50 protein-coding genes and 1 pseudogene (1 of these 51 running past the window's edge) are annotated in these 56805 nt (G+C 65.2%); 26 read left to right on the top strand and 25 right to left on the bottom strand.

Going from position 1 to position 56805, the window contains the following annotated elements; all coding sequences use genetic code 11:
- Positions 1-22: 22 nt before the first annotated feature.
- Positions 23-2116: a S9 family peptidase gene (locus CRO48_RS01835; RefSeq protein ID WP_097135845.1), complete on the top strand. Its 2094-nt coding sequence runs from the start codon at positions 23-25 to the stop codon at positions 2114-2116.
- A gap of 182 nt (positions 2117-2298) precedes the next feature.
- On the opposite strand, the gene CRO48_RS01830 is transcribed toward CRO48_RS01835, so the two are convergent.
- Positions 2299-3135, bottom strand: a complete 837-nt coding sequence (locus CRO48_RS01830; protein WP_097135843.1) for an alpha/beta fold hydrolase — start codon at positions 3133-3135, stop codon at positions 2299-2301.
- Complete coding sequence (choX, locus tag CRO48_RS01825; protein WP_097135841.1) at positions 3132-4064, bottom strand: choline ABC transporter substrate-binding protein; 933 nt, start codon at positions 4062-4064, stop codon at positions 3132-3134. The genes CRO48_RS01830 and choX overlap by 4 nt, the downstream gene beginning before the upstream one ends.
- 116 nt (positions 4065-4180) lie before the next feature.
- Between choX and betI the strand changes: the two genes are divergently transcribed.
- Together betI and CRO48_RS01815 are read left to right on the top strand one after the other, a co-directional pair.
- A complete protein-coding gene (gene betI / locus CRO48_RS01820; RefSeq protein WP_097135839.1) occupies positions 4181-4771 on the top strand; it encodes a choline-binding transcriptional repressor BetI in 591 nt (196 codons plus the stop codon).
- 194 nt (positions 4772-4965) lie between these two features.
- Positions 4966-6159 carry a GNAT family N-acetyltransferase gene (locus tag CRO48_RS01815; protein WP_097135837.1) on the top strand — a complete coding sequence of 398 codons (1194 nt, stop codon included), beginning with the start codon at positions 4966-4968 and terminating at the stop codon, positions 6157-6159.
- A gap of 37 nt (positions 6160-6196) precedes the next feature.
- Here CRO48_RS01815 and CRO48_RS01810 read toward each other — a convergent pair whose 3' ends face one another.
- On the bottom strand, positions 6197-6844 hold the full coding sequence (locus CRO48_RS01810) for a TetR/AcrR family transcriptional regulator (protein WP_097135835.1): 648 nt from the start codon (positions 6842-6844) through the stop codon (positions 6197-6199).
- A 333-nt stretch (positions 6845-7177) separates the two neighbouring features.
- On the opposite strand from CRO48_RS01810, the gene CRO48_RS01805 reads away from it, so the two are divergent.
- The 3 genes from CRO48_RS01805 to CRO48_RS01790 all read left to right on the top strand — a co-directional run bounded on the left by CRO48_RS01805 (position 7178) and on the right by CRO48_RS01790 (position 10666).
- Positions 7178-8134, top strand: a complete 957-nt coding sequence (locus CRO48_RS01805) for a homocysteine S-methyltransferase family protein (RefSeq protein WP_097135833.1) — start codon at positions 7178-7180, stop codon at positions 8132-8134.
- 26 nt (positions 8135-8160) lie between these two features.
- Positions 8161-8391: a hypothetical protein gene (locus CRO48_RS01800; protein ID WP_097135832.1), complete on the top strand. Its 231-nt coding sequence runs from the start codon at positions 8161-8163 to the stop codon at positions 8389-8391.
- A gap of 763 nt (positions 8392-9154) precedes the next feature.
- A complete protein-coding gene (locus CRO48_RS01790) occupies positions 9155-10666 on the top strand; it encodes a protein adenylyltransferase SelO (RefSeq protein ID WP_097135830.1) in 1512 nt (503 codons plus the stop codon).
- A gap of 249 nt (positions 10667-10915) precedes the next feature.
- Here CRO48_RS01790 and CRO48_RS01785 read toward each other — a convergent pair.
- Positions 10916-11135: pseudogene (locus tag CRO48_RS01785) on the bottom strand (LysR family transcriptional regulator); the annotation flags it as partial.
- A gap of 239 nt (positions 11136-11374) precedes the next feature.
- Between CRO48_RS01785 and CRO48_RS01780 the strand changes: the two are divergent.
- The 4 genes from CRO48_RS01780 (at position 11375) to CRO48_RS01765 (ending at position 17772) form a co-directional block, all read left to right on the top strand.
- On the top strand, positions 11375-13711 hold the full coding sequence (locus CRO48_RS01780; RefSeq protein WP_097135829.1) for a glucose/quinate/shikimate family membrane-bound PQQ-dependent dehydrogenase: 2337 nt from the start codon (positions 11375-11377) through the stop codon (positions 13709-13711).
- 117 nt (positions 13712-13828) lie between these two features.
- Positions 13829-14266: a hypothetical protein gene (locus CRO48_RS01775; RefSeq protein WP_097135828.1), complete on the top strand. Its 438-nt coding sequence runs from the start codon at positions 13829-13831 to the stop codon at positions 14264-14266.
- 237 nt (positions 14267-14503) lie between these two features.
- Entirely contained in the window at positions 14504-15001 is a 498-nt protein-coding gene (locus CRO48_RS01770) for a GNAT family N-acetyltransferase (protein WP_097135827.1), read from the top strand.
- Positions 15002-15342: 341 nt separating this feature from the next.
- Positions 15343-17772: a glucose/quinate/shikimate family membrane-bound PQQ-dependent dehydrogenase gene (locus tag CRO48_RS01765; protein ID WP_097135825.1), complete on the top strand. Its 2430-nt coding sequence runs from the start codon at positions 15343-15345 to the stop codon at positions 17770-17772.
- A gap of 61 nt (positions 17773-17833) precedes the next feature.
- On the opposite strand, the gene CRO48_RS01760 is transcribed toward CRO48_RS01765, so the two are convergent.
- From CRO48_RS01760 to CRO48_RS01745, 4 genes are all read right to left on the bottom strand, one after another.
- Complete coding sequence (locus CRO48_RS01760) at positions 17834-18739, bottom strand: cytochrome c (protein WP_097135823.1); 906 nt, start codon at positions 18737-18739, stop codon at positions 17834-17836.
- A 146-nt stretch (positions 18740-18885) separates the two neighbouring features.
- Positions 18886-19329, bottom strand: a complete 444-nt coding sequence (locus tag CRO48_RS01755) for a c-type cytochrome (protein ID WP_097136066.1) — start codon at positions 19327-19329, stop codon at positions 18886-18888.
- 165 nt (positions 19330-19494) lie between these two features.
- Positions 19495-20211, bottom strand: coding sequence for an aspartate/glutamate racemase family protein (locus CRO48_RS01750; protein WP_097135821.1), 717 nt, complete (start codon positions 20209-20211; stop codon positions 19495-19497).
- A gap of 171 nt (positions 20212-20382) precedes the next feature.
- A complete protein-coding gene (locus tag CRO48_RS01745; RefSeq protein ID WP_097135820.1) occupies positions 20383-20985 on the bottom strand; it encodes a superoxide dismutase in 603 nt (200 codons plus the stop codon).
- 233 nt (positions 20986-21218) lie between these two features.
- Between CRO48_RS01745 and CRO48_RS01740 the strand changes: the two genes are divergently transcribed.
- On the top strand, positions 21219-21608 hold the full coding sequence (locus tag CRO48_RS01740; protein WP_141401998.1) for a hypothetical protein: 390 nt from the start codon (positions 21219-21221) through the stop codon (positions 21606-21608).
- Positions 21609-21814: 206 nt separating this feature from the next.
- Here CRO48_RS01740 and CRO48_RS01735 read toward each other — a convergent pair whose 3' ends face one another.
- Complete coding sequence (locus tag CRO48_RS01735) at positions 21815-22702, bottom strand: branched-chain amino acid aminotransferase (RefSeq protein ID WP_097135816.1); 888 nt, start codon at positions 22700-22702, stop codon at positions 21815-21817.
- Positions 22703-22893: 191 nt separating this feature from the next.
- Between CRO48_RS01735 and CRO48_RS01730 the strand changes: the two genes are divergently transcribed.
- From CRO48_RS01730 to tam, 3 genes are all read left to right on the top strand, one after another.
- Positions 22894-23934, top strand: coding sequence for a zinc-dependent alcohol dehydrogenase family protein (locus tag CRO48_RS01730; RefSeq protein ID WP_097135814.1), 1041 nt, complete (start codon positions 22894-22896; stop codon positions 23932-23934).
- A 107-nt stretch (positions 23935-24041) separates the two neighbouring features.
- Positions 24042-24695 (top strand): haloacid dehalogenase type II, encoded by a 654-nt coding sequence (locus CRO48_RS01725; protein ID WP_097135812.1) that lies wholly within the window; start codon positions 24042-24044, stop codon positions 24693-24695.
- Between the two features lie 21 nt (positions 24696-24716).
- A complete protein-coding gene (gene tam, locus CRO48_RS01720; RefSeq protein ID WP_097135810.1) occupies positions 24717-25487 on the top strand; it encodes a trans-aconitate 2-methyltransferase in 771 nt (256 codons plus the stop codon).
- A gap of 30 nt (positions 25488-25517) precedes the next feature.
- On the opposite strand, the gene CRO48_RS01715 is transcribed toward tam, so the two are convergent.
- The 3 genes from CRO48_RS01715 to CRO48_RS01705 form a co-directional block, all read right to left on the bottom strand.
- Positions 25518-26303 (bottom strand): pentapeptide repeat-containing protein, encoded by a 786-nt coding sequence (locus tag CRO48_RS01715; RefSeq protein ID WP_097135808.1) that lies wholly within the window; start codon positions 26301-26303, stop codon positions 25518-25520.
- A gap of 146 nt (positions 26304-26449) precedes the next feature.
- Positions 26450-27919, bottom strand: coding sequence for a metal-dependent hydrolase family protein (locus CRO48_RS01710; RefSeq protein ID WP_097135806.1), 1470 nt, complete (start codon positions 27917-27919; stop codon positions 26450-26452).
- A 156-nt stretch (positions 27920-28075) separates the two neighbouring features.
- Positions 28076-28975, bottom strand: coding sequence for a LysR family transcriptional regulator (locus tag CRO48_RS01705; RefSeq protein WP_097135804.1), 900 nt, complete (start codon positions 28973-28975; stop codon positions 28076-28078).
- A gap of 147 nt (positions 28976-29122) precedes the next feature.
- Here CRO48_RS01705 and CRO48_RS01700 point away from each other — a divergent pair, with 147 nt between their 5' ends.
- From CRO48_RS01700 to CRO48_RS01690, 3 genes are all read left to right on the top strand, one after another.
- On the top strand, positions 29123-30322 hold the full coding sequence (locus CRO48_RS01700; RefSeq protein ID WP_097135803.1) for an MFS transporter: 1200 nt from the start codon (positions 29123-29125) through the stop codon (positions 30320-30322).
- Between the two features lie 70 nt (positions 30323-30392).
- The gene (locus CRO48_RS01695) at positions 30393-31223 is read left to right on the top strand and encodes an aldo/keto reductase (RefSeq protein ID WP_097135800.1); all 831 of its coding nucleotides are present in this window, start codon (positions 30393-30395) and stop codon (positions 31221-31223) included.
- A gap of 452 nt (positions 31224-31675) precedes the next feature.
- Positions 31676-32836 carry an MFS transporter gene (locus tag CRO48_RS01690; protein WP_097135798.1) on the top strand — a complete coding sequence of 387 codons (1161 nt, stop codon included), beginning with the start codon at positions 31676-31678 and terminating at the stop codon, positions 32834-32836.
- 77 nt (positions 32837-32913) lie between these two features.
- On the opposite strand, the gene CRO48_RS01685 is transcribed toward CRO48_RS01690, so the two are convergent.
- Positions 32914-33297 carry a hypothetical protein gene (locus CRO48_RS01685; RefSeq protein ID WP_097135796.1) on the bottom strand — a complete coding sequence of 128 codons (384 nt, stop codon included), beginning with the start codon at positions 33295-33297 and terminating at the stop codon, positions 32914-32916.
- Between the two features lie 216 nt (positions 33298-33513).
- Here CRO48_RS01685 and CRO48_RS01680 point away from each other — a divergent pair, with 216 nt between their 5' ends.
- Entirely contained in the window at positions 33514-35067 is a 1554-nt protein-coding gene (locus CRO48_RS01680) for a helicase HerA-like C-terminal domain-containing protein (RefSeq protein WP_097136065.1), read from the top strand.
- A 78-nt stretch (positions 35068-35145) separates the two neighbouring features.
- Here the strand turns inward: CRO48_RS01680 and CRO48_RS01675 are convergent, their stop codons facing one another.
- Together CRO48_RS01675 and CRO48_RS01670 are read right to left on the bottom strand one after the other, a co-directional pair.
- Entirely contained in the window at positions 35146-35877 is a 732-nt protein-coding gene (locus tag CRO48_RS01675; protein ID WP_097135794.1) for a hypothetical protein, read from the bottom strand.
- Positions 35870-36949, bottom strand: a complete 1080-nt coding sequence (locus CRO48_RS01670) for a GSCFA domain-containing protein (protein WP_097135792.1) — start codon at positions 36947-36949, stop codon at positions 35870-35872. The genes CRO48_RS01675 and CRO48_RS01670 overlap by 8 nt, the downstream gene beginning before the upstream one ends.
- A 377-nt stretch (positions 36950-37326) precedes the next feature.
- Between CRO48_RS01670 and CRO48_RS01665 the strand changes: the two genes are divergently transcribed.
- Positions 37327-38001 (top strand): YoaK family protein, encoded by a 675-nt coding sequence (locus CRO48_RS01665; RefSeq protein WP_097135790.1) that lies wholly within the window; start codon positions 37327-37329, stop codon positions 37999-38001.
- Between the two features lie 312 nt (positions 38002-38313).
- Positions 38314-39846 carry an ABC-F family ATP-binding cassette domain-containing protein gene (locus CRO48_RS01660; protein ID WP_097135788.1) on the top strand — a complete coding sequence of 511 codons (1533 nt, stop codon included), beginning with the start codon at positions 38314-38316 and terminating at the stop codon, positions 39844-39846.
- Positions 39847-39905: 59 nt separating this feature from the next.
- On the opposite strand, the gene CRO48_RS01655 is transcribed toward CRO48_RS01660, so the two are convergent.
- From CRO48_RS01655 to CRO48_RS01645, 3 genes are all read right to left on the bottom strand, one after another.
- The gene (locus tag CRO48_RS01655; protein ID WP_097135786.1) at positions 39906-40667 is read right to left on the bottom strand and encodes an RES family NAD+ phosphorylase; all 762 of its coding nucleotides are present in this window, start codon (positions 40665-40667) and stop codon (positions 39906-39908) included.
- Positions 40627-41010, bottom strand: coding sequence for an MbcA/ParS/Xre antitoxin family protein (locus tag CRO48_RS01650; protein WP_097135784.1), 384 nt, complete (start codon positions 41008-41010; stop codon positions 40627-40629). Before CRO48_RS01650 ends, CRO48_RS01655 begins: the two co-directional genes overlap by 41 nt.
- Positions 41011-41115: 105 nt before the next feature.
- Positions 41116-41538, bottom strand: a complete 423-nt coding sequence (locus CRO48_RS01645; RefSeq protein ID WP_097135782.1) for an organic hydroperoxide resistance protein — start codon at positions 41536-41538, stop codon at positions 41116-41118.
- Positions 41539-41644: 106 nt separating this feature from the next.
- On the opposite strand from CRO48_RS01645, the gene CRO48_RS01640 reads away from it, so the two are divergent.
- From CRO48_RS01640 to CRO48_RS01630, 3 genes are all read left to right on the top strand, one after another.
- Positions 41645-42136 (top strand): MarR family winged helix-turn-helix transcriptional regulator, encoded by a 492-nt coding sequence (locus CRO48_RS01640; protein ID WP_245423381.1) that lies wholly within the window; start codon positions 41645-41647, stop codon positions 42134-42136.
- 71 nt (positions 42137-42207) lie between these two features.
- A complete protein-coding gene (locus tag CRO48_RS01635; RefSeq protein ID WP_097135778.1) occupies positions 42208-44112 on the top strand; it encodes a sensor histidine kinase in 1905 nt (634 codons plus the stop codon).
- A complete protein-coding gene (locus tag CRO48_RS01630) occupies positions 44109-44486 on the top strand; it encodes a response regulator (protein WP_097135776.1) in 378 nt (125 codons plus the stop codon). The genes CRO48_RS01635 and CRO48_RS01630 overlap by 4 nt, the downstream gene beginning before the upstream one ends.
- Before the next feature lie 59 nt (positions 44487-44545).
- Here CRO48_RS01630 and CRO48_RS01625 read toward each other — a convergent pair whose 3' ends face one another.
- The 5 genes from CRO48_RS01625 to CRO48_RS01600 form a co-directional block, all read right to left on the bottom strand.
- Positions 44546-45334 (bottom strand): L,D-transpeptidase, encoded by a 789-nt coding sequence (locus CRO48_RS01625; RefSeq protein ID WP_097135774.1) that lies wholly within the window; start codon positions 45332-45334, stop codon positions 44546-44548.
- Between the two features lie 211 nt (positions 45335-45545).
- Positions 45546-46358 carry a nickel-binding protein gene (locus CRO48_RS01620; protein WP_097135772.1) on the bottom strand — a complete coding sequence of 271 codons (813 nt, stop codon included), beginning with the start codon at positions 46356-46358 and terminating at the stop codon, positions 45546-45548.
- A 243-nt stretch (positions 46359-46601) separates the two neighbouring features.
- Positions 46602-48239, bottom strand: a complete 1638-nt coding sequence (locus tag CRO48_RS01615; RefSeq protein ID WP_097135770.1) for a cisplatin damage response ATP-dependent DNA ligase — start codon at positions 48237-48239, stop codon at positions 46602-46604.
- Positions 48240-48666: 427 nt separating this feature from the next.
- Positions 48667-49677, bottom strand: coding sequence for a ligase-associated DNA damage response exonuclease (locus CRO48_RS01605; protein WP_097135767.1), 1011 nt, complete (start codon positions 49675-49677; stop codon positions 48667-48669).
- Between the two features lie 408 nt (positions 49678-50085).
- Positions 50086-50532 carry a MarR family winged helix-turn-helix transcriptional regulator gene (locus tag CRO48_RS01600; protein WP_097136064.1) on the bottom strand — a complete coding sequence of 149 codons (447 nt, stop codon included), beginning with the start codon at positions 50530-50532 and terminating at the stop codon, positions 50086-50088.
- A gap of 147 nt (positions 50533-50679) precedes the next feature.
- On the opposite strand from CRO48_RS01600, the gene CRO48_RS01595 reads away from it, so the two are divergent.
- Entirely contained in the window at positions 50680-51168 is a 489-nt protein-coding gene (locus CRO48_RS01595; protein ID WP_097136063.1) for a DUF1579 domain-containing protein, read from the top strand.
- Between the two features lie 143 nt (positions 51169-51311).
- On the opposite strand, the gene CRO48_RS01590 is transcribed toward CRO48_RS01595, so the two are convergent.
- Entirely contained in the window at positions 51312-53627 is a 2316-nt protein-coding gene (locus CRO48_RS01590; RefSeq protein ID WP_407071879.1) for a sensor domain-containing protein, read from the bottom strand.
- Positions 53628-53921: 294 nt separating this feature from the next.
- On the opposite strand from CRO48_RS01590, the gene CRO48_RS01585 reads away from it, so the two are divergent.
- Both CRO48_RS01585 and CRO48_RS01580 read left to right on the top strand, forming a co-directional pair.
- Positions 53922-55289: a TIGR03808 family TAT-translocated repetitive protein gene (locus CRO48_RS01585; RefSeq protein WP_097135763.1), complete on the top strand. Its 1368-nt coding sequence runs from the start codon at positions 53922-53924 to the stop codon at positions 55287-55289.
- A gap of 411 nt (positions 55290-55700) precedes the next feature.
- Entirely contained in the window at positions 55701-56360 is a 660-nt protein-coding gene (locus CRO48_RS01580) for a glutathione S-transferase family protein (RefSeq protein ID WP_097135761.1), read from the top strand.
- Here the strand turns inward: CRO48_RS01580 and CRO48_RS01575 are convergent.
- A protein-coding gene (locus CRO48_RS01575) for a LysR substrate-binding domain-containing protein (protein WP_097135760.1) crosses the window boundary here: on the bottom strand, positions 56332-56805 show its 3' portion. Its footprint extends 459 nt past the window's final position; 474 of the gene's 933 nt are visible here — the last part of the coding sequence; the start codon falls outside the window, past its right edge; its stop codon occupies positions 56332-56334. The two genes, CRO48_RS01580 and CRO48_RS01575, sit on opposite strands and share 29 nt — an antisense overlap.

Below are 56805 nucleotides of genomic sequence, written 5' to 3'. Positions count from 1 at the left end.
CGGCCCCCATCGGAGTATCGCCTTGTCCGCCTTCAAGAACCTGCCCACCGCCCCGATCGCCACGAAGAAGCCGGTGCAGGACACGCGCCACGGCATCACCCGCACCGACGACTACGCCTGGTTCCGCGCCGACAACTGGCAGGCGATGTTCAAGGACACCTCCATCCTCGATCCGGAGATCCGCACCCATCTGGAGGCGGAGAACGCCTACATGGAAGCGGCGATGGAGGACACGAAGGCCTTGCAGAAGACCCTGTTTGCCGAGATGCGCGGGCGCATCAAGGAGGACGACACCTCCGTGCCGGTCAAGGACGGGCCGTATGCCTACGGCACCTCCTTCGTCACCGGCGGCGAGCAGCCGCGCTATTTCCGCCAGCCCCGCGACGGCGGTGAACAGGCATTGCTCCTCGACGGCGACAAGGAGGCCGAGGGCAAGGGCTATTTCCGCCTCTCCGGGCTCGACCATTGCAGCGACCATTCGCTCGGCATCTGGGGCTATGATGACAAGGGCTCGGAGTACTTCACGCTGAAGGTGCGCGACCTCGAAACCCTCGAGGATCGCGGCGACGTGCTCGAAAACACAGGCGGCGGCGGGGTGTGGGCGCCGGACGGCAAGAGCTTCTTCTACACGCTGCAGGACGAGAACCATCGCCCGTCGAAGATCTTCCACCACATCCTCGGCGAGCCGCAGTCGCAGGACCGCCTCGTCTACGAGGAGAAGGATCCCGGCTTCTTCATGTCGGTCGGCGGCTCGCTTCTGGACGATTTCATCTACATCGACATCCACGACCACGAGACCAGCGAATACCGGCTGCTTTCGACCAAGGATCTCCTGGCCGAACCGGCGATCGTCGCGCCGCGGCAGACGGGGCTTGAATACTCGATGACGGAAGGCGGCGACGTCTTCTACATCCTGACCAATGCCGACGGCGCCAAGGACTTCAAGATCATGGAAGCGCCGGTCAATGCACCCGGCCGCGAGAACTGGAAGGACGTGGTGCCGCACCGGCCGGGCACGCTGATCCTCAGCCACCTCGCCTTTGCCCGCCACCTCGTCTGGTTGGAGCGGCACGAGGGCCTGCCGCGCATCATTGTGCGCGACCGCAAGAGCGGCGAGCAGCACGAGATCGCCTTCGCCGAGGAAGCCTATTCGCTCGGCCTTTCGGGGGCAGCGGAGTACGACACCGACGTCATCCGCTTCTCCTACTCGTCGATGACGACGCCCTCGCAGCTCTACGACTACGACATGGCGACGCGCGCACGCACCCTGCTCAAGACGCAGGAGGTGCCCTCGGGCCACAATATCGACGACTACGTCACCCGCCGCGTCTTCGCGCCGGCCCATGACGGTGAGCGCGTACCCGTCACCCTGCTCTACCGCAAGGATACGCCGCTCGACGGTTCGGCCCCATGCCTGCTCTACGGCTACGGCGCCTACGGCATCTCCATCCCCGCCGGCTTCAACACCAACTGCCTGTCTTTGGCCGACCGCGGCTTCGTCTATGCCATCGCCCATATCCGCGGCGGCAAGGAGAAGGGCTACGCCTGGTACGAGAACGGCAAGATGGAGAAGAAGACCAATACCTTCAAGGACTTCATCGCGGCGGCGGACTATCTGAATCAGGAGAAGTTCACCTCCTACGCAAACATCGTCGCAGAAGGCGGCTCGGCCGGCGGCATGCTGATGGGGGCTGTCGCCAACATGGCACCGGAGAAGTTCGGCGGCATCATCGCCGCCGTCCCCTTCGTCGACGTGCTCAACACCATGCTCGACGACACCCTGCCGCTGACGCCGCCGGAATGGAACGAATGGGGCAACCCGATCGAGAGTGCCGACTTCTACCGGCTGCTCGCCTCCTACTCGCCCTATGACAATGTCGGGGCACAAGCCTATCCGCCGATCCTGGCGCTGTCCGGCCTGACGGACCCGCGCGTGACCTACTGGGAGCCGACCAAGTGGGTGGCGAAGCTGCGCGAGAAGACGACGGGCAGTGCACCGATCCTGCTCCGCACCAACATGGGCGCCGGCCACGGCGGCGCGTCCGGCCGCTTCCAGCGGCTGGAGGAGATCGCCTTCGAATATGCGTTTGCGATCAAGGTTGCGGGGAAGATGTAGGCTGCGGCCACACGGCACACGACAGTTATACATCGGCTCCTCACCCCGCCCCTCTCTCCGCAAGCGGGGAGAGGGAGAGAGAGAGAGAAGGAAGGCGTCTACCGCTTGCTGCCTCTCCCCGCCTGCGGGGAGAAGGTGCCCGGCAGGGGGGATGAGGGGCTAGAACGGTCGTGTCCTCTACGTCAGCCGGCGTTTGGCGGGACACAGCCGCCAGCGACCAAAAATCGCAGCATCAGCCCGGCTATGGCGGCGGGCGATTCCCAATGCGGATTGTGCCCGCGACCGTCGAGCACATGGCTGTCCGCAGCCGGGAAGGCTGCGGCGAGAGCGGCGCGATGTGCGTCGTCGAACAGCGCATCGTCTGTGCCGCCCAAAAGCAGGACAGGTGCCCGCACCGCCTGCGATGCGGCAGACAGGTCGGTGCTCTGCAGCATCGCGAACAGCGAGCGCCAGACCTCGGCCGGCATCGCCGCCGCCTCCCGCGCGATGTGGCGGAGAAAGTCGGCATCGACCGGCCTTGAGCAATGGTGCCAGTCACGCGGCAGGTCGGTTGCCGCATCGATCGGATCGCGCAAGCCGCCGATTGCCCGGGCAAGCGCGCCTCCGTCTGCCAGATCGGGCCGCAGGCTGCCCGACAGGCTTACCACCGCCTCCACCGCGCAGGTGTCCCGGCCAGCGAGCGCAATCGCCGTCATCGCACCCATGGAGTGGCCCGCGACGGCATAGCGGCCGATGCCGAGCGAAGCCATCAGCGCGGCCAGATCGTCGGCAAAGCCTTGCAGCGACGGCGGCGTGGATGGCGGCGACTGCCCGTGCCCGGGCAGATCCGGCATGACGAGCCGCAGCCCCGGCAGAAGCGGCTCGATCAGCGACCAGCTGCGGCTGCTGTCGGTATAACCGTGGACGAGCAGCAGTGCTGGCGCATCCACGGCGTTGTCGACAAAGGCGATCTTGCGGCCGTCAGGGCGGTGAAGGAACTGCTTGCGCGCATTCCAGCCTTCCTGATCTGCTGAGGTCACAAGCCGAGCGCCTTTTTCACGGCATCGATCCCCGGCGCACCATCGATGGTCGTGACGCCGGCAAGCCACGCATCGAGACGTTGCGGCTCCGTGACGAGCGCCTTGCGGCCGGCGTCGGTCGGCGAAAGGCTCTCGTTCATCAGGTAGCCCATGCCGCGATTTTCGAAATCGATGTCGAACGTCAGGTTCTTCAGCAGTTGCCCGACATTGGGGCATTCCTCCAGATAGCCCTTGCGCACCTGCGTGGAGACCGTGGCCGCCCCGAAGTCCGGGCCGAAGAACTTGTCGCCCCCTGTCAGATAGCGGATATCGTAGACGGTGTTCATCGGATGAGGCGCCCAGGCCTGGAACACGATGAATTCCTTCAGATCGATATGGCGGGCGACCTCGGCCAGCATGCCCTGCTCGCTGGATTCGACCACTTCCCAACCGCCAAGTCCAAGATCGGGATCGGCGACCGTATCCAGCATCAGCTGGTTCGAGCCGGGCTCAATGCCGTACATTTTCTTCCCGAACTTTTCCGCATGGTCCTTCAGGTCGGCAAAGTCCTTCACACCGGCTTCCCAGACATAGGCGGGCACACCGAAGGTATATTTGGCCCCGGTCAGATTCGTGACCACCGTCTCGACGCTGCCATCGGCCTTGTAGGGGGCAAAGTAGGTCTGCATCGCCGGATCCCAGTAACCGAGGAAAACGTCGAGGTCCCGGTTCTTGAGGCTCAGATAGATGACGTCGATACCGAGGAGGTTCGTCTGCGGCTCATAGCCGAGTGCCGTCAGAATGGTCTGGGCGACGCCCGTTGTGAAGGCGAGGTCGTTCCAGCCCGGCTCGGCGAGACGGACGGTACGGCAGCTTTCCGGATCGGCGGCGGTTGCGGAAGTGGCAAAGGTGATCAGGCCTGCCGCCAATGGCACGAAGGCATATTTCATCGACGTTCCCCTCTCTCGGCGAGATTTTATCCATCTGGTCATTTAATTGACCGACGGGACAATTATTGAACTTGCGGTAAATCCTGTCAATCTCCGCTGCGAGCAGGAGACGATTCATGGCGGGACGGCTGACGAAGCTAGTGGACATTCGGCGCAAGGAACTGCGGCAGGCAGCTTTCGAAGTCCTGCAGCGCGAGGGCATGGCGGGCGCTACGCTGGAGAAGGTCGCAACCCATGCCGGCGCCTCCAAGGGCATCGTGCTGCACTATTTCCGCAACAAGCAGGAACTCTTCGAGCAGGCCATGCGCGAGGCTAACGCCAGCCTCCGCGACGCGGTCGCCGAGCGGCTGCGGCGGGCGAAGACGCCGCGCGAGCGCCTTGTCGCCGTCATCGAAGGCAATTTCGAGGAGCGCTTCTTCCAGCCGTCGATCGCCCATGCCTGGCTTTCGCTCTGCGCCGAGGTGCCGCGCGAACCGCAGCTTGCCCGCATCCAGGCCGTGATCCATTCGCGCATGCATTCCAATCTCCTCTCCGCGCTGGTGCCCATGCTGGGCGCGCAGGAAGGCCGGTGCATGGCGCTTCAGGTGAGTTCCCTGATCGACGGCCTCTGGCTTCGCCTCGGACTGCAGTCCGGCGGCCTGTCGCGCACGGAAGCGCTTGAACTGATCCACGATTTCATCGATCGCCGGCTGCCGCGGGACAGGTGACAGGGCGCCCGGTGCGCGTTTTGCGACCACCATGACGCCGCCCCCTCGGCAGAGACGCCCGAAGCTTCCGCAGGTCGTTTCGGGCCTGCCCCTCCCGAACACGCAATCGTGACATCGCCGGCAAGTTTTTGTTCAGGAGCGCATCCTAGGATTGCGCGGGAAACGAGGGCGCGCCGGGAGTTTACGTGGAGAGGATGGACCAGACGGGGCCGGTCTGTGGCGCGCTGAACGTCAGCGTGCTGACGGACCGCGCGGCGATGGAGGCGATCGCGGATGACTGGCGGGCGCTGGAGCAGCGCTGCGAGGGCGGGCTGTCCTTCTTCCAGAGCTACATGTGGTGCCATAACTGGGCCGCACACTTTACCGGCGCTGCCGGCGGCCCGCGGCCTTTCGTTGCGACGGTCTGGTGCGGCGGCCGGCTGGTCGCCCTCTGGCCGCTGATGCAGAGTGGCGTGCGCGGCGCGCTGTTCAGGATGGAGGCGCTGGGCGGCACGCATACGCAGTACAGCAACATCATCATCGATCCGGACTTCGCCGACCTGGCAGAGCCGATCGCAGACAAGCTGCTGGCCGCGCTTTTCGACGCCGGAGACTTTGACGTCGCGCTCTTCGAAGGCGTGCCGGACGGGTCTGCGCTTGCGACCATGATGGCGCGGGCAAATTCGGGGGTCACCATACGCAACGCCGCCTCGCTGCTCGACCTGACGGGCTTTGTCTCCGCCGATGCCTATGTCGCAGGGCTCGGCAAGCTGCAGCGGCGCAACCGCAACCGTCGGCGAAACCACCTCGCCCGCCACGGCGCGCTGCAGTTCTCGGTGTTGTGGCCGGACGAGCCGGCGTTCGCTCCGACCCTGTACCAGGCGCTGCAAATGAAACGGCGCTGGCTGACGGAGACCGGGCGGCTGGGGCTCGGCCTGTCGCAGCCCGGCTTTGGCGATTTCCTCACCGGCCTGGAAGGCGACCGCGACAGCCTGTCGGGCGCCTGCCTGTCCGTCCTCAAGACCGGGGAGAGGATAGCAGCCGTCGAATTGGGCTTCCTTCATGGCGGCCACTACTATTGCTACATGGGCGCGTTCGACTGGGATCTGTGCGAAGCCTCGCCCGGCAAGGTGCAGATGGAGATGACCGTCTGCTGGCTGATCGACAACGGCATCGAAACCTACGACCTGCTCGCCAATCCGGCGGGCTACAAGGAAAGCTGGAGCAACAGGACCGTCGGCCTTTCCACCTACACGATCACGCCCAGCTGGCGCGGGCGCTTTTATGCGCGCGGCTGGGTGGCGACGGCCCGCCCTGCCCTGAAGCGCGGGCTGGAGGCACTGGCCTACCGCCTCCGCCGGCTCACGACGCTGACCCAGGGGATCGGGTGCATCGTTCTGCTGGCGTAATCGGAGACAGCTCTTCCGCCACAGGGATCTCCCGCGGCTAGAGCAGACCTGCGTTCGCCGCCGAACGCCGCTCGGCGCCGCTGCGAAACAGCATCCTGACGAAGGAGCGCAGGACGAGGAGTTGGTCGGGAAGGCTTTTCGGGTCCTTCAGCGCCTTCGACATGATGATGCCACCCTCGAGCATGGTCGAGACCGTATCGGCGAGCCGTTCGGGGTCGATCGGCTCGCGCGGTTCGTAGACCGCCATGATTTCCTCGAACATCGCCTTGAAGCGACGGCGCCAGTTCAAGGCCGCCTGGCGGTTGATCTCCTGCACCTCGCGATCGAAAGCGCGTTCGTGCACGCACATGACGGCGACGAGGCAGCCAGGATGTCCGCCCGGCAGATCGGCCAGCAGCTCGGAGAGGAGCTTCAGCCCGAGCAGGAACGCCTGCAGCGGATCGTCGGCCAGTTCGTGCGCCCGGCCGAAGATCTCGTCGTAGAGGCGATTGTCGTTTTCGATGTAGCGCTCGAGCAAGGCCCGGGCCAGCTCGCTCTTATCGCGGAAATGATAAAAGAAACCGCTCTTAGTAATACCGGTCTCGGTGATCAGTTCCTCGATCGAGGTCGCGCCGAAGCCCTTGGCGAGCACGGCGGCTTCCGCCACTTCCAGTATCCTTGCGCGCGTCTCCTCGCCCTTGCGCATCGCTCGCCTCCTGTACAGTTGGTACAGTTTTTTCCGCTTCACGCCCCAGCAGTGACGTTAACATTGGCGTGAAAGGCGGCGCCAAGCAATTGATAATTATCTAATATAAAAGCCAACTGTGGGCGCTTGACCACTAGTGGTCTAGTTTTACGGGCGAAAAACAGGCAAAAATCCACACGCGTTTCGGAAAATGTGGGAATACCCTCGATACGAAAGCGCATAGAGGGAAACAAAAACACTGCATCATGACTTGGCTCTCGTCGGCGCGTTCCCCGGACCGCGCCCGCTCCAGACTTTCCGAAACGGAATTGAAACGAGTGGAGACAGACAGTTATGGCAAAGTACAGACATGGCCTGCCGCTTACGAAGGGCGATCGGTTTCTGACCGATGGCGGCATGGAGACGACGCTGATTTTCCATGAAGGTGTGGAACTTCCGCATTTCGCCTCGTTCGTGCTGATGGCCAGCCCCGAGGGGCGGCGCAAGCTCAAGGATTACTACGTCCGCTATCTCGACCTGGCCCGCAGCGCCGGAACCGGATTCGTGCTCGACACGCCGACCTGGCGCGCCAACCCCGACTGGGCCGAAAAGCTCGGCTACGACGCTGAAGCGCTCAAGGCGGTCAACGAGGAAGCGGTCGGCCTGCTCGCCCAGCTTCGCGCCCAGTACGAGCGGCCCGGCCAGCCGATCGTGCTGAACGGCGCCATCGGCCCGCGCGGCGACGGCTACAAGGCCGGCACCATGAACGCCGACGAAGCCGAAGCCTATCACCGGGCGCAGATCGAGACCTTCGCCGCCACCGACGCCGACATGATCAGCGCGGTGACGCTCACCAACATCGACGAGGCGATCGGCGTGGCAAGGGCGGCCCGGAAGGCCGCAATCCCCTGCGTGATCGCCTTCACCGTCGAGACGGACGGCAGGATCATCACCGGCAGGACGATGCAGGAGGCGATCGAGGCCGTTGACGCAGCCACCGGCAGCTATCCGCTGTTCTACATGATCAACTGCGCGCATCCGAGCCATTTCGAGGACGCGCTCGATCACGGCAGCGCCTGGGTCCGGCGCATCGGCGGCATCCGTGCCAATGCGTCGGCGTTGAGCCACCAGGAACTCGACGAGAGCGAGACGCTGGACGCGGGCGACCCCGACGACTTCGGCAGGCGTTACGGCGAATTCGTCCGCCGGATGCCGCAGCTGCGCGTTCTCGGCGGCTGCTGCGGCACCGACCATCGCCACATCGGCGCCATCTGCCAGGCCTGCATGCCGCGGCCGGCGATGAGCGCCTAGGAGAGACATTTTGAGGAGACATCGTCATGACGACGAAGGAGCATCACAGCAGGGGCCATAGTGCCGGCCATTCAAAGGCAGAGAGTACCGGCATGTTCGGGCGGCTGTTTTCCGGCTGGCTCGGACGGCCCAACTACGACTGGGGCTGCGGCCCGATCGACCTTGCCGGCCTGGAAGGGCTGGACGGCCATATCGCAAGGCGCGCGGACTTCCGCAACCCGACCGGATTTCGTCGCAACCGCACCTACGGGCGCTAGCCCGAATTAGCCAGCGGCCCGCCGAAAGGTGGGCCGTTTTCCTGCGGGGCGTCGGGCAGATATCAGAAAGCACCGGGTGGGCCGCCCCCAGACACCTGCAACTGAGCAATGCACAGTCATCGCCATTGCTCCGCCGCGATTGAAATCCTAGGTTGACATAAGTCGATCGCTCCAAGGAGTTTCTGTGCGGCGTCTTTGCTTCGTTTTCGGGATTGCCCTCCTCCTTTCGAGCATCGGTGGGATGGCGGGCGCCTGCACAATGATCGCGCGGTTGGATCTGGACGATGTCCAGTACGCCGATGTCGTGGTGGTTGGGAGTGTTTCGGGCTATCACATCGTGCTCGATCCCATTGCGCGCAAACGTTTCAAATCGCTGGTCGCCAAGCGAGCCGAAGGGCGTCCCTTCCGGTCCATTTCTTGTTGCCCTGCGAGACCCGAATTCTTTCATTCCTCCGCTGCGCGGACCCTCGGCAACGCTTGTGCCGCACCCCGAGCCTGCCACCCTGACCGTGTTGCAAGCGCCCTGCTCAAGGGCGTTTCTGTTCGATGCCGACAGCAAGGAAGCCCGACTGCTTCGACAGCAACTGGCGCGGCCGCGCCAGCAATAGCTGAAGTTCGGGAAGTCCAGCGCCGCGCTTCATCCGCCGCTTCCAGCGGCACTTCCGCTCGCTTACCGCGTTCCTATCTAATAAGGTGACGATAAATCCCTAACACCAGGGCCCGGGCGCTCAGAGCCGAGCCATCAAGGAATGCGAGCCCAACCATGACCGACGCGGCCACCCGAATCTCGGAGAGCAAAGCCAAGCCGATCGAATTCGACAACAGCTATGCGCGCCTGCCGCAGAATTTCTTCGCCCGCGTCGAGCCGACGCCGGTAGCCGCACCCCGGCTGATCGCGTTCAACCGGGCACTCGCTGAAGAGATGGGGCTCGACGCCGATGCGCTGGAGGCGGACGCCGCGGCGATCTTTTCCGGCAACCGCATCCTTGCCGGCTCCGAGCCGATTGCCCAGGCCTACGCCGGCCACCAGTTCGGCCAGTTCGTGCCGCAGCTCGGCGACGGGCGGGCGATCCTTCTCGGCGAAGTGATCCGCCCTGACGGCGCGCGGCGCGACATCCAGCTGAAGGGGTCCGGCCCGACGCCGTTCTCCCGGCGCGGCGACGGGCGCGCAGCCCTTGGTCCGGTGCTGCGCGAATACATCGTCAGCGAGGCCATGCATGCGCTCGGCATCCCGACGACACGCGCGCTTGCCGCCGTCACCACCGGCCAGCCCGTCTACCGCGAAACGATGCTGCCCGGCGCGATCGTGACGCGCATCGCTTCAAGCCACATCCGCGTGGGCACGTTCCAGTTCTTCGCGGCGCGCGGCGACACCGACAGCATCCGCATTCTCGCCGACCACGTGATCGACCGCCACTACCCCGAACTGAACGGACAGGACGAGCGGTACCTGAAGCTCCTCGAGGCGGTGGCGCGGCGGCAGGCACAGTTGATCGCCCGCTGGCTCGGCGTCGGCTTCATCCACGGCGTGATGAACACCGACAACATGGCGGTCTCCGGCGAGACGATCGATTTCGGCCCCTGCGCCTTCATGGACAGCTACGATCCGCGCACCGTCTTCTCCTCGATCGACAAGGCCGGGCGCTACGCCTATGGCAACCAGCCGATGATCGGCCAGTGGAACATCGCAAGGCTCGCCGAAACGCTGCTGCCGCTGCTGCACGAGACGCCAGGCGATGCCGTCGATCTCGCAAACGATGCCGTTTCCCGCTTCATGGAGCATTTCCAGGCGGCCTGGAGCGAGACGATCCGGGCCAAGCTCGGCCTCGGCGACGCGGTGGAGGACGGGGACACGGACCTAATCCGCGCCTTCCTCGCCCTGATGCTGGAGCAGAAGGCGGACCTTACCCTCTCCTTCCGCCGCCTTTCGGATGCGGCGGAAGATAGCGCCGCCGATACCGCCTTCGCCGATCTGCTGGCCGACCGGCAGGCCGCAGGCCCCTGGCTTTCCCGCTGGCGCGAAAGGCTCGACCGCGATCCCCGTCTTCCCGCAGAGCGGGTGGCTGCGATGCGCGCGGTCAACCCTGCCTTCATCCCGCGCAACCACCGGATCGAGGAAGCGATCGTGGCCGCGGTCGAGGAACAGGATTTTTCCCTGTTTGCGGCGCTGAACGACCTGCTTTCGCGCCCCTATGACGACCAGCCGGCCTTTTCGGCCTACGCCCGGCCGCCTATGCCGGGCGAAGAGGTGCTGCAGACCTTTTGCGGGACGTGAGTGGGCGGGCGCAGTTGCGCGCGACGGGGTCTGAACCGCGTGGCGCCAGGAGCAACCGCCGGGAACGCTCCTCTGGAACGACGGTCTCGTTGCTCCGCCGCGTCGCCGCAGGCGGACATCAACCCAGCGTCCCTGCAAATCGCTCTGCCCACTTCTCGCGTTGAAATGCGGCGCTGATGAAATCGATGGACACGCGCGTCTTTGCAGGTAGCAGGGTCCGGTTCGCGTAGTAGATCGAATTCGGACCGCCAGGTGATCACGGACCGAATGAAGGAAGCGCTCGCCCGCCTCCGTGAGCGTCAGGTTCCGCGTGCTGCGCTGGAACAGTCGGAGCTTCAGGTTGGATTCGAGCGTGGCGACGTTCCTGCTGACCGCCGCCGGCGTCAGTCCCCAGTCTGCGGGCTGCCGAGGAGAAACTTCCAAGCTCCGCGCTGCGGACGAAGGATTCCAGATTTGCCAGTGTCTCCACTCGTGAAGTTGCGATGAAAAGATGTTTGCCCGAAGCGATCCCCTTGCTCACGGCAACCCCTCCACCCCGCGGATCGAAGGCATCGTCTCTCCTTCTGCCCGTTGGTCCTCACCCGTTGATTGTGATTGTGGGCGCGCTAGTTGATGGTTGCAGAGAGGCCTGACACGACCCGATGACATCCCGCGCTGACCGGTCACGGCCTCCGGCACTGGCTTGACCTGTCTTCATGGAGAACGCGCATGCTCCTCATTCTCACCGCCATCGTCTTCGACCTGATCGGCGTCGTCCTTCTGGGCGGGGGCGCGTGGCTGGTCGCCCTCGGCGGAAGCCCCTACTACCTGGTCGCCGGCCTTGTCTTCCTCGTGACGGGCATCCTGCTCTTCCTGAAGAGACCGGCAGCGTTGTGGATATACTCCGTGTTCATCCTGGCCTCGCTCGCTTGGGCGGTCTGGGAGGTGGGCTTCGACTGGTGGCAGCTCGGGCCACGCGGCGGCATCATCGTCCTCCTGGGACTGTGGCTGATGCTGCCGGCGATCCGGCGCCAGCTCGGCTTCACGAGCCCGACCGGGCAGACTTATCCGGCGTCGCTGCTGCCGCTTGCCGTGACCGGGATCCTGGCCATCGGCGTGGCCCTGTTTGCGATGACGCGCAACGTACATGATATCCGCGGCGAGCTGCCGGCGACGGCGGTGATCACCCAGCCGGCGCTCGGCGGCGACGTGCCGGACGGCGAGTGGCACCAGTACGGCCGCACCGCCTACGGTCAGCGCTACTCCCCGCTTGACCAGATCACGACGGAAAACGTCAACACGCTCAAGGTCGCCTGGCAGTACCAGACCGGCGACGTGAAGCTGCCGGACGACGTCGTCGAAACGACCTACCAGGTGACGCCGCTGAAAGTCGGCGAGACGCTCTATCTGTGCACGCCGCACAACTGGGCGATCGCCCTGGACGCCGCGACCGGCCAGGAGAAGTGGAAGTACGACAGCAATTCCGGCATGAACCCGGACCGGCAGCACCAGACCTGCCGCGGCGTCACCTACTGGAAGGACCCCGCGGCGACAGCCGGTGCCCCATGCGCCGAGCGCATCTACCTGCCGACCTCGGACGCACGCCTGATCGCGCTGGATGCGGCAACCGGTGCGGTGTGCACCTCGTTTGCCGACAACGGCGTGCTGCATCTGGAGACCGGCATGGAGTACAACCCCGCCGGCTACTACTACTCGACGTCACCGCCGGTCGCCGTCGGCGGCAAGATCATCGTCGCCGGCGCGGTCAACGACAACTACTCGATCCACGAACAGTCGGGCGTGATCCGCGCCTTCGACATCGACACCGGGCAACTGATCTGGAACTGGGATTCGGGCAATCCCGACATCACGACGCCGCTTCCCGAAGGCCAGAAATACACGACCAACTCGCCCAATAGCTGGTCCGTCTCCTCCTACGACGAGGCGCTGGGCCTGATCTTCGTGCCGCTCGGCAACCAGGTGCCCGACCAGCTCGGCATGGGTCGCAGCGAGCACGTGGAAAAATACTCCTCCTCCATCGTGGCGCTCGACCTTGAGACCGGACAGGTGCGCTGGGTGCGCCAGACCGTGCACCACGACCTGTGGGACATGGACATACCCGCCCAGCCGGCCCTGCTCGATATTACCAAGGAGGACGGCACCGTCGTGCCGGCGCTCGTCGGGCCGACGAAGCAGGGCGACATCTACGTTCTGGACCGGCGGACCGGCGAGCCGCTGGTGCCGGTCACCGAAGTGCCGGCGCCGACAGGCGCGATCCCCGAAGACTTCACCTCGCCGACACAACCGCTTTCCGCCCTGACCTTCATGCCCGATCCGCTGCAGGAAAAGGACATGTGGGGGGTGACGATGTTCGACCAGCTCGCCTGCCGCATCGATTTCCACCGGCTGAAGTACGACGGTCGCTATACCCCGCCCTCTCTGGAAGGCAGCATCATCTATCCCGGCAATTTCGGCGTGTTCAACTGGGGCTCGGTCGCCGTCGATCCCGAACGCCAGATCATGTTCGGCATGCCGACCTATCTGGCCTTCACCTCGCGGCTCGTCCCGCGCGACCAGATTCCGCCGAAGGAACAGGGCGAGAAGGGATCCGAGCAGGGGCTCAACCGCAACGAGGGGGCGCCCTACGGTGTCTACATGGGGCCGTTCCTGGGACCATTGAAGATCCCCTGCCAGGCGCCGCCATGGGGCTACGTCGCCGGGGCCGACCTTCGCACCGGCAAGATCGTCTACAAGCACAAGAACGGCACCGTGCGCGACATGTCGCCCCTGCCCCTGCCCTTCAAGGTGGGCGTTCCCGGCATCGGCGGCCCGATCATCACCAAGGGCGGGGTCGCCTTCCTGGGTGCTGCCGTCGACGACTACCTGCGCGCCTACGACGTGACGACGGGCGAGCAGCTGTGGGAAGCGAGGCTTCCGGCCGGCGGCCAGTCGACGCCGATGACCTACACGGTCGGCGACAAGCAGTTCGTGCTCATCGTCGCCGGCGGCCATGGATCGATCGGCACCAAGCCCGGCGACTACGTGCTCGCCTATACGCTGCCGTGATGGCGGCAAGGCTCGCATAAGCTGCGCCGCCTAGGGTCTGCGGTACCTCAACCGCCCCTTGGCCGGGGTGCCCTGCGATTTCCGGATACCCGGATTCGCACCTTTCCGGAGATCGGCATGAAGATCGGCAGCGACAACCTCCTGGCGAATTACACACTGGCGCGGCAGACCTCTTCGAAGCGGGAGGACAATGCCGGTTCGAGCGGGGAAAGCGGCGTCACGCGCACCAGCGCCCCCTCGATTGCACCGACCATGCCCCAGACGTCGGCGTTTTCGAGCGCGCTTTGGACGATCGGCGCGGACAAGAGCGAGACGACCTCGAAGGACACGGGAGTTGTCGAGGAATTCCAGGAACTCGCCAAAATGACGCCGGCCGAACGCCTCCGCAAGCAGATGCTGGAGGAAATGGGGCTCACGGAAGATTCGCTGAAAACACTGCCTCCGGAGGAGCGCAAGGCGATCGAGGCCGAGATTCGCGACGCGATCGAACAACAGTTCGGCGTCGGGGCGGCAGGCGAGAATATCGCAGAGCTGAAGACGGCGGCCGAAGTCTAAACCATCAGGACGATCGTCGTTCCGGCGTTCCGGCATGGCTGTCAAATTTTCGCATTGACAATGGCGGCGAATAGGAGAATATCGCCGCCATGATCACGAACGCACCCATCGCGCACACGTATTTTTGGCTGTTCCGATAAGGAGCGGCTGTTCGATCATCATGTTCAACAAGCCGCCATCAGGCGGCTTTGTTGTTTTCAGGCACCTGGTGGCAAAAGTACCCGAAGGAGCCTCGCAATGAACACCGTCATCAAACTCGAAACGGCATCGGCCGAACGCCCGCCCGTCCTCAACATCCGCACGGCACGCCCCGGCGACCTGCGCCAGTTGCTGGACATGATCGCCCTGCATGCCGAATGCCACGGCGACGACGCAAAGGTGACGGCAAGCGACCTCGACCGCGACCTGTTCGGAACCACGCCCTGGGTCACCGCGGTCGTCGCAGAGGCGGGCGGCCAGCTCGTGGGATACGCCATCCTCGTGCCGCTCTACCGGGCGCTCGAGGGGCGACGCGGTATGGAACTGCACCAGATCTTCGTCCGCGAGGGTCATCGCGGCAGCGGCATCGGCCGGCACCTGGTTTCCCGGGCGCGCGAGCAGGCGCGTATCGCCGGCTGCAGCTACCTTTCCGTCAGCGCCGCGACCGGCAATTTCGGGGCGCACCGCTTCTACGAGGAAATGAACTTCAAGGCCGGTCCCGTCACCGGCATGCGCTACATGCAGGCGTTGGCCTAGAAAAAGCAGGCCCAGAGAATGCAGGCTTGAGGGAAAGCGCCGCCCCGGCTCCGTGCGGCGCTGTTCCCGCCACAAATTGAACATCTCCTTGCCAGAATGTCGCATGCGGAATAAGAGGACAGAAGCAGGTGCGTGCGCCTGCGGCTGCGGCGCGACGGGAGGGCGCGGCAGTCCGTCCTCAAACGCCAAGGGGCGCTCCCGATCCGCTCAGTATCTCCGGAACGGTGCGCATGCTCGACCGACCCATGATGCCAGGCACGCTCACGTTGTCCATCTCCGACCGAGTGGCGCCGGCTTCAGGCTGTTCAACCGGTTGACGTCCCAAAGGAGCTGGAAACCCCATGACAGATACCCCATACACGACGCCTGCGGCCGCCAAGATATGGCTGTTCGTTCTCGGTGCCGTTCTCATTCTTGCAGGCCTGTTCCTGGCCATCGGCGGCGGTAGGCTGGTCTCGCTCGGCGGCAGCTGGTATTTCCTGCTGGCCGGCGTCGGCATCGTCCTTTCCGGTGTGCTGGTGCTCTTGCGCAAGCCTTCCGGTGCGCTGCTGTTCGGCCTCGTCACCCTGCTCACGGCCGTCTGGGCCGTCTGGGATGCCGGGCTCGACTTCTGGGCGCTGATCTCGCGCCTGCTGGCGCTCGGCATCGGCGCGTCGGTAGTGGCGCTCTCCTATCCGCTGCTGCGCAAGGCGAGCGGCCGTTCGCCCGCCTACCTTCCCTCCTTCCTCGTGGCCGCGATCCTGGCGCTCGCTGCGGCCGCAGGCGTCGCCGGCATGTTCGTGCCGCATGCGACCGTCCGCTTCGCCGGCACCGCGCCCGCGCGGGCGCCGGTCGACCCGGCCAGCGAGCAGAAGAACTGGGAGGCCTACGGCAACACACCCGGCGGCAGCCGCTTTGCCGCACTCGACCAGATCAACGTCGACAACGTGAAGAACCTGAAGGTCGCCTGGACCTACCGCACCGGCGACACGCCGATCAGCCCCGGCAACAACGGCGCCGAAGACCAGCAGACACCGCTGCAGGTGGGCGAGAAGCTGTTCTTGTGCACGCCGCACAACAACGTCATCGCCGTCGACGTCGATACAGGCAAGGAGATCTGGAAGACCGAGATCAACGCGAAGTCGGCCGTCTGGATGCGTTGCCGCGGCCTTGCCTACTTCGATGCGACCAGCCAGATCCAGCAGCCGACGCTGCCCGGCTCGACGCCGGTCACGCCGGTCTCGGTCGCCGAGGGCGCGCTTTGCCAGCGCCGCATCCTGATGAACACGATCGAGGCTGAGCTCATCGCGCTCGACGCCGATACCGGCGCCTTCTGCCCCGATTTCGGCACCAACGGCCGCGTCGACCTGAAGATCGGTCTCGGCGATGCCGCCGATCCGAGCTATGTGCTGACCTCGGCTCCGACGCTTGCCGGCACCACCGTCGTCGTCGGCGGACGTATCGCCGACAACGTGCAGGTGGATATGCCGGGCGGCGTGATGCGCGGCTTCGACGTCATCACCGGCCAACTCCGCTGGGCCTTCGACCCGGGCAATCCGGACATCACCGGCCTGCCGCCGGAGGGCCAGACCTACACCCGTTCGACGCCGAACGTCTGGGCGGCCATGTCCTACGACCCGGCCTCCAACGTCGTCTTCATGCCGGTCGGCAGCCCCTCCGTCGACCTGTACGGCGCAACGCGCACGCCGCTCGACCACAAGTACGGCGCCTCGATGCTCGCGCTCGACGCAACCACGGGCCGCGAGAAATGGGTCTTCCAGACCGTGCACAACGATCTGTGGGACTTCGACGTGCCGATGCAGCCCTCCTTCGTGGACTTCCCGAAGGCTGACGGTTCCACCGTGCCGGCGCTGGTCTTCGGCACCAAGGCCGGCCAGCTCTACGTGCTCGACCGGGCGACCGGCAAGCCGCTGACGGAGGTGAAGGAAATCCCCGTCAAGCCGGCGAACATTCCGAACGAACCCTACGCCCCCACCCAGCCGGTTTCCGTCGGCATGCCGCAGATCGGCGTCGGTCCCTATACCGAGTCCGACATGTGGGGCGCCACGCCGTTCGACCAGCTCTTGTGCCGCATCGCCTTCAAGTCGATGCGTTACGATGGCCTCTACACGGCGCCGGGCACCGACGTGTCGCTGTCCTTCCCCGGCTCGCTGGGCGGGATGAACTGGGGCGGGCTTTCGACCGACCCGGTCAACAACATGATCTTCGTCAACGACATGCGCGTCGGCCTGTGGGTGAAGATGGTCGAGGCCGCACCGAGCGACCAGACCGCCAGCGGCGGCGAGAGCGTCAACACCGGCATGGGCCTCGTGCCGATGAAGGGCACGCCCTATGCGGTCGACAAGAACCGCTTCCTGTCGCAGCTCGGTATCCCCTGCCAGGCCCCGCCCTTCGGCACCCTGACGGCGGTAGACATGAAGACGCAGAAGATCGCCTGGCAGGTGCCGGTCGGCACGGTCATGGACACGGGCCCGTTCGGCATCAAGATGGGCCTGCCGATCCCGATCGGCATGCCGACGCTCGGCGGCACGCTCGCCACGCAGGGCGGCCTCGTCTTCATCGCCGGCACGCAGGACTACTATCTGCGCGCCTTCAACACGGCGACAGGCGAGGAAGTCTGGACGGAGCGGCTGCCCGTCGGCAGCCAGGGCGGACCGATGACCTACAAGTCGCCGAAGACCGGCAAGCAGTACGTGGTCATCTCGGCCGGCGGCGCGCGCCAGTCGCCCGACCGCGGCGACTATGTGATCGCCTACGCCCTGCCGGACTGATCGGTCAGCGGCAAAGTCAACAGACTGCCCGCATGGCCGGGCAGTCCTTCACGTTTTCTGGTCAATGCGCCGGAATGGCCTTGAGGTAGGCTGCGATCGCCTCGCGGTCCTCCGCCGGCAGCCGCGCCATGTTCTTCTGCACCGCCGCCATCGAGCCGCCGACCGAATCGTAATCCGGGGTGAAACCGGATTCGAGATAGTAGGCGATGTCGCTCTCGCTCCAGCCATCGAGACCACCCGGCGTGATATTGGGAATACGGCCCTTTCCGCCTTCGGGGTCAGGCCCGCCAGCCAGCCACAGATCCGTCTTCAGCCCGCCCAGCGCATCGCGCGGCGTGTGGCATTCGCCGCAATGGCCGGGGCCTTCGACGAGATACTGGCCGCGCGCCACCTTCGCATCGGCATTGGCGATCGCAACCCGCGGATCGTCGTTCAGATAGAGAAACTTCCAGCCGCCCAGAAGCGCACGCTGATTGAAGGGGAACGGCAGCTCATGTGCGGGTGCGACATTGGCGCTCGCCGGCAGCGTTTTCAGGTAGCCGAAGAGATCGTTGATGTCGGAAGGCGTCATGCGGGCATAGGAGGCGTAGGGAAAGGAAGGATAGAGGTGTTCGCCCCGCCTGCCGACGCCACGCAGCATCGCATCGCCGAACTCCTGCAGCGACCAGCCGCCGATGCCGGCTTCCGGGTGGGGCGAGATATTGGGGACATGGAACGTGCCGAACGGGCTTGGAAGCGGCGCGCCGCCAGCCAGCACGAGCCTGCCGTCGTCGCCTGCACCGGGTGCTGCATGGCAGCTGGAACAGCCGCCTTCGGAAAAGACGCGCTCGCCGTTTGCGATATTGGGCTCGCCCAGCCCCTGCCACAGGTCATCCGCCGTGCGCGCCGGCACGGTGACCCAGAAAAAGCCGGCAAGGCCCAACAGGCCTGCGGCGCCGACTGCAGCGGTGACTTTCAGAAGTCTCATCTTTACGTCCTCCGGTCACGCGGACCGGCAGATACCGCAGCAATCAATGCCGGGCATCGGCCGGCATGCATGGTCGCATGCGCACATGGAAATGCGACCTCCGGGATTTTTGTCCCCGGAAGGCGCGAGCTTTCAGCTGCCAATGGCTACTTCTTCACCCGGTATGTCTCGTGACAGGCGGAACAGTTCTTGCCGATCGTTCCGAGTGCAGCCCCCACGCCCGCCTGGTCTGCAGGCAGCGTAGCCAGTGCCGTATCGACATCCTTGCCGAACTGCGCATCCTTCGCGCGGAAATCATCCATGTTTTCCCAGATCTTCGGGCTCGCCTCGGTCTCGAAGCCGGTCTCCGAGCCTGCCGGAAACTGGTCGGCAAAGGTCTTGGAGACCTCGCTCATCGTCGTCAGCGAGGCCTTCACCACGTCGGCGTCATAGGGCTTTTCGCCCTTGGCAATCCCGGCGAGAGCACCCATGGCGCGCCCGACGTCCTTCATCATCTGCTGGCGCGCGGCCTGCGGCTCGTCAGCCGCAACGACGGCGCCGGCTCCGAGGACTGCAACGATGGCAGCGGCGGCGATTGTCTTTAACTTCATCATTGGCTCCAGGTGGGAACGCCCGACCTGGTCGGCGGGCGTGATTTGTCGATTGCGGCTGCAAGATTGCATGCCGACACGCGAAGAAAAGTAACGTTTTATTGATGTCCGGGATCCAGGTTGCATCGCATCTGCGATCCGCCCGTCCATGCGGAACGGTCACGCTCACCCGCCGGGTGCGGCGGAAGGTTCGGCAAGCGCGCGCTCCAGCGCCGCCTCGACATGCAACTGCACCACGTCGAAAGCCGGCACTGCATAGGCGTCGAGCTCGGCCAGAATCGGAAGCTCGGTGCAGGCCACGGCGATGGCTCCGGCGCCGCGGGAGGCCAGTTCGCCGGCAATCGCAAGCAGGGTCGTGCGCGCTTGCGGCGTAACGCGACCGAGCGTCAGTTCCTCGATGATGATGGTGTGGAGCGCGCTTCGCTGATCCGGCGGCGGCACCAGCACCTCAAGACCGAAGCGGTCACGCAGGCGGTCGGTGAAGAAGTCCATCTCCATCGTGTAGCGCGTGCCGAGCAGGCCCACCGTCGTGATCCCCTGCGCGCCCAGCGCCTCGCCGAGGGGATCGGCCAGATGCAGCAGCGGCACGCGCATTGCAGCCTCGACCGCATCAGCCACCGCGTGGCCGCTGACGGCCGTGATCATCACGAAATCCGCACCGGCGCCTTCCAGCCGGCGTGCCGCGTCGGCGAGCACCTCGCCGACCTCTTTCCACCGCCCTTCCGCGGCCATCCTGTTGATGCCGTCGAAATCGAGCGTGTAGAGCACGGAGCGGGCATTGTGATGCCCGCCGAGGCGGCTATGGGCAGACTGGTTGAGCAGCCGGTAGTAGAGCGCGCTGGATTCCCAGCTCAGGCCTCCGATCATGCCGATGAGCTTCATGAAGTTCCCCCTCGTTCAAGTCTCTCCACGATGCGAAGCCCCGCCAGACCGCTCGCCCGGTTCACCTCGCCAACGCCGCATTTGTAGCATGCCTTGCTTGATCCAGCGCCGGAAACGAGAAAGCCCCGGGCTTGCGACCGGGGCTTTCTGATTGTCTGCCGTGCGAGAGACTTACTTCGTCGCGCCTTCGTACATTTCCAGGACGTAGTCCCAGTTGATCAGGCTGTCGACGAAGGCCTCGAGGTACTTCGGACGGGCGTTGCGGTAGTCGATGTAGTAGGAGTGTTCCCATACGTCGACGCCGAGGATCGGGGACGCGCCGTGAACGAGCGGGTTTTCACCGTTCGGCGTCTTGGAGATGACGAGCTTGCCGTCCTTGACCGAGAGCCATGCCCAGCCCGAACCGAACTGCGTCGTGCCGGCTGCGACGAAGTCAGCCTTGAACTTGTCGTAGCCGCCGAGATCGCTGTCGATCGCCTTCTGCAGCGCGCCGGGAAGCGACTTGCCGCCGCCGCCCTTCTTCATCCACTTCCAGAAGTGGATGTGGTTGTAGTGCTGGCCGGCGTTGTTGAAGAGGCCCTGGTTGGTGCCGTAGGACTTCTTGACGATTTCTTCCAGCGTCAGGTTGGAAAGACCTGCTTCCTCGGCGAGCTTGTTGCCGTTGTCGACATAGGCCTTGTGGTGCTTGTCGTGGTGGTATTCCAGCGTCTCGCGCGACATGAACGGAGCAAGAGCGTCGTAGTCGTAGGGAAGCGGCGGAAGTTCGAAGGCCATGGCGTATCTCCTCTGAATTACGGATTTTTTTCACTGAAACCCGTGGAGCGGAACATAGGGGGATGACCTGTTCCAGACAACCGGGTTGTATGCCAAAATTTGCGCCTGCGCAGGATATTCGTACTATGCGCAACTTGCGCGCGCTGCCATGGAACCGCCCCATCGCCCAGCCATTTCTCCCCTCGTCCCTCCCGTTCGGGGATCCGCCCCGCCCTCATCTGAAAGGCATGTCCATGCGCATTCTCACCCGTTTTCTTCCCGTCGTGGCGCTCATCGGCGCAGCTCCAGCCTTCGCATCCTCCCCGGACGCCTGGTCGGAATTCCGGGACGACGTCAAGGCAAAGTGCGTCGCCGCACTGCCCGAGAAGCTGAAGAACGAGACCGTCTTCGTCGACGAGTTCGGCACCGATAAGTACGGCGTGGCGCTGATCAGCGGCCGCTCGGAACAGGAGAAGGCGCGCGTCACCTTTGCCTGCGTCTACGACAAGCAGTCCAGGAGCGCACAGGTCACGGGCGCGATCGGCCGGGAATACGTCCGCGTCCTGAACGACAAGCAGCGTGCGGCGGTGCTGGAGCGGCAGAAGGCGAATGGCGCTGCGGACGAGGCCGACGATCAGGAATAGCGGTAGGCTCCGTTCTTCCGCCCAAGACGCCAGCCGGAGCTCCGGCCCGTCATGCCGGAGCTGATCCGGCATCCAGTGCGCTCAGGTCCTTGATCGCAGAAAAATACCCGCACGCCGCGGACGCGGCGCGGCTTCATCCCGGCTCGGTGGCCGGGATGACGGTGCTGGCGGAGACGCTCGCACCACGCGGACGCGCCCCCTGTCCCTCAGGCCTGGTTCGCGTTCGAATGCGCCCAGTCGAAGTAGAGTTCGCGCGCCTTGGCCGTCACCGGCCCGGGCTGCAGGTTGCGATCGTCCAGCCGGTTCACGGGCACGACCTTGGAATAGTTGCCGGAGGTGAAGATCTCGTCGGCGCTCTGGAACTCCTCGAGCGTCATCGTCTTTTCCACCACCTCGAAGCCTTCCGCGCGCAGCAGCGCGATCACGCGGTGCCGCGTGATGCCGGCAAGGAAGGTGTGGTTGGCGGCCGGGGTGAAGACGACGCCGTCCTTGACCATGAAGACGTTGGAGGAGCCGGTCTCGGCGACGTTTCCGAGCATGTCGCGCACCAGCGCGTTTTCGAAGCCGCGCTTGTTCGCCTCGGCGAGAATGCGGGCGTTGTTCGGATAGAGGCAGCCGGCCTTGGCGTCCGTCGGCATGCATTCATTGGTTGGCCGGCGGAACGGCGAAACCGTCAACGAATTGCCGGTGTGGCCGTCTCCCATCGGCGCCTCGAACAGGCAGAGCACGAAGCGGGTCGATTCCGGATCGGGGGCGACGACGCTGAACGGGGCGCCGTGCTCGGCCCAGTACATCGGCTTGACGTAGATCGCCGTCTTGCCGTCGAACTTCTTCACACCCTCCCAGGCCAGGCCCTCGATCTCCTCGGCGCTCATCGTTGCCTTGAGGCCGAGATTGTCCGCGGAACGATTGATGCGTTGACAATGGAGGTCGAGGTCGGGCGCGATGCCGTCGAACCAGCGTGCGCCGTCGAAAACGGTGGAGGCGAGCCACATCGCATGCGAGGTGGGGCCGATCAGCGGCGGATTGCCGGAGATCCATTCGCCATCGACGTAGGTCCAGGTGGGCGTGCGCGGGGATGTATCGACTGCCATCTTCAAGTCTCCTTCTGACCCATGAGGCCGGACCTTTCGGCCCGGGTCAAGTCGGCCATGGCGTGAACCAAATCGCAAGCTGTGTCCACACACGATCTTGAATGAGTGCATCAGCCATTGTCATGGATGCGGCAATGGCACGTTCGGCCTTCGCATGGCATAGAGATGGCATACGAACGGAGGGTGGCCCGATGAAGGCAATGTACTACGAAGCATTCGGCGGAAGACCGGAAATCCGCACCCTGCCCGATCCGACGCCGACAAGCGCGGGCGTGGTCGTCAAGGTCGAGGCGACCGGGCTTTGCCGCAGCGACTGGCACGGATGGCAGGGCCATGACCCCGACATCTCCCTGCCGCACGTGCCGGGCCACGAGCTTGCCGGCACCGTGCTCGCCACCGGCAAGGGGGTCACGCGCTTCAAGGTCGGCGAGCGGGTGACGGTGCCCTTCGTCTCGGGCTGCGGCCATTGCCACGAGTGCCGCTCCGGCAACCAGCAGATCTGCGAGGAGCAGTTCCAACCGGGCTTCACCCATTGGGGTTCGTTCGCCGAGTACGTGGCGCTCGACTATGCCGACCAGAACCTCGTGCACCTGCCTGACAATGTCGGCTTTGCGACCGCGGCAAGCCTCGGCTGCCGCTTTGCCACCTCGTTTCGCGCCGTCTGCGACCAGGCGAAGGTCAAGGGCGGAGAATGGGTGGCGGTGCACGGCTGCGGCGGCGTCGGCCTGTCGGCGGTCATGATCGCGGCGGCGCTTGGCGCCCACCCGATCGCAATCGACATCTCGGACGACAAGCTCGCCTTCGCCCGCAAGATGGGCGCCGTCGCCGCGATCAACGCACGCGACGTGGGCGACGTGGCCGAGGCGGTGCGGGAGATCACCGGAGGCGGCGCGCACGCCTCGATCGATGCGCTGGGCTCGCGCGTGACGTGCTTCAACTCGATCAAGAACCTGCGCCGGCGCGGACGGCATGTGCAGGTCGGCCTTATGCTGGGAGACGAGGCGACGCCGGAAATCCCGATGGCACAGGTGATCGGGCATGAGCTGGAGATCTATGGCAGCCACGGCATGCAGGCCTGGCGCTACGACGCCATGCTTTCGATGATGGCTGAGGGCCGGCTGCAGCCGGAGAAGCTCATCGGCCGCGAGATCAGCCTCGACGAAGGTGTCGACGCCCTGATGGCCATGGACACGGCAACCGACCTCGGGATCAGCGTGATCACGCGGTTCTGAGCGCGCAAGAAGGGCGGGCTCCCTTATTGTGCGATGCACCCAATATTGACATGATCTCGCGCTAATGATTTGGAACGACAGCGCTTTCCAGGAGTTGAGCCGCCGCCGTGCCCTACGCCGCCTATGTCTTCGATGCCTATGGCACGCTGTTTGATGTGCATGCCGCCGTGCGCCACCATGCGGGCGACGTCGGGCCGGAGTACCAGCGCTTTTCCGAGCTGTGGCGGGCCAAGCAACTGGAATATTCCTGGACGCGGGCGCTGATGGGCGCCTATCGCGACTTCTGGCAGCTGACCGAGGAAGCGCTGGACTACACGTTTCAGAGAATTCCCGAAGTCGACCGGTCGCTGCGCGCGAAACTCCTCGACGCATACTGGAAACTGGACTGCTATCCGGAAGTGCCCGCGGTCCTGAGAAGCCTCAAGGCCCGCGGGGCGCGGGTCGCCATCCTTTCCAACGGCGCCCCGGCGATGCTGAAGTCGGCGGTCGACAATGCCGCGCTCGACACCGTCATCGACGACATCTTCTCCGTCGACGCGTTGCGCACCTACAAGACCGCCCCAGCCGTCTACGACGTGGTGACGACGAGCTACCGGCTCTATCCTGGTTCCGTGTCGTTCCAGTCGTCGAACCGCTGGGATGTGGCGGGAGCGACGAAATTCGGCTTCCGCACGGTGTGGATCAACCGGACCGGCATGCCCGACGAGTATGCCGATCTCGGCCCGTCGCTGATCTTGCCGACACTGGAAGCTCTGGAGTAGCGGACAAAGGGAGAGAAGCAGATGGCGTGGTCGGCGGCACAGTATGTCAAGTTCGAGGGCGAGCGCACGCGCGCCGCGCGAGACCTGCTGGCGCAGGTGCCGGACCTTCCCGCAGGTTCTGCCTACGACCTCGGCTGCGGCCCCGGCAACTCGACCGAGCTTTTGGCGGAGCGCTTTGCCAATCGCCAGACGATCGGAATCGACAGCGACGAGAACATGCTGGCGGCGGCTCGAAAGCGGCTGCCGGGCATCACCTTCGACCACGGTGACCTTTCGGTCTGGACGCCGCCTGTGCCGGCAGCGCTTCTCTTCGCCAATGCGGTCTTCCAATGGGTGCCCGGGCATATCTCCGTTTTCGAGCGGCTGATGGATCATCTCGTCCCCGGCGGGGTGTTGGCCGTGCAAATGCCAGACAATCGCGGTGAGCCGAACCACACGGAAATGGACGCGGTGACGGATGATCCGCGTTGGGCAGGCTATTTTGCCGCCTCGCATCCAAGGCGCCCGCCACTACCGCCGACGATCGCCTATTTCGACGCGCTGTCGAAGAGGGCGGCGCGGGTCGATATCTGGCACACGATCTACAACCATCCGATGGAGGATGCTGCGGCGATCGTCGAATGGGTAAAGGGCACGGGCATCAGGCCCTATCTCGAAAAGCTGCCGGACGAAGAACAGCCGGGGTTCCTGGAAAGCTACCGCCAGCGGATCGAAAAGGCCTATCCGCAGACCGCCGACGGGCGCGTGCTGCTGCGCTTCCCGCGGCTTTTCCTGGTGGCGGTCAAGGCGTGAGCCTCGGCGGCACTGCCCTTCGGGACGTTGTCAGTCGAACGGGCAAGGCCAGTTGGGCGGTGCGGTAAGGCCGGCCGGCAGCCTTGTGTTGGCATCGCCGCAGGCGAGATTGACCTGCTCCTGCGACAGCCCCTTGGCGTTTGTGAGATCCAGCCCCTCGATGCGGGTCAGGAACATGAAGGCCTGCGAAAAGTCCAACGGCTGGTCGAACGTCGCCTTGTTGAAATCCGCCCGCGAGAGGTTGGCAAGTGGGAAGCTGGCGCCGGAGATGTCCGCGCCGCGGAAATCCGCCCGGCCGAGTTCCGCCTTCTCGAAATCGACGCCGGCAAGGCTGGCGTTCTTGAAGTTCGCCCGCTGCAATTCGGCGCTGGCAAAGGTCGCCCCGTTCGCCGTGACACCCTCGAATCCGACGCGGTAGGCCTCGACCCGATTGAAATTGGCCTTCGTCAGGGTGGCGCCGGTGAACCAGGCGCGCGAGAGATTGGCCTTTTCCAGATTGGCGGATGTGAGGTTGGTCAGGCTCATGTCGGTCAGGGCGAGATCGGCCTCGCCGAGGTTGGCGCCCCTGAAATTACTGCCCTGGAGCATGATCGCCCGCTTCTTGCAGCCGCTCCAGTCGATCCCCGGCTCTGGCGTGCTGCCGCAGTCGGCCGCAGCCGCGGTGCGCCCCGCCAAAATGAAGGCGACACAGGGAATAGAGAGGGCAAGGAAGCCGAGCACGATGGCGGATCCGAGGCCGGCCTTGCGCGACGGCGAAGGGGCTTTGGAAGAACGCCGGAACTCCACATGTGCCTGATGCCCGCCACGAATGCTCATCTGCCACCTCGGTACGCTGCAATTGCCGGCAGGCCGCCTTCGGAAAACGTTCCGCCGTCCCGCATTTCTGACACAGGCACGCAAGAATTGGCAATCAGGAACTGCGCCAGCCAGCCTCCCGACTTCTTCTCCGTCAGGGCCGAACGTCAGGCAAGGGCATTCTTGTGGAACACCCCGTCCTTCATGATGATCTTCAGGTTCCGCTCCGCATCGGCAAGCACGTTCAGGTCCACCGTCGGATCGCCGTCGACAAGCAGGAGATCGGCGAAGGCGCCTTGCGCGATCCGCCCCACCGGCGCCGGATAGGGCGTGCGCGGCCCGGACATCGCCAGGAGCTCGGCATTGGTGCCGGTCGCCATCTTCAGCGCCTCGGCCGCCGAGAAGCCGTAGTTCGTCATTTTCGCCAGCTGTGCGGTCTGCGTCGCCGCACCCTTGGCATCGAACAAAAGGTCGGTGCCCCATGCGGTCTTCAGCTTGTGTTCCCTAGCAAGCTGGTAGGCGTTCTTCGTGCCGGCAAACATCTCAAGCTGCTTGACCCGGTTCGGCGTTCCCTCCGCAAACTGGAAGCCGTGCGTCTCGTCGAAGGGCTGGGTGCTGAGCCAGATGCCCTCGCCTGCCATGATCCTGGCCGTCTCCTCGTCCATCATCTGGCCGTGGTCGATGCAGCGCACGCCACCCTTGATCGCGATCTGGATCGCGCGCGGCATATAGGCGTGGACGGTGACGTAGGTCCCCCAGTTCTCTGCGGCATCGACCGCAGCGCGGAACTCGGCGACGGTATACTGGCTGCTGTCGAGCGGATCGTAGTTGGAGGACACCCCGCCGCCGGCGGCGAGCTTGAGCTGCGAGGCGCCCAGCATCAGCTGTTCCCGGCAGCGCTTGAGCACTTCATCGACGCCGTCGGCGATGGCGCTGCCGCCGATAGCCTCTGCGCGGGAAAACGGCGCGCCCGGTGGCGAGGGGATTTCGTAGGGCATGCGGAAATCGCCGTGGCCGGAGGTCTGCGAGATCATCGCCCCCGACGGCCAGATGCGGGGGCCGGCGCAGATGCCGCTATCGATCGCCCGCTTCAGGCCGAACGTCGGGCCGCTGAGGTCGCGCACGCTGGTAAAGCCGCGCATCAGCATGCGCTCCGCCTCCTGCGCGGCCAGAAGATTGAGATAGCCGACATCGGCGGTCAGCAGCACCTGCATCGAGATCGCCGCCATCATCACATGCACATGGGCATCGATCAGGCCCGGCATCAGCGTGCGCCCGCCACAGTCCACGACCTCAACCTCCGGCGGCAGCGGAGCGGTGTCGGACTCGACGACCTTGATCGTCTTGCCGTCCACCAGCACGCGCATCCCGGTGCGCACCGTTTCCGACGTGCCGTCGAACAGGCGGATATTGGTGAAGGCGACCGGTTTTTTTGGCGCGGCCGGCACCGCGGCGAGCGAACGGCCGGGCCCCAGCGCCAGCAGGCCGGCCGAGGCGGCCGCTCCGGCGAGAAAGGTGCGCCTGGAAAATTTCGACGCCAGCACGCCGTTCAGCCGGGCGAAGGCCGGGCTGTGGCAGATGCAGGCGAAGGTCTGGTGAGATTGGCCCGGGTCAACGGCGGAATCGCATGCGAACATGAACTGCTCCTCTGTGACACTGATATCTGACGCTGAATTATTCCTGCCTGAAACGCTTCCGAGGTGGAGCATTCCATGCCGCGGCGACGTTTGCCAGAGGCATTCGCGCCGGCGCTCACTTCAGGGTTGTCCCGGGCTCATCGGAACCGATCTGGCTCAGGCGCCGATGCGCGCGGCGAGGAAATCGATGAAGGCGCGAATGCGGGCGGCCAGATGCTCGTGGGCGGCAAACACCGCATAGACGGTCTCGACTTCGCCGGGGTGAAAGGCCTCCAGCAGCGGCACGAGGCGGCCGGCCTGCAGGTCCGGCTCCACATGGAAGCGGCCGACGCGGCCGATCCCGATCCCTTCCAGGCAGATCTGGCGGACGATCGCGCCGCTCGACACCTGCATGTTGCCGGAGACCGCATAGTGGCGCAGCGCCGCCTGCCCAGGCAGCCGGAACGCCCATTCGTCGACGCTGCGGCGGAAATTGAAGCGGATGCAATTGTGGCCCGCAAGCTCGTCTGGCGTCCCTGGCGTGCCGTAGCGGTCGAGATAGGCCGGCGAAGCCATGACCACGGGGGCGCTCTCCATCAGCTTGCGCGCCTTGAGCGAGGAGTCGCGCATGGGACCGCTGCGGATGGCGACGTCGGCCCGCTCGCCGATCACGTCGATCATGCTGTCGGTCAGCGTCAGGTCGAGCTGGATCTCGGGATAGAGCGCCAGGAACTCCGTTGCCAGCGGCAGGATGAAGCGTTCGCCGAAACCAACCGACGCGTTGACGCGCAAGGGGCCGCGCGGTGTCGCCCGGGCGCCGTCAGCGACCGCCTGCTCGGCCTCGGCGATCTCGGCCAGGATGCGCCGTGCGCGTTCGAGATAGACCTCGCCCTCCGGCGTCAACTCCAGCCGCCTGGTGGTGCGCACGAGCAGCCGCGTCGACAGCCTGTCCTCGATGCGGTTGACAAGCTTGCTGACGGCCGAGGGCGACAGGCCGAGCCTGCGGCCGGCGGCCGAGAAGCTCTTCATGTCCATGGCGGTCACGAAGACCTCCATCTCGCCCGCCCGATTGTCCATTGACGTCCGTTCTATGAATTCAATTCAAAGATACTTGTCCCACTATGCGGATTATCGCCCGGGGTCACAAGGGCCATATTGCGCGGCGAACGAACCTTTCAATCGCTTTTGACCGCCCGGCATCGCTGGCCGCGGAAGGAGTATTCCATGCCTCTTGCCCTCTTCGCGCTGACAATCGCCGCCTATGCGATCGGCACGACCGAATTCGTCATCGTCGGCCTGCTGCCGACCGTTGCCGACGATCTCGGGATCACCCTGCCGCTTGCCGGCCTCATCGTCTCCATCTATGCGCTGGGCGTCACCTTCGGCGCGCCGGTGCTAACGGCGCTGACCGGCCGGGCGGATCGCAAGCCGCTGCTGCTCGGACTGATGGCGCTGTTCATAGCCGGCAACACGCTCGCCGCCTTTGCCCCCTCCTACGAAATCCTGCTGGTCGCCCGTGTGCTGTCGGCCTTCGCCCACGGTGTATTCTTCTCCGTCGGCGCGACGATCGCGGCCGAACTCGTGCCCCAAGACCGGCGGGCCTCCGCCATCGCCATGATGTTCATGGGCCTGACGGTGGCGATCGTCACCGGGGTGCCGCTCGGCACGCTGATCGGCCAGACGTTCGGCTGGCGCGCCACCTTCGCCGCCGTCGCCGTGCTCGGTGTCGTCGCCTTTGCCGGCATCGCAGCACTTCTGCCGTCGAACCTCAAGCGGCAGGAGGCGGCAAGCCTCGGAGAGCAGGTCCGCGTGCTGGCTTCCGGCCGGCTCTTGATCGTGTTCGCCATGACCGCGCTCGGCTATGGCGGCACCTTCGTGACCTTCACCTACCTCGCCCCGATGCTGCAGCAGGTCACCGGTTTCTCCGCCTCCTCCGTCAGCCTTGTGCTGGTGCTCTACGGGCTTGCCATCGCCATCGGCAACATCGCCGGCGGCAAGATCGCCGACCGTAATCCGGTTCGGGCTCTGACCTTCCTGTTCGCGGCCCAGGCCGCCGTGCTCGCACTCTTCACCTTCACCGCCCCCTCGCCGGTGCCGGCACTGGTAACGCTTGCGGCGCTCGGCTTCCTCTCCTTCGCCAACGTGCCCGGCCTGCAGCTCTACGTGGTCCAGCTTGCAAAGCGCCACCGGCCGGCTGCGGTGGACGTTGCCTCGGCACTGAACATCGCCGCCTTCAACCTCGGCATTGCGGCCGGCGCCTGGATCGGAGGACTGGTCGTCGCCTCGCCGCTCGGCCTCGCCGCCACGCCCTTCGTCGGCGCGCTGCTGGTCGCAGCGGCCCTCGGCTTCACGCTCTTGAGCGGCCATCTCGATCGGCGGGAAGCGACGCGACAGCCTGGCGAGGCGGCCGGCCAGCCGGCCTGAACCGAAACCCGATCCCCCTCCGGCGCGGGCTTTACGCGCCGGATCACGACAGCAACAAGGACAAATCGACATGAACATCATTCCCGCTAACGGCGCCAATATCCCCCAGCTCGGCTTCGGCACCTTCCGCATGCCCGAGGATCAGGTGCTGGACATCCTGCCCAAGGCGATCGACACCGGCTTCCGCCACGTCGACACCGCTCAGATCTATGGCAACGAGGCAGCCGTCGGCGCGGCAATCAAGGCCTCCGGAATAGCCCGCGACGCGATCTTCCTGACCACAAAGGTCTGGGTCGACAACTACCGCGGCGATGCCTTCCAGGCCTCGGTGGAAGAAAGCCTGCGGAAACTTCAGACCGACCATGTCGACCTTCTGCTGCTGCACTGGCCGAACGAGGCGGTTCCGCTCGCCGACCAGATCGAGGCGCTCAACCGCGTGCGCGAAAAGAGCCAGGCGCGGCATATCGGCGTCAGCAATTTCACGACAGCGCTGATGACGGAAGCCGCCGCCCTCAGCCCGGCGCCGCTTGCGACCAACCAGGTCGAGTACCATCCCTATCTCGACCAGACGAAAGTGATCGCCGCCGCCCGGGCGCTCGGTCTTTCGATCACCGCCTATTTCGCGATGGCGGACGGAAAGGTGCCGAACGACGAGGTGCTACAGGAGATCGGCGCCCGCCACGGCAGGACGGCAGCACAGGCAGCCCTGCGCTGGCTGATCCAGCAGCCGGGCGTCGCGGCGCTGACGAAGACCGCGACGGCCACCCGGCTGAAGGAGAACCTCGGCATCTTCGATTTCTCCCTCTCCGCCGAGGAAATGGCGGCGATCCACACGCTTGCCCAACCCGGTGGCCGGATCGTCAGCCCGGACGGACTGGCGCCACGATGGGACGCGGCATAGGAATCGCTCCCGTCGATCCGACGACGGGCGGTCGGGATATTCGCCGGCTGCGTTCGTCGACAGTCCGCGAAGCTCCTGCAACCTCGGGCTTGTCCGCCTTGTGCCGAAGACGAGCGTGTGGAGACCCGCCCTCCTCATTCCGTCACCCCTGGCTTGATCCGGGGTCCAGCACCGCCGCGTCGGCGGCGCTAGAAATGCTTTACCGAGCAAGGACTTGCGCGGCTGGATGCCGGCTCAAGGCCGGCATGACGGTGGAGGGTGTGCCGACCGGTGACGAGACGGGGCGGTGAGCGGGGGCGCGAATTGGGCGGCGGGACAGGGCGGGGTTCGGCGCGGGACCGGACCGGACCGGAACGGCGCCGCTCCGTCCCGCTCCGCCTGCTCTTCCCAAATGCGATGGCGGGGGATATGCATGGGGTCCGGCCGCAGGTCGCGCCGCGCGGGAATCCATCATGCAGACACATCAGGAGCTTGCGGCGCACAGCGCGCCCGACTGGCCGGCGATCGTCGCCGTCGTTCTCGGCGTCACGGCGTTTTCGGTGGCGCAGGGCGTCACCTATCCGCTGATCTCGCTGGTGCTGGAAGGGCGCGGTGTTTCCTCGACCATGATCGGCATCAATGCCGTCGGCTTCGCGCTCGGGCTTGCGGCGGCGACGCTGATGCTCGGGCAGCTGACGCAGCGCTTCCGCGCCCAGCACCTGATCATCGCGGGGCTGGTCGGCTGCTCGCTCTGCCTTGCCGCCTTCGCCACATTCTCGTCGATCGCCGTCTGGTTCGTGGCGCGCTTCCTGCTCGGCTTCTGTGCCAGCCTGATCTTCATGCTCAGCGAAGCCTGGCTGAACGTCGCCTGCCCCGATCGCTTGCGCGGGCGGATTTCGGGCATCTACGGGGCTGCGATCTGCGCCGGCTTTGCCGCCGGCCCGCTCGCCATTCCGCTGTTCGGCACCGCCGGCGGCTTCGGCTTCGCGCTGACGGCGGTCTATCTGGCGCTGGTCGCCTTCGCCACCGCGCTTTTGATGGTGTCCACCCGCACGGTGCCCGAACCGTCCTCGACGCGCGACCTGTTCGCCTTCTTCCGCCATGCGCCGATGCTGGTGGCGATGGTCTTCGCCTTCGGCTTTGCCGACATCGCGGCGATTTCGTCCATGCCTGTCTACTTCGTCAAGACGGGGCATTCGGAAGCTTTCGCCGCCCTCAGCGTGACCGTGCTGGCGCTGCCGACGGCGCTGGCGCAGCCCCTGATCGGCTATGCGCTCGACCGCCTGCCGCGCCACAGCGTCGCCGTCGGGACGGCGTTCGTCGCGGCGCTGAGCTACCTCGCCATCCCCTTCATCGAGACGCCGGCGCTGATCCTCGCAGCCTTTGCCATGATCGGGGCGGCCAGTTTCTCGCTCTATACCTGCGCACTGACGATGCTCGGTGAAAACTTCCGCGGGGGCATGCTCGTCGCGGGCAGTGCCGCCTACTCGCTGACCTATGCGGTCGGCAGCGGCGCCGGATCGAGCCTGACCGGCGCCATCATGGAAATCGGCGGCCCGCAGGCGGGACCGCTGTCGGTCGGCGCCGCCCTAAGCGTCTTCACCGCCGCCTTCGTGCTCGGCAAGCGCCGATAAGTGCTTGTCCGGCCGGACCTTTCGCCCGGCCGGACACATCAATCCGGATAAACCGACAAATCAGAGCAACCTGAAAATCACACGAACTGGCTGAGGCCCGGCACCGAAGCGACGACCTCGTCGACGACCTCGTCACCGGCATGTTCGCGCGCGACGGCAAGGGTCTCCTTGGCGAGCCCGGTGATCTCGCTCATGCCGAGGCCCTGGCTCATCAACTGCTGGCCGAGCGCCATGACCCCGCCGCCCATGGCGTTCATCAGGCCGCCGAGCAGACCGCCCGAGCCCTCGCCGTTGTATTGGGCCACCAGATCGGAGGCGCCGGGAATGGCCTCGATCATCCTTGCAACCGGCCCGTCGGCCGCCTCGCGCTGCAGGAAGCCGAGCATCATGCCGATGGCCTTTTCTGCGATGACGGGATCGATGCCGACATTGTCGGCCACGCGGTTGACGAGATCGTTCATGGGAAAGCCTCCGGTATGATTTTGACGTTAACGTCAACGTTAAATGAATCAGCCAATGAACTCAAGCATGGCAAGGTGCTATTCTACGTCGTCACGCCGGTTCATCACAGGTGTTGAAGTTCCCTTTTCACCTTATAAAGTCGGCACTACGATTCAATGACGATTTCGCGCGGCGCCGCCGGGCGCGCACAAGGGAGATACACTGTGAGCGAGACGATACTGCAGGACGGCAAGCTCTACATCGGCACCAGCCGCAAGCCGGACGATTCGATCAACGCACCGGAATATCTCGAACTGAAGTTCGGCAACCGGCACGGCCTCGTCACCGGCGCGACCGGCACCGGCAAGACGATCACCCTGCAGATTCTCGCCGAGGGCTTCTCCAATGCCGGCGTCCCGGTGTTCTGCGCCGACGTGAAGGGCGACCTTTCCGGCATCGGCGCGATCGGCGAGGCGAAGGACTTCCTGCTCAAGCGCGCCGAGGAGATCGGTCTTCAGCCCTACGACTTCCAGGAATTCCCGGTGATCTTCTGGGACCTCTACGGCGAAAAGGGCCATCGGGTGCGCGCGACCATGACGGAGATGGGTCCCCTGCTCCTTTCGCGGCTGATGAACGCCACGGATGCGCAGGAAGGCGTCCTCAACATCGCCTTCAAGATCGCCGACCAGGGCGGCCTGCCGCTGCTCGACCTGAAGGACCTGCAGGCGCTGCTGCAATATATGGGCGACAACGCGAGCGCGCTTTCCAACCAGTACGGCTTCATCTCGAAGGCCTCGGTCGGCTCGATCCAGCGCGAACTCTTGATCCTCGAGCAGCAGGGCGCCGAGCACTTCTTCGGCGAGCCGGCGCTGAAGATCTCCGACATCATGCGCACCACCAATGACGGGCGCGGCGCGATCTCGGTGCTGGCCGCCGACAAGCTGATGATGAACCCCCGCCTGTACGGCACCTTCCTATTGTGGCTGCTTTCGGAGCTATTCGAGGAACTGCCCGAGGTGGGCGACCCGGAAAAGCCACGGCTCGTCTTCTTCTTCGACGAGGCGCATCTGCTGTTCAAGGATGCGCCGAAGGTGCTGGTCGAGCGCGTCGAGCAGGTCGTCCGCCTGATCCGCTCCAAGGGCGTCGGTGTCTATTTCGTCACGCAGAATCCGCTCGACGTGCCCGAGACCGTGCTCGCCCAGCTCGGCAACCGCGTGCAGCACGCGCTGCGCGCCTACACGCCGCGCGAGCAGAAGGCTGTGAAGACGGCGGCCGAGACATTCCGGCCGAATCCGGATTTTGACTGCGCCACCGTCATCACCGAGCTCGGCACCGGCGAAGCGCTGGTCTCCACGCTGGAGGGCAAGGGCGTACCGTCGATGGTCGAGCGCACCCTCATCCGCCCGCCGGCCTCGCGCGTCGGGCCGCTGACGGACGCCGAGCGCGCGCAGGTGATGAAGGTGAGCCCCGTCGCCGGCCTCTATGACGAAGACTTCGACCGCGAGTCCGCCTATGAGATCCTGGCCGCCCGCGCCAGGAAGCTGGAGGAACAGCAGCAGGCCGAGGCGCAGGAGGCGGAAGCGCCGCAGGAGAACGGCGGCAGCCGATGGACGCTGCCCGGCTTCGGCGACGACCCCCAGCAAGCCTCGACGCCCGGCAAGCCCAAGGGCCGCTCCGGCTACCAGCGCGAAACCGTCGTCGAAGCGGCGATGAAGTCGGCCGCCCGCAGCGTCGCCAACTCGCTCGGCCGGGCGATCGTGCGCGGCATTCTCGGCAGCCTGCGGCGCTAGTCGCGAGCCGGATCGGCTTGCCTTTGACTTCCGTGAAGCGATGCGGGGCGGCAGATGCGCTCCCATCCCGCGCGTCGGTCAGGCAAGCTGGTCGACTTCTCGCAGGATCTTGGCAAGCATGAGGCTGCCATAGGCCGCATTTGCATGGTAGTCGGCCGGCGACTTGGCGTACTTGTCCAGCATCGAGCCGCCATCGTCATAGATCTCTGCCGGCGGCAGATGATAGACGACGCCCATCCGATCCAGCTTACGGCACACGTGGTCGCGGAAGCGGCTGTAGATGAGGGCGATTTCGCCATCGATGAAGTTCGTCTTTCTTGCCAGCCTGCTGTAGCTCGCAGGAATCGGGCAACAGGACGCCACCGAGAAACGGACATTCATGGCCTGCAGCCGCTCGAAGAAGGCAAGCGGCGGCTTCACGATCTGGTCGACAATGGCCGTGAAGGCGCTTGTCGAGACGAACTGGCGTCCGTTCGCCTCGATGGCCGGCGTATGCGCCTGCCAATGCTCGGCATTGAAGCCGAAGCTCGGGTAAAGGCCGAACACGAAGACGAACCGGCGGGCGTCATTCGGCCGGATGACATGCGGGCCGTCGGGGTTGAGCTTCGCGAATACAGTGCTGGCCACATCCTGCGTGAAGCGGACATCCTCGCCTTCGCAGGCGAAGAACGGCTCGAGAAAATGATAGCCATATCCGAGCTGCCCCATCCGGATCTCCCCGTGGCGGGAGACCAAGCGCTTTTCCTGACGGAACTTTCCGGCCGCCTCGATGAGGGCGTTGGTGTGCGAATCGCCCACGATCTCAAGCATAGCCGAGCTCCTGCGCCTGCAGCATCTCCTCGCAGGTCGCCTCGAGATCGCCGGCCAGGGCGGCCGCGCCCTGCGCTTCGCGCACCGGGTTGTCGACGGGGGTGGCGTGATGTTCACGGAAGAAATGCGACATGACGTAATCGACGCCGGCAGCGTTCACGGTGCGGAGATTGGGATCGTAAAACATGCCCCGCATCGAAGGAGCGGCGATAATCTCATAGGACGGGAAATAGTCGACGAAGTCGATTTCTGTTGCAAGGTGGCCGGCGACCGAACGCAGAACCGATTTCGAATAGGTCGTCGCAACGAGCACGTGATTGTCTGACTTGGTCGCCGTCAACGGAACGGGAGATACGGTCAGCAGAAACTTCGCTCGCGGATTTACCGTTCTCACCTTGCCAAAAAAGGCGATGAGATCCTCGAATATCTCAAAGTAATTGAAGTTCCTGAACTCATAGCTAGCGGGATCGAAAGCACCCGCAACCGTACCCGGGCAGACAGGGAACACCGCTCCGTCGCTTCTAGATACCCAGGCCTCCGTCAACCCAAGCGTGAACATGAACACGTCGAGCTTTTCGAACATCTCCCGCACGGCGTCGAAATGCGACTGCCGTGAGCGCTCCAACTCCGCAATGCTTCCGAACGGCTCGGGCTCGAGAAGCGGACGAAAGGGATCTACATGGCCGCCGCCGCGAACCCAGGCCTTCTCCTCCGGCACAAACGCGCCATACGCCCGATCGAAGACCTGGAGCAACTGACGCGCCGTATAGATATTGCAGTACCTGGCGGAGTAGACCCCGTAGTTATATACCAGCGCTTGTTCGGCAGGAAAGAGCGGGGGCCTCGGCTCGAAGTCGCAGAAGTTGAACCCGTTCCGCTTGAGGGCCTTCGCGATGTTCTGAGCAAAGCAGCTGCCCGCGGTGGCGATGCGCGCGTCGGCGGCGATTGGAAACTTCTTCCGGTAGAGCCCTGTCAGCTGCAAGGCGTGCGATTCTGCAACGGCCTTGCGCCAGATCGCGCGGTCTTCGAGACCGACATAGGGGTTGCTGGCCATTCTCTCGTGTGCGTTCATTGACGGGCATGTCTCGAAAAAGTTGCAGATGCGTCGCCGGAACGACTTGAAGCGCTTCGCCTTTGTTCAAGGCGGGCTCAGGAATCCCGTGCAGCCGCGCCCATAAAGAACCGGAACGCTTGCGCGGGGCTTTTCCGTCGATGGACTCCGCCTTCTGCAAGCCCGACAAGCATTTCTTCCAAACGGAAGGCTTTCGCCGGACGGATTTTCGTGATCCTCTTTAGGGGCTGTCGCCTGCGACCAGCGCGTTTGTTTTTCATTCCAGCTTTCCGAGACACACGACGAATGCCTTTCCTGCCGATGCCCCTTGCCGCTGATGCCGGCAAGCTTTCCACGCCGGCTCGCGGTGAGAGCCGGGCGAACGAGCGGGCCGCCTGATGACGGTTGCACGTCGCCGTCGCCTGATCAGACGTCAACGAAGCGCCGTCGGCGTGGCGCTTGTTGCGGCGATCGCGTTCCTGGCCGGCATGACCGACGCGATCGGCCTGATGGCGGTGGGCGACTTCGTCTCCTTCATGAGCGGCAATACCACGCGCACCGCCGTGGCGATCGCCGCCGGCGACACCGCCCGGGCCGTGCTGCTTCTGACGGGGCTTGCGGTTTTCGTGCTCGGCAACTGCGGCGGGGTGCTGATCGCCAGCCGCTTCCAGTCCGCCGGCGTACTTTTGTGCGTGACCGCCCTGCTCGCCGCCTCGGCGCTGGTGCCGGCGCAGCAGGAGGTGCGCTTCCTGCTTCTCATCCTGGCCATGGGCACGGTCAATGCGGCGATCGAGCAGATCGAGGGGCTGTCGATCGGGCTCACCTATGTCACCGGTGCGCTCTCGCGCTTCGGGCGGGGACTGGGCCGCTGGATCCTCGGCGTGCGCGACAGGTCCTGGCTGATCCAGCTCGTGCCGTGGGCCGGCATGATCGCGGGCGCCGTTACCGGTGCGGCCCTTCAACTGAACGTGACGGCCGCGGCGAACTGGGCGCCGTTCATCGTCGCCGCACTCGTCACGGCGGCATCGATCCTCATTCCGCGGCGCTGGTCGGTGCGCTTCCTTGCGCGCTGAGCAAGCGGCGACGTTGAAAAGTGGCGGGTTCGATGCTATCAAGCCCTCCTCAACGGTAGCCGAAAAGGAGGGCGGACGTGAGATTCGATTTTCTGCCCAATCTTTCGCATGGTCCCGATCGTGCCCTGCAAATGCGTTTGCAGGGCTGACCAGAGACCGTTTTCCATAACCTGCCTGGTTTGCCCCTGATGGCAGCGCGGCGTCTTTCTTGACGCGCGCAATTCCAATGCTTCCGAGCCTCAACGCGCCCGCTTCGATGATGGCTGATGCCCTCGATGCGGCGATCGCTCGGACGATGATCAGGGATCGATCATGGCACTCATTACTCTACGCAATCTCGGCGTCACCCTCGGTGCGCCACTGTTTTCCGGCCTCAACCTTTCCATCAACGCCGGCGACCGCATCGGGCTCGTTGCCGCCAACGGGCGCGGCAAGTCCACGCTTTTGCGCTGCATTTCCGGTCTGTTGGAACCGGGCGAAGGCGAGATCACGCGATCACGCGGGCTGACCGTCGGCCATGTCGAGCAGACCTTGCCGGCCGCCCTGTCCGGCGCGAGCTTCCGCGCTGCCGTGCTCGACGCGCTTCCGGCCGACCAGGCCGAACACGAAAGCTGGCGCGTGGACGTCGTCCTGGAAACGATGGAGGTGCCTGAAACGCTTCGCGAACGCCCCCTGTCGCAACTGAGCGGCGGCTGGCAGCGGCTGGCCCTGCTGGCCCGAACATGGGTGCGAGAGCCGGACGTGCTGCTTCTCGACGAGCCCACGAACCATCTGGACCTCACCCGCATCCTGCAACTGGAGGGATGGCTGAACGCTTTGCCGCGCGACGTTCCCGTCGTCATCGCCAGCCACGACCGCGCCTTCCTCGACGCCACGACCAATCGGACGCTCTTCCTTCGTCCGGAGAAGTCACAGACCTTCGCGCTGCCCTATTCCCAGGCGCGGGAGGCTATCGACGCGGCCGACGCATCCGACGAGCGGCGCTACCAGCGCGACATGAAGCAGGCGCAGCAGCTGCGCCAACAGGCAGCGAAGCTCAACAATATCGGCATCAATTCCGGCTCCGACCTGCTCGTCGTCAAGACCAAGCAGCTGAAGCAGCGCGCCGAACGGCTGGAGGAGACTGCAAGGCCGGCGCATCTGGAGCGCTCCGCCGGGGCGATCCGGCTGTCCAATCGCGGCACGCACGCCAGGGTGCTGGTGACGCTGGAGGACGCGCAGATCGCCACGCCGGACGGAACGGCGCTGTTCAGGACCGGCCGCCAGTTCATCTGCCAGGGCGACCGTATCGTGCTTCTCGGGCGCAACGGCGCCGGCAAGACCCGGCTCGTGAACGCGCTGCGGGCCGCGATCGGCGGCGATGGGGAGCCGGCTACTGCACCTTTCGGCATCAAGAAGACGCCCTCGCTCGTGCTCGGCTATGGCGACCAGGCGCTGGCCGATCTTGCCGACGACGACACGCCGCACGGCGCCATTGTCAGGCGCTTTTCGGTGGGCGACCAGCGCGCGCGCTCGCTCCTTGCCGGAATTGGAATTGCGATCGAGATGCAGGGGCAACCGGTCGGCAGGCTCTCGGGCGGGCAGAAGGCGCGGCTCGGCATGCTGGTGCTGCGCCTCGCCGAGCCGAATTTCTACCTGCTCGACGAGCCGACCAACCATCTCGACATCGAGGGGCAGGAAGCGCTGGAGCGCGAGCTGATGGCGCAGCAGGCAAGCTGCCTGTTCGTCTCCCATGACCGCAGCTTCGTCCGCGCCGTCGCCAACCGCTTCTGGGTCATCGAGCGACGGCGACTGGTCGAGGTCGAGGATGCCGAGACCTTCTTCCGGGAGGCGGCAGCGGGTTGAGTAAAGCCGTTGCCGGCTGCGGGGGGGGGGGGGGGGGGGGGGGGGGGACGGAGGTCCGGCTATTGGCCGGGGACAGCAAGACGGGGATCGCTGCCGAAGTCTGCGCGCGTGAATTCGACGCGCGCGGGCGGGAACTCGCAGATCGCCTGGACGCCGCGGGCGGAAAGGCGGATGCGCCAGGTCTGGCGTTCCATCGGCCTCGGCGCCGCGAAGGCGGCAGCCGAGAGCAGCGCGACATTCGCCCCGCGCCCCGGATCGCGGACGGAGACGTAGCGGATCACCGCAATGCCGGCGTCGCGGGCGGCGTCGGAAAGGGCCTGGCAGGCGGCATAGTCGGTCGGCTCGGTCCAGAAAGCGGCGTCACGGTCAAGCGGGGCGCGCGTCAGGTCGAGAGCGGCGTCTGTTGCCACCGAGGCGGAAAAGGCGGTGAAGTCGGCCGCATTGGCCGGATAGGGCGTCTGCGGGGATTCGGCGTAGAACAGCAATCGGTAAAAGGCCATTTCGGCCAGAGCCGTCGTGACGGCCTCGGCGGCATAGAAGACGCCCGGCGTGCGCCCTGCCCTGCGGAAGCGTGAGCCGTGCGGATATATCGCGCCGTAGCGAAAGGGGGTTGCCAGCAGATAGTCGAGGCCGGCGCATTCGGGCGGCGGCACCGGCTTGCTTTCCTCCAGCAGCTCTTCCAGCAGGCCCTGTTCCTCCAGCGTATCGACGAGCTTCAGCGTCGAGACCCGATGCTGCGCCTCCACCAGCCGCCAGACGGGACCGGCATAGGCCAGCGCCTCAGACGAGAGCGCGGCGGGCGTCCAGATAGGCAAGGACATCAACAAGTCCGGAAATCGAGGTGATGCGATCGATCGGGCGAGCGCCGAGGAGACGGTTTTCCGCCGACATCCAGGCACGGGCAACCGCCTCGTCGCCGCCTGTGATGGCATCGAGCGAGCGGAACAGGCGAATGAAGAGAACGGCGAGCTCGAAAGGCTTGGTGCCGCGCTCCAGGCAATAATCCTGCCGGCGCATGCGAGAGACACTTGCCTCCGAAACGCCAAGGACGGCTGAAAGCACCCGTGCGGTCATCCCCAGGGCTTCGGATGCGCGAACCACCGCCTTGGTCATCACGGTTTCGGCCTGGGCCTGCTGTGCTTGCGAACGGGTTTCGGCGAGCATCGAACCATCTCCTTTCCTTGGAAATAATATAGAGAAAAATTTTCCAAAGAAAAGCCCGGCGCTGACGCCGGGCCTTGAGATTGTGGCTTTGACTGCGAAGTCGGCTCAGACGACGGTCGTCTTGACGTCCAGATTGCCGCGCGTGGCGTGGCTGTAGGGGCAGACGACATGCGCCTTCTTGACCAGGTCCTCGACTACGGCCTTGTCGACGCCGGGGACGGAGACCTGCAGGGCCGCCTCGATACCGAAGCCGCCGCCATCCTCGCGCGGGCCGATGCCGACGGTCGCCGTGACCTTGGCGTCCTCGGGGATCTTCACCTTTTCCTTGCCGGCGACGAACTTCAGCGCGCCGAGGAAGCAGGCGGAATAGCCCGTGGCGAACAATTGCTCCGGATTGGTGCCGCGGGCGCCGTCGCCACCCAGCTCCTTCGGCACAGTGAGGGTGACGTCGACGACGCCGTCTTCGGACGCGCCATGGCCCGCGCGGCCGCCGGTGGCAAATGCCTTGGTGGTGTAGAGAATGGGCATGTCAGGTCTCCTTGGTTGTTGATGACTACCCTATAGCGCCGAATTAGATTGCGCGCAATATAATTTTGCACATTGCATTTTGAGCGATTTGCGACGACAATGGCGCATGGAAAACGAACCTGCGCCCTCACCTGCTCCGGCCATGGCAGACGACGCCAACCTCGCGCTGGATCGCCAGCTCTGTTTCGCCATCTATTCTGCCGCGCATGCATTCAACCGCACCTACAAGCCGCTCCTCGATCCTTACGGGCTCACCTATCCGCAGTATCTGGTGCTGCTGTCGCTGTGGCAAGACGACGGCAAGACGGTGAAGGCCCTTGGCGAGGCACTGCATCTGGATTCGGGCACGCTGTCGCCGCTTTTGAAGCGCCTCGAAGCAAGCGGCTACATCGCGCGCACGCGTGACCGCGTCGACGAGCGGCAGGTGCTGATCACGCTGACGCCGAAGGGCCGAAAGATGAAGGACGAGGCGCACGGCATCCTGATGCAGATCGGCAGGGCAGCAGGTTGTGCGGCCGACGACCTGCACCAGCTCGGCGCCTCGCTGCAGGCGCTGGCTGACAGGCTGCGCGGCCAGCAAACGCCGGATACCGTCTGAATCGACGCCTACCCCCTGTGAAAAGGCGGCGGCTCGATTAAACTGCGCCGGTCACGCGGGATGGAGGTGGCATGCAGAGCGAGCACCGGCACTCTCAGCTAACCGGCGTCCTGGCAGGGTTATGGTGCGTCCTGGTCGGCGTTGCCATGATGGCGACCTGGCTGGCGGAACCGGCATCGCTTGCCGAGCGCTATCCCGGTTTCTTCGGGATGAAGTTCAACGCGGCCTTCGCCTTCCTGCTCATCGGCATCGCCTTCCTGCTGGCACTCGCCCGCTATCACGTGCTGCCGATCCTGCTGACAGTGCCGGTGTTCGTGTACGGCGCTCTGGCGCTGTCTCAACATCTCTTCGGGCTGGATCTTGGAATAGACGAACTGTTCCACCAACCGTTCGTGGACATCGGCACCAGCGTACCGGGCCGGATCGCGCCGAATACGGCGCTCTGCTTCATGCTCGCCAGCCTCGCCGTCATGCTGCGGGCGCTGAGGGGCGGCACGGACCTGCTGCAGCTCGCCTGCGCCTATATCAGCGTCATAATCGCCGCAACGTCGCTCGTCGGCTACATCATCGCCCTCGAAGGCGCGCATGACTGGATCGCCTTCACCCGGATGTCGCTGCAGAGCGCAACCTGCTTTCTGGCCATCGGCATCGGCATTCTCTATTCCGGCCCCCGCAGCGCCGGGCGCGGGACCGCGATCGCCGTCTCGCTCGCTGTCACCACCTATCTGGTGCTGCTGTCGCTGGCCTACGTGAAAGTGCAAAGCCAGATGCTTGCACCACTGCCGCAGCAGCCCGAAGCGCTTGCAACCACGGCTACGACCATCCTCAACCTCATCCTGATCTCGGGCGCGATCTATGTCGGGCTGCTTGCCTATTCCTACTGGAACTCGAAGCGCTACCGGCAAAGCACGAGCGTTCTCGGCGAAAGCCAGCGACGCCTCGCCGCCATAATCGACCATGCCATCGCCGGCATCCTGACCATCGGCGAGGACGGAACGATCCTGTCGGCAAACCCGGCATGCCAGCAGATCTTCGGATACCCGCCCGCGACACTCATCGGGCGCAGCGTCAAAATGCTGCTGCCGGAAGGCGAACGTGCCGCCGGTGGCGACGTGCTGCGAACCAAGCTTCTGGCAGGCGGCGAACGGGAGGCCCGGCGCAAGGACGGCAGCACCGTTCCCATCGACATCTCCGTCGCCCGCGTCGAACTGTCCGAAGGCACGATCTACACCGCCATCATCCGTGACATTTCCGAACGAAAGCACTTCGAACAGCAGCTTCTGACCGCCAACGCGGAACTGGAGGAGTTCGCCTACCGCACATCGCACGACCTGCGCTCGCCGATCGCCTCCTCGATCGGCCTGCTGAACATATCCCGCGAGCTGCTGGAGAACGGTGAGTACGACGCGCTCGGCAGCACGCTCGGGCGCATGGAGCGCAACTTCAACCGGCTGGACGGGCTCATCCAGAACATCATCGTGCTGACGCGCGACCGGCTGCTGGACGAAGAGGACCAGACGATTTCGGTGCACGACGTGGTGCAGAGCCAGGCAGACACGCTGGCCAATCTGGAAACCGAAAACCGGGTACGGATCGGCAACTACGTCGACCCACAATTGACAATACGCAATAAGCCGTCGAAATTCGAGGTCATCGTCGGCAACCTTCTTTCCAACGCCATCAAGTACCATGACCCCCTGGAGCCGGAGCCGCGGGTGGACATCTATCTTGAGGAGCGACAGGGGTCGGTCCGGCTGATCGTGGAGGACAATGGCATCGGCGTGCCGGAGGAAAAGCGCCAGTTTCTCTTCCGTATGTTCAAGCGCTTGCATCCCAGCCGTTCGTTCGGCAGCGGATTGGGGCTCTACATTCTGAAAAAGAGCGCCGAATCGCTCGGCGGAACTGCGACATACGAGCCGAAAGAAAAAGGCAGCCGCTTCATCGTGGAACTGCCGAATGAGGACGGAGGGACATGAAGCTCAAAACCATCCTGGTGGTCGATGACGACGAGAACGACCAGTTCATTTGCGAATACACGATCCGCAAGTTCGACCCGTCGATCAAAATCCTCAAGGCCCACGACGGCACCGAAGCCCTGACATTGCTGGAGACGGTGACGCCGGACGGGATCATCCTCGACATCAACATGCCCGTGATGAACGGTTTCGAATTTCTCGACCACTATGCGAGCCGCTTCAAGGTCCATGCGCCCGTGGTCGCCATGCTGACCAGCTCCCATCTCGGCTCGGACCGGGAGCGCGCCATGGGCTACTCTTTCGTGAAGAACTATTTCGAGAAGCCGCTCACCATCAAGCACCTGAGCATGATGCAGGAACTGCTGCCGGACTGAGCGTGCGGCCCGGGCTCACAGGCCCGAGCCTTCCCGCTCCTGCATCCGCCGCCTTGCGATCAGATGACGACGATCGGCGAGCCGTTGGGAACGCGGCTGTAGAGATCCATGACGTCCTGGTTGATCAGGCGCACGCAGCCCGACGAGGCCGCCCGGCCGATCGACTTCCATTCGGGCGTGCCGTGCAGGCGGTAGAGCGTATCCTGCCCGTTCTGGAAAATGTAGAGGGCGCGCGCGCCGAGGGGGTTGGAGATGCCGGGCGCCATACCGCCCTTGCGGGCGGAGTATTTCGCCAGCTCCGGCTGGCGCTCGATCATCGAATCGGGCGGTGTCCAGCGCGGCCAGGCCTGCTTCCACTGGATGACGCCGCGACCGTTCCAGGCGAAACCTTCGCGGCCGATGCTGACGCCATAGCGCATGGCGCGGCCGCCGGGCAGCGTGAAATAGAGGTAACGGTTGGCGGTATCGACGATGATGGTGCCCGGTGCCTCGCCGAACGGATCCTCGACCTCGTGGCGCAGGAAGCGGGCATCGATCTTGCGGTAGGGCACCTGCGGAACGGTGAAGCCGCCGTCGATGCGGGTATCGTAGATCGCTGCATATTGCGGATCGAGATTGGGAATGCCGGTCGGCAGCATCGCCTCTTCATAGGGCCCCTGGTCGGGATCGCGGCCCTCGAGAATGGGGCCGGGAACACCTTCCAGCGCCGGATTTCGATAAACGGGCTCGGTTTCCCAGCGGAAACGATCGGTGTTCATCGACGAGGTACAGCCGGCCAGGCCAGACACCGCGGCAAGCCCGGAGAGGCGCAGAAGACGCCGGCGGGAGAGGAGAAATTCTGAAGCCATGATCAGCGAGGCGTGTCCGTGAAATTCCGATGGCGCTGGCAGGGACCGAAGGCGGGCGCGATTCCTGGCGGCGTGATAACGCATTTACCGTGCCGCAATTGTGGCACGGCCGGCTGGCGCGGGGCTTGCGGCGGGATTATCAACAGCGTCCCGTCAGGCAAGGCCATGAGCGGGTCGAAGGCCCGTAGAGAACAACCGGCGGCTTCCGGCCTCAGTGCGTCCAATTGCACTGATGAGCCCGCACCGGCTTTGCAAACCCCTTCAGGCGATAGCCGCTGGCGCGGGCAAAGATGTCCGCGGCACCATACTCCTGGAAGACGTTTTCGGACACGAGGATCTGGTCGGAGCTTGCGGCAGCGCACAGCCTTGCAGCGGTCTGGACGGTGGCCCCGAAAAGATCGTTGCTGTCCTCGACGGGTTCGCCGCAATCCAACCCTATTCGAATGTGGATCTGCTCCGGATTATCGGCATTGAACCGGCGGAACTCGCGCTGAATATCCATGGCACAATCGACAGCGGCCAGCGACGAGGTGAAGGCCGCCATGATGCCGTCGCCGGTGTGCTTGACCTCGCGGCCGCAGGCGCGGGTCAGACAACGGCGCACGAGTGCGTCATGCGCCCTGACGAGTTCGGTCGCCATGCGATCACCCAGCCGCGTGGTCATCTCGGTGGAGCCGACGATATCGGTGAAGAGGACCACCCGGTGACCGGCATCCCTCTCAGCCTCGCCGTCTCCCGGAGGTTGCACATCATGGATCCGGCCCAGAAAAGCCTCGACGGCGGATAGCGCCACCTCCACGACTTCACTGGCAACAAACCCGTGCGCCTCGCGATGAACGCACTGCGCCGTTTCGACATCGGGCGCATCGATGAGGCAGAAGGTGCGGCCGTTGCGATGATCGAACCAGTAGGTCAGGAACTTGACGCCGTACTGATCCTGTATGCTGAGGTCCTTCAGGTGCGCTTCGGCCACCTGCTCCGCCGTCGCCCCTATCAGATCATGCCTGTCCATGAATATCGGCATTCGCTTGCTCCCCGTTTGGGACCGCAGTCGCATGTCCGGGCGGATTTTACGACAGAGGCAGTGCATCGTCCATCGCGTTGGCGTTGCGGCCCGGCCGAGACAGGATGCGAACCGCACGGCGCCCTCAGCCCAGCCGTCTTCGCCCCTTCCGAAGCGGCCATGCGAGAGGGCCGGAAGAGCTCGATGGACGGTGTCCGTAGCGGGCAATTCAGCCGAAGCGGGCGGTCCGCGCCGCGCGGCGGCTCACCCCTCCCGCGCCTCGATCAACGCCATCAGCGTTTCCAGCCGGTCGGCCTGCCGCGGCAGCTTGTCCTGCCGCAGGCGGGCGATGCGGGGGAAGCGCATGGCGACGCCCGACTTGTGGCGGGTGGAGCGGTTGATGCCCTCGAAGGCGACCTCCACCACGAAGCCGAAATCGGGCTCGGCGCGAACGGCACGCACCGGGCCGAAGCGTTCGACGGTGTTGTTGCGCACGAAGCGGTCGAGCACCTCCAGTTCCGCGTCGGTGAAGCCGAAATAGGCCTTGCCGACCGGCACCAGCATGTCGCCGTCCGGCCCATTTTCCGGAGCGTGCGCCCAGACGCCGAAGGTGAAGTCCGAATAATAGCTGGACCGCTTGCCGTGGCCGCGCTGCGCATACATCAACACTGCATCGACATTGAACGGGTCGCGCTTCCATTTGAACCACGGCCCCTTGAGCCTGCCGGCCTGATAGGCGCTGTCCAGCCGCTTGATCATCACGCCCTCGATCACCGGGTCGGGCGGCGCGGTGCGCAGCACATCGAGCTCGGCCCAGCTTTCGAAAGGCACGAGCGGCGACAGGTCGAAGCGGTCGTGCGGCGCACGGTCGATGAGATCGGTCAGCCTTGCGCGGCGCGTGGCGAAGTTTTCGGGGCGCACGTCCGCCTCGCCGTCGAAAAGGATGTCGTAGGCGCGCACGAAGGCTGGATAGTCGTCCAGCATGCGGGCGTTGACCGTCTTGCGGTTCAGCCGCTGCTGCAGGTCGGAGAACGTGCGGGTCGCACTGTTGGAGCGGGCCGTGCCGCCGACCAGCAGTTCCCCGTCGACGACGCCCTCGAAGGTCATGGCGCCGAGAACATCCGGGAAGGCTGCCGAGATATCGTCACCGGAGCGGGAATAGAGGCGGCGCGTGGTGCCGGATGCCGAAAGCTGCACGCGGATGCCGTCCCATTTCCACTCTGCGGCGAAGTCGGCCGGATCGAGGCCGTCGAGGTCGCCCTCGCCGACCGGGTTTGCCAGCATGACGGAATGGAAGATCGCCGGCGTCGCCAGCACCGGGCGCCCGGCCCTGCCCTCCAGCCAGGCGAACAGCGGCTCGTAGGGCGGCTCCAGCCCGTGCCACAGCGTCTCGATCTCGGTGACGTCACAGCCGGAGAAATCGGCGAGCGCCTGCTTGGCGAGCCTGGCGGACACGCCTATGCGCAAGCCGCCCGTGGCAAGCTTGATGAAGGCGAAGCGGGCCGACGGATCGAGCCGGTCGAGCAGGTCGCGGACGGCGGCGCGCACCTCGGTGCGGCCGAGCGCATTCATGCGGACGACCACGTCGGACAGGCGCGGCTGGTGGGCGCCGTCGATCCGTTCCTTCCGCTCCTGGTCCCAGACGAGCGCGATCGTCTCGGCAAGGTCGCCCACGTAGTCGTAGGAATAGCGAAACAGCACCTCGTCCATCCGCTCGAGCACCAGTTCACGGAGCAGCGCCGGCTTGACGCTCTTCAGGTCGAGGGTGCCGGCGATCGCCGCCAGACCGTAGCCGCGATCGGGATCGGGAACGGTGCGGAAATAGTCGGCGAGCAGCTTCAGCTTGCCGTTACGCGAGGGCGTGAGCACGAGGCGGTCGAGGAGATCAGCAAAGGCTTTCATGGGGCGGCCGCCCTTTCTTCCGCGCGGCAAACCGGTGGTGCAATCGCCGCCCCACCGCCACGACAGGCCCCGTCGCCCTTGGCCATTCCCTGCCCTGCGAAGCTCCCCCCATGCGGCCCGCGGGGCCACCGCCCCCCGAATGTGGAGATGAGCGAGTTCGAGGCGGGCGTTGTGGCAGATGCCTGGGCGAAGCCCGCGCAGCGTGTGCCCTTCTCCCTGCCTGCGGGGAGAAGGTGCCGGCAGGCGGACGAGGGGCGAAGGGCGGAGGCGACGGCAGCGACTGGCCACCGGCGGATGCGCGCGCGGCGGTGCCTGCCGCTCACGCTGCCCCTCCCCCTGGCCCTCTCCCCGCAGGCGGGGAGAGGGGACGCGGGGGCGGCCACTTCGCGGGGTCTATCGCCGACATCAATGCAAGCCTGAACCACCATCAATCCCCCTCGTCCTCGTAGCCGACGAGATGCAGCGGGCGGGCGGGGATGTTTGCGAGCTCGCACCAGCGCACCAGCGCCTCCTCACGGCCGTGCGTCACCCAGACCTGCGACGGCGCAAGCTCTCGGATGGTTTCGGTCAGCTCGGGCCAGTCGCAATGGTCGGAGATGACGAGCGGCAGCTCGACCCCGCCCTGTTTCGCCCGCTGGCGCACCATCATCCAGCCGGAAGCGAAGGCCACAAGCGGATCGGGAAAGCGGCGCGCCCAGCGCTCGCCGAAGGCCGAGGGCGGGCCGACGATGACGGCGCCGGAAAAATCGGTCGTGTCCCCCTTCTCAAGCGTCGCCGGCCGCAGCTCGCCGAGATCGATCCCGCGCGAGACGTAGTAATCGCAAAGCCTTGCCAGCGAGCCGTGGATATGGATCGGCCGGTCGTAGCCGCAGTCGCGCAGGAGACGGATCACCCGCTGCGCCTTGCCGAGCGAGTAGGCGCCGACGAGGTGAGCGCGTTCCGGAAACTGCCGAAGCGAGGTCAGTAGCTTGGCGATCTCGCCCTTCGGGTCGGGATGATGAAAGACCGGCAGGCCGAAGGTCGCCTCGGTGATGAAGACGTCGCAGGCGACCGGCTCGTAAGGGGTGCAGGTGGGGTCGGGGCTGCGCTTGTAGTCGCCGGAGACGCAGAAGCGGGTGCCGCTGGTCGAGATCGCGACCTGGGCCGAGCCGAGCACGTGGCCGGCTGGGTGAAGCGACACCTTGACCCCGGCAAGGTCGATGGTCTCCCCGAAGGCCGCCGCCTGCGCCGAACCGCAGAAATCCGGCCCGTAGCGGATCGCCATGATGTCCAGCGTCTCGCGGGTCGCCAGCACGGCGCCATGCCCGGCGCGGGCGTGGTCGGAGTGGCCGTGGGTGATGACGGCGCGGGCGACCGGGCGCATCGGATCGACATGGAAATCGCCGGCGGGGCAATAGAGGCCGGCGGGGGCGGGATAGAGCAGCTGGTCTGGCTTCATGTCGGAGAAGATAGGCAGATTTGTGCATTCCGCCAGAGCCGCAGTTCGGGACCGGCAATTCAGGGGCTCAGTTCAGGGGCTCATTTCAGGGGCTCATTTCAGGGGCGGCAGTTCAGGGCGAGCCGTCCAACGCCGGCCGTTCAGCGCGGACAATTCAGGCCGGCAGCGTGGGGACGCCGGCGCAGGCTCGCTGCCGCCGGTCCCGCGGCGCGGAACTGTCGGTCCAGAGGCATCGGCCCGAGCCACCGGCCCGACCCCGAAAGTGCAGCACGAGCAGCGCAGAGCCGGAGAGCACTCAGTCCCGATCTGCGGCAACTCGCTGGATTATGGTCGCCGGAATGGCTCCGGAGCCTGCCACTCCCGCTTGTCCGACGTCGAAGCGATGTCCCTCGGCCGAGATTGTCCGCCTCACGAGATCGCCTTCAGTCCCGCGCGCAAGGCATCCATATCGACGCCGGTCATCTCCGCCTCGAGCGCGTCATGGCTCGCAATCCAGATCGGCAGGGCGCGGGCAAGCAGGTCGTGCCCCTCCCCCGTCAGGCCGAGGCGCCGGCCACGACGATCGCGCGCATCCGGTGTCACGACGACAAGGCCGCGCCGCTGCAACGGCTTGACGGCCGCCGTCAACGTCGTCCGGTCCATCGCCAGCAGGGTTGCGACCGGTCCCATCGGCGGCGGCTCCGGCCTGTTCAGCGCCATCATCAGCGAGAATTGCCCGTTGGTCAGCCCCAGCGGACGAAAAGCCTCGTCGAACCTGCGCGCCAGCGCGCGGGCGGCGCGTTGCGCATGCAGGCAAAGGCAGTGGTCGCGCACATGCGGCGCGGTCTCGTGGGAAAGCGTGACATTCGAATTCATGCTCATTACTGTTGATATCAACCTTGTTTTGTCAAGCACGGCGATCGTCGCCTTGAAACGAATGGTGCGTTCCACAGTTAATACCCATTATCGAACATAGGTATGAGGCTGGCGACGTGCACAGCGCGCAGCGACCGGGAGGCGAACATGCAGGCAGAAATCACCACGCAGCATCGCTGGCTGGAACGGCTCGTCGGCGATTGGGACGTGTCGGACACGGATATCACGGCCCCGCCGGCTCAACCCACCTGGACCGAACGGGTGCGGCGGATCGGCGGCCTCTGGATCGCCTGCGAGGGCCGCGGCCTGATGCCTGACGGCGAGCCTGCCGAAACACTCCTGACGCTCGGCTATGATGCGGCGCGCGACCGCTACATCGGCACATGGATCGGCTCCATGATGGCGCATCTGTGGCACTATGACGGGACGCTGGAGCCGACCGGCAACGTGCTGACGCTACACAGCGAAGGACCAGACTTCGAAAGCGAAGGCCGGCACTTGCCCTATCAGGACATCATCACCTTCATCGACGACAACCACCGCACCATGACCGCACTGGTGAACCGGCCGGGAAAGGGCTGGGAGAAGCTGATGGAGGTGCACTACTGGCGGCGGAAACATCCCCTGCCTGTTTGAGCGGGCGCGGCATGCAGGCTTTGCGGCCGGGCATGCGACACAAAAGTGCGTTGCAGCCTTGTAGGACGAGGATGCAACGATGAATGGGTTGAAGCGTGGGATGCGAACCCCTGAGATCGCGGCCTGCTTCGAGCCGACGTCGTTCAGGCCGCCATCTCGTTCAGCCGGGCCTCAATCGCGGCGGCTTCCATCGGCTTGCCGATATAGAAGCCCTGGATCTCGTTGCAGCCGGCTTCGCGCAGGAATTCCAGCTGTTCGCGGGTTTCCACGCCCTCTGCGATGACCCGGAGCTGCAGCGTTTGCGCCAGCGAGATCACCGCCCTTGCGATCGCCGCATCGTCCGCGTCGCCCGGAAGATCCTGCACGAAGGAGCGGTCGATCTTGAGCCGGCCGACGGGAAAGCGCTTCAGCGCGCTGAGGCTGGAATAGCCGGTGCCGAAGTCGTCGATCGCCAGATGCACCCCCAGCGCCTCCAGCCGGTACATCAGCGCCACCGCCTGCTGCACGTCGGCCATGATCAGGCTTTCGGTCAGTTCCAGTTCCAGATAGCGCGCATCCAGCCCGCTGTCGCTCAAGGCGGAGCGCACGCGCTCCACCCAGTCGATCTCCTGGAACTGGCGGGCGGATACGTTGACGCTGACGACCAGCCGCGGCAGGCCCGCGTCCTGCCAGGCCTTGTTCTGGCGGCAGGCGGCGCGCAGCGTCCAGTCGCCGATCTGGCCGATCAGGCCGGACTCCTCGGCGAAGCGAATGAATTCGCCGGGTGGGAGCAGGCCGCGCTCCGGATGGTTCCAGCGGATCAGCGCCTCGACGGCGAAGATGCGTCCGGTTCTCAGGTCCACCTGCGGCTGATAATGCAACACGAACTCGTCGCGGGCGATGGCACGGCGCAGTTCCTCCTGCTGGCGCAGTTTCTCATGCGCGCTCACCGCCATGTCGTTGTTGAAAAAGTGCAGCGCATCGCGGCCGATTTCCTTGGCGCGGTACATGGCGAGGTCGGCATTGGCGAGCAGTTCGGTTGGCGTGCGCCCGTGCTCGGGATAGAGCGCGACCCCCATGCTGCAGCTGACCTGCACCGTGCGCCCCTCCAGCGTGACGGGGGCGGCAATGGTCTGGCGGACGGCCTCGAGCCGGGCAGCGACGCCCTTGGCGTTCCGGCGCGGGGCGCTGACGATCAGCACGAATTCATCACCGCCGAGACGGACGAGCACGTCGCCCGGGCGAAGACCGTCGGCCATGCGGGCGGCCACCGTCTTCAAGAGCGTGTCGCCTGCCTTATGACCCAGGCTGTCGTTGACCAGCTTGAAGTTGTCGAGGTCTAGGAAGGCGAGCGCGACGCTCCGGTTCTCGTCGTCGGCAATCTCGATGGCTGTCGCGATGCGCTCGTCGAGCATGCCGCGGTTGGGAAGCCCCGTCAGCGCATCGTGGTGGGCCATGAACTGGATGCGGTCTTCAGATTCCTTGCGTTCGATGGCGATGCCGGCGATATGCGTCGCCACACCGAGCAGCTTGTGGCAGGCTGCCGTCGGCAGCCCGGGCGTGCGCGAATAGAGTGCGAAGGTGCCCAGCACCTGCCCCTGGCTGGAGCGGATAGGCGAGGACCAGCAGGCGCGAAAACCGTAGGGTCGCACCAGGTGGCGATAGTCCGCCCAGAGCGGATCTTCGGCGATGTCGGCGACGAGAACCTGCTCGCCGCGATAAGCCGCCGTGCCGCATGACCCGACAGCCGGGCCGATCAGCGCGCCATCGATTGCACGGGTGTAGTCCGGATGCAGGTTCGGCGCAGACGCGTGGCGAACACATTGCCGGTCATGATCGATCAGGAGAATGGACCCGGTGACGTCAGCCACCTGCTCTTCGATCAGGAGGATCAACGCCGGGAAAACCTGCGAAAGGGCCTCCCCGCGCGCTATCATCTGGAGGATCTCGGCCTGCCCCCGGTGCAGGCCCTCCTGCCGCTTGCGATCGGTAATGTCACGGGCGATGCCGACGATGCCGACGATTTCGCCCTGATCGTTGCGCATGGGCAGCTTGGATGTCAGCACCCATTTCCGACGCCCCGCGACGTCGCGGAAGCACTCTTCCATGTCGAGCACGGGTTCGCCTGTCCGGATGATCTGCTGCTCGCAATCGTGCAGCACCTGCGCCACCTCACGGGAAAACAGGTCGAAATCGGTCAGGCCGGTCAGATCGTCGCGACCGCCGCCGATGTGCGCGGCCGTGGCCTTGTTCGCGATCAGGAAGCGGCCGTCACGGTCCTTGAAGAAGAGGCCGACCGGTGCCTCCTGGATCATTGCATCCATCCAGTAGGCCCGGTCGTGACGGTCGCCGGCAATCGGGAAACGGCGGGCGGCCTCGGCAATCAGCCGCTCGCCTGCCGCCAGCAGCAGCGACGTGGGGTCGGCAGGCTTTTCCTCCGAAGACCACTGCGTGCTGGACCGGCTCATACGCTTCCCCACTCCCCGGCCGCATCAAACCGGCGACCTCGCTTTTTGACGGTCCGAAGCTACACCTGAGAGTATTATGCAATACTGAATCTTTTTGCTGCAATGCACGCTATCCGGGCGGTGCAGCTCTGCCAAAGCCCCGCATTTCGGGCGTTCGAAGGATGCTCGCCTGTGCCAATTCGGAACGGCGCTCCATTCCGGTCGACGGCGAAATCGCCAAACCGGCCCTGAAGGCCCGGTTTCGCTTCATTCCGGCACGGAAAGCGGTTGGCACGTTTCATGCTCCTTGGGGAACAAGGAGCTGAAATGGTTAGCAGGCGGTTAATACTCTCTTCGTTCGGCCTCGGCGCGCTCGGTGCGGCCCTGCCCGCGCATGGCGCGGGGACGGGAACGCTCGTCAACGTGGAACTGCGCGGCGCGCTCGACGCCGCCGCCCATGGCGTGCGTCCCGGCGGCGAGAATCGCAAGAACAGGGCCTTCGCCAAGCTTCTGCGTGACGCCTCCGCAAGGAACCTGCCGATCTTCCTGCCGCCCGGCGACTACGTGATCTCGAACATCGAGCTGCCCGACAACACGCGGCTGACCGGCGTTCCCGGTGCGACCCGCATCGTCTACGGCGGTGACGGCCATCTCTTCAAAAGCCGCAACGCGATCAACGTCACCTTCGAGAATCTGGTCATCGACGGCGGCAACCGCTGGCTGGACGACAGCGTCGAGGGCCTGCTGCACCTGTCTCTGGCAAGCGAAGTCGTCATCGACAATTGCGAGATCAAGGGTTCGTCGAAGTCGGCGATCTATCTGGAGCGCTGCGGCGGGCGCATCGAGCGCAGCCGCGTGTCGGGTGCTGCCGAATACGGCGTCTATGCGATCGAGAGCACCGGGCTGTCGGTCAGCGACAACACCGTATTCGAATGTGCCAACGGCGGTATCCTCGTGCACCGCTGGACCAAGGATGCTGACGGCACGATCGTCTCGCGCAACCGGATTTCGAAGATCGCGGCCGCCAAGGGTGGCACCGGCGAATACGGAAACGGGATCAACGTTTTCCGCGCCGACAACGTGCTTGTGACCAACAACATCCTCACCGACTGCGCCTTCTCGGCCATCCGCTCGAATGCCGGCTCCAACGTCCAGATCGCCAGCAACACCTGCCTGAACTGCGGCGAAACGGCCATCTATTCCGAATTCGGCTTCGAGGGCGCGATCGTCAGTTCGAACCTGATCGATGGTGCTGCCAACGGCATCCTGATCGTCAACTTCAACGAGGGCGGGCGGCTCGCCACGGTGACGGGCAATGTCGTGCGCAACCTGCGGAGCGAGGGGCCTTACGTGCACGACGGCGCGGGCTTCGGCTTCGGCATCGCGGTCGAGGCAGACACCGTCGTGAGCGGCAACACCGTCGAGAACGCGCCCCGCTTCGGGCTGATGCTCGGATGGGGACCCTACATGCGCGGCCTCGTCGTCAACGGCAATCTGGTGCGCGGCGCGCCGGTCGGCTGCGCGGTCAGCGTCGTCGAGGGAGCGGGCTCGGCAATGATTTCCGGAAACCTGTTCGAGGACACCCCGCAGGGCGCGATCGCCGGCTACCGCTGGAACGAACGGACCACGGGCGAACTGGCCGACGGTCGCGAGCAGTTCGCGCATATCACGATCGAGCGCAACCGGTCGGGATAAGCCGGACAGGCGCTCCCGCGGCGCGCGTCGGCCGATGCGCCCGCGGTCAAATTCGCACACGGCCGCCGTACAGCGGCCATGACATTCGCCCCTTCCGGTTCCCGAACGCCGGTTGGGGCGATGGGGCGGGATGGGGAAGGCCACTCTGCGTGCCTTTCCCATCTCCCGCATCCGCTGCGTCAGCGCTTAGGCACAGGGCTTCGCCTCTCTGTCGCGCTCAATGCGCCTTGTGCGTGTCGCTGCCCGCCTCACCCTGGCTTGCCGGCCTTTCGCGGCCACATCGCCTCGCCCGGAATGGGTCAATGCGGCATTTTCGATCACGACAATTCATGATCCGATCATCGTCGTCCCCTGTCTATAGGGCTGGCGAACGCCTATGGTTCGGCCACAATCCGAAGGGAGATCAGTTCCATGCTTACCATCTATGGCGTCTACCGCTCGCGCGCCTCGCGCAACTACTGGCTGGCCGGCGAACTTGGCCTGCCGTTCAAATCGGTGCCGGTAATCCAGGCGCGCAGGCTCGACGACCCGAATGCGGCCGACGCGCCCCTGAATACGATCTCTCCCGCATTCCTCAGGATCAATCCCGGCGGGCTGATCCCCTGCATCGAAGACGATGGGTTCGTCATGAACGAATCGCTTGCGATCAACCTCTATCTCGCACGCAAGCACGGCGGGCCGCTTTCGGCGCAGACGCTGATGGAAGAAGCGGAGATGCTGCAATGGACGATGTGGGCGGCGACCGAAGTCGAACCACACGCCGTCCGCATCGTGCTGATCCACGATGCCAGGGCCGCCGAGACGGACGAAGGACGCCAGGCCATCCGGCTTTCCACGCGCGCGCTGCGCAAGGCCTTTGCCCTGCTCGATGCCCGGCTGGCGGCGACGGGCCATGTCGTCGGCGACCGCTTCACTGTTGCCGACCTGAACCTTGCCGAAGTGTTCCGCTACGCCATGACCGAGACCGAGCTCTTCGAGGCCGCGCCGAACGTCAAGGCCTGGCTTGCCGCCTGCCAGGCGCGGCCGGCCTTCAAGGCGATGTTCAAGACGCGCCTCGAGGAAGCGGAGTAAGCGAACCGTCGGTGTGGTCGGCCATGCTCTCGGCGATGGCCTGTCGCATCCACGCCTTGAAGAGCCTGACCTTCTTCGGCTCGCGAACGTCGGGCGCCGTGACGAAGTAGTAGCCCATTCCCGTCCTGACGCGGATGTCGAAGGGTGCGACGAGCCGCCCTTCCTCCAGCGCCCAGGAGGCGAGAATCGGCCAGGCGAGCAGCACCCCCTGCCCGGCCAGCGCCGCATCCAGGCAAAGCGAGGCGTCGCTGAACATGTGGCGCGTCTTCGGCGGCGGCTGGTCGAGACCGGCAGCCTGCAGCCAGCGGTCCCAGGTGAACTGGTCGTTGGCATCGATCACCGCCGGCATGTCGACGAGATCGGCGGGCGTGCGGAGCCTGTGCGCCAGTTCGGGCGTACAGACGGGAAACATCTCCTGCGGCAGCACGAATTCCGCGCGCACGCC

This window comes from Rhizobium subbaraonis, from assembly GCF_900220975.1.
Taxonomy (GTDB): Bacteria; Pseudomonadota; Alphaproteobacteria; order Rhizobiales; family Rhizobiaceae; genus Mycoplana; species Mycoplana subbaraonis.
The sequence above is the reverse complement of the archived record's forward strand: the minus strand, read 5'-3'. Positions and strand labels throughout refer to the sequence as shown.

Excerpts from the sequence above, each read along its gene's own strand:
- choX (WP_097135841.1), bottom strand. The coding sequence starts at position 4,064 with ATGAAATATGCCTTCGTGCCATTGGCGGCAGGCCTGATCACCTTTGCC.
- betI (WP_097135839.1), top strand. The coding sequence starts at position 4,181 with ATGGCGGGACGGCTGACGAAGCTAGTGGACATTCGGCGCAAGGAACTG.
- CRO48_RS01815 (WP_097135837.1), top strand. The coding sequence starts at position 4,966 with ATGGACCAGACGGGGCCGGTCTGTGGCGCGCTGAACGTCAGCGTGCTG.
- CRO48_RS01810 (WP_097135835.1), bottom strand. The coding sequence starts at position 6,844 with ATGCGCAAGGGCGAGGAGACGCGCGCAAGGATACTGGAAGTGGCGGAA.
- CRO48_RS01805 (WP_097135833.1), top strand. The coding sequence starts at position 7,178 with ATGGCAAAGTACAGACATGGCCTGCCGCTTACGAAGGGCGATCGGTTT.
- CRO48_RS01800 (WP_097135832.1), top strand. The coding sequence starts at position 8,161 with ATGACGACGAAGGAGCATCACAGCAGGGGCCATAGTGCCGGCCATTCA.
- CRO48_RS01790 (WP_097135830.1), top strand. The coding sequence starts at position 9,155 with ATGACCGACGCGGCCACCCGAATCTCGGAGAGCAAAGCCAAGCCGATC.
- CRO48_RS01780 (WP_097135829.1), top strand. The coding sequence starts at position 11,375 with ATGCTCCTCATTCTCACCGCCATCGTCTTCGACCTGATCGGCGTCGTC.
- CRO48_RS01775 (WP_097135828.1), top strand. The coding sequence starts at position 13,829 with ATGAAGATCGGCAGCGACAACCTCCTGGCGAATTACACACTGGCGCGG.
- CRO48_RS01770 (WP_097135827.1), top strand. The coding sequence starts at position 14,504 with ATGAACACCGTCATCAAACTCGAAACGGCATCGGCCGAACGCCCGCCC.
- CRO48_RS01765 (WP_097135825.1), top strand. The coding sequence starts at position 15,343 with ATGACAGATACCCCATACACGACGCCTGCGGCCGCCAAGATATGGCTG.
- CRO48_RS01760 (WP_097135823.1), bottom strand. The coding sequence starts at position 18,739 with ATGAGACTTCTGAAAGTCACCGCTGCAGTCGGCGCCGCAGGCCTGTTG.
- CRO48_RS01755 (WP_097136066.1), bottom strand. The coding sequence starts at position 19,329 with ATGAAGTTAAAGACAATCGCCGCCGCTGCCATCGTTGCAGTCCTCGGA.
- CRO48_RS01750 (WP_097135821.1), bottom strand. The coding sequence starts at position 20,211 with ATGAAGCTCATCGGCATGATCGGAGGCCTGAGCTGGGAATCCAGCGCG.
- CRO48_RS01745 (WP_097135820.1), bottom strand. The coding sequence starts at position 20,985 with ATGGCCTTCGAACTTCCGCCGCTTCCCTACGACTACGACGCTCTTGCT.
- CRO48_RS01740 (WP_141401998.1), top strand. The coding sequence starts at position 21,219 with ATGCGCATTCTCACCCGTTTTCTTCCCGTCGTGGCGCTCATCGGCGCA.
- CRO48_RS01735 (WP_097135816.1), bottom strand. The coding sequence starts at position 22,702 with ATGGCAGTCGATACATCCCCGCGCACGCCCACCTGGACCTACGTCGAT.
- CRO48_RS01730 (WP_097135814.1), top strand. The coding sequence starts at position 22,894 with ATGAAGGCAATGTACTACGAAGCATTCGGCGGAAGACCGGAAATCCGC.
- tam (WP_097135810.1), top strand. The coding sequence starts at position 24,717 with ATGGCGTGGTCGGCGGCACAGTATGTCAAGTTCGAGGGCGAGCGCACG.
- CRO48_RS01715 (WP_097135808.1), bottom strand. The coding sequence starts at position 26,303 with ATGAGCATTCGTGGCGGGCATCAGGCACATGTGGAGTTCCGGCGTTCT.
- CRO48_RS01710 (WP_097135806.1), bottom strand. The coding sequence starts at position 27,919 with ATGTTCGCATGCGATTCCGCCGTTGACCCGGGCCAATCTCACCAGACC.
- CRO48_RS01705 (WP_097135804.1), bottom strand. The coding sequence starts at position 28,975 with ATGGACAATCGGGCGGGCGAGATGGAGGTCTTCGTGACCGCCATGGAC.
- CRO48_RS01700 (WP_097135803.1), top strand. The coding sequence starts at position 29,123 with ATGCCTCTTGCCCTCTTCGCGCTGACAATCGCCGCCTATGCGATCGGC.
- CRO48_RS01695 (WP_097135800.1), top strand. The coding sequence starts at position 30,393 with ATGAACATCATTCCCGCTAACGGCGCCAATATCCCCCAGCTCGGCTTC.
- CRO48_RS01690 (WP_097135798.1), top strand. The coding sequence starts at position 31,676 with ATGCAGACACATCAGGAGCTTGCGGCGCACAGCGCGCCCGACTGGCCG.
- CRO48_RS01685 (WP_097135796.1), bottom strand. The coding sequence starts at position 33,297 with ATGAACGATCTCGTCAACCGCGTGGCCGACAATGTCGGCATCGATCCC.
- CRO48_RS01675 (WP_097135794.1), bottom strand. The coding sequence starts at position 35,877 with ATGCTTGAGATCGTGGGCGATTCGCACACCAACGCCCTCATCGAGGCG.
- CRO48_RS01670 (WP_097135792.1), bottom strand. The coding sequence starts at position 36,949 with ATGAACGCACACGAGAGAATGGCCAGCAACCCCTATGTCGGTCTCGAA.
- CRO48_RS01665 (WP_097135790.1), top strand. The coding sequence starts at position 37,327 with ATGACGGTTGCACGTCGCCGTCGCCTGATCAGACGTCAACGAAGCGCC.
- CRO48_RS01660 (WP_097135788.1), top strand. The coding sequence starts at position 38,314 with ATGGCACTCATTACTCTACGCAATCTCGGCGTCACCCTCGGTGCGCCA.
- CRO48_RS01655 (WP_097135786.1), bottom strand. The coding sequence starts at position 40,667 with ATGTCCTTGCCTATCTGGACGCCCGCCGCGCTCTCGTCTGAGGCGCTG.
- CRO48_RS01650 (WP_097135784.1), bottom strand. The coding sequence starts at position 41,010 with ATGCTCGCCGAAACCCGTTCGCAAGCACAGCAGGCCCAGGCCGAAACC.
- CRO48_RS01645 (WP_097135782.1), bottom strand. The coding sequence starts at position 41,538 with ATGCCCATTCTCTACACCACCAAGGCATTTGCCACCGGCGGCCGCGCG.
- CRO48_RS01640 (WP_245423381.1), top strand. The coding sequence starts at position 41,645 with ATGGAAAACGAACCTGCGCCCTCACCTGCTCCGGCCATGGCAGACGAC.
- CRO48_RS01635 (WP_097135778.1), top strand. The coding sequence starts at position 42,208 with ATGCAGAGCGAGCACCGGCACTCTCAGCTAACCGGCGTCCTGGCAGGG.
- CRO48_RS01630 (WP_097135776.1), top strand. The coding sequence starts at position 44,109 with ATGAAGCTCAAAACCATCCTGGTGGTCGATGACGACGAGAACGACCAG.
- CRO48_RS01625 (WP_097135774.1), bottom strand. The coding sequence starts at position 45,334 with ATGGCTTCAGAATTTCTCCTCTCCCGCCGGCGTCTTCTGCGCCTCTCC.
- CRO48_RS01620 (WP_097135772.1), bottom strand. The coding sequence starts at position 46,358 with ATGCCGATATTCATGGACAGGCATGATCTGATAGGGGCGACGGCGGAG.
- CRO48_RS01615 (WP_097135770.1), bottom strand. The coding sequence starts at position 48,239 with ATGAAAGCCTTTGCTGATCTCCTCGACCGCCTCGTGCTCACGCCCTCG.
- CRO48_RS01605 (WP_097135767.1), bottom strand. The coding sequence starts at position 49,677 with ATGAAGCCAGACCAGCTGCTCTATCCCGCCCCCGCCGGCCTCTATTGC.
- CRO48_RS01600 (WP_097136064.1), bottom strand. The coding sequence starts at position 50,532 with ATGAATTCGAATGTCACGCTTTCCCACGAGACCGCGCCGCATGTGCGC.
- CRO48_RS01595 (WP_097136063.1), top strand. The coding sequence starts at position 50,680 with ATGCAGGCAGAAATCACCACGCAGCATCGCTGGCTGGAACGGCTCGTC.
- CRO48_RS01585 (WP_097135763.1), top strand. The coding sequence starts at position 53,922 with ATGGTTAGCAGGCGGTTAATACTCTCTTCGTTCGGCCTCGGCGCGCTC.
- CRO48_RS01580 (WP_097135761.1), top strand. The coding sequence starts at position 55,701 with ATGCTTACCATCTATGGCGTCTACCGCTCGCGCGCCTCGCGCAACTAC.